Raw genomic sequence first — 57,671 nt, 5'->3', positions numbered from 1 at the left:
CAGAATGCAATTTTGGCTTGATAGTGAAGGCCAGTTACAAAAATTAGAACTTTATTTTAACGCTGCCCGCCAAGTGGTTTTTACGCGTTATGAAGACGGTAGTTTTAATGTTGAAGAAGTGAACGTTGAAGGTGTTTGGCAAAATCGAATTTTGACTGGCGATATTAAAGGTTCTTTCTACGTTTCAGCCCAAAAAATGGGCTTAGCCGCTGCAGATATTCAGCGAATTGAAGATTTACTCAAAGAAAAATTGAATTTTGCCCGTGATTTACGAGCTGGCGACAAATTCTCAGTTTTGGTAAATGATCAATATGTTGAAGGTGAACCGACGGGAAGTAGCCAAATTTTAGGCGTCAGTATTAAAAGTGGCCGTTCTGAAATTAGTGCATATCAATATTCTGATGGTAGTTATTATGATGCTAAAGGTCAGAGTTTAGTTCGGGCATTCCAACGTTATCCGTTAGCTAAACAACCGCGTATGAGTTCACGTTTTAACAGCCATCGCAAACACCCAATCACAGGGCGTATTTCTCCCCATAATGGAACAGACTTTTCTGTGCCGATCGGGACTAAAGTTGTTGCACCTGGTGATGGAATTGTCAGTTTAGTGACGGACCATCAGTTTGCTGGTAAGTATATTGTGATTGAACATGGTGGTAAGTACCGTACCCGTTACCTACATTTGTCTAAGGCGTTAGTGCGTAAAGGTCAACGTGTAACTCGCGGTCAAGTGATTGCTTTATCTGGTAATACAGGTCGTTCGACTGGCCCGCATTTGCATTATGAATTCCATATCAATGGTAAACCTGTTGATCCGTTGAAAGCCGATATTCCTATGTCGAGCAAGTTAGCGAATCAAGATTTACGCACATTCACTAATATGGTGAAGAGTCGTGAAGCTATAATGAACTTAGGTTAGCCAAACCTAAGCTAATAGAATTTATAGTATCAAAGTTTGAATAAACAATAGCACTGACTTTCTAGAAGAGTTTATCAATGCCGATGAAATGAAAATTTCATCGGCATTTTTGTTTCCACAATACTTATTATGGTAGACATTTTCCTGTTATCACGAGTACTGTTCGAGTTGTATAAAAGCTTAAAATTTGTTCGACTCGAAGTCGTGGCGATAAAACATAAGGGGATAAAATAGATAGGATCTTCAGTTAGAAGTGTTATAGCGAGTCATTCAAAAGGTTGTGAAGAGGAAAATTGTGCGGCTGAAGAGCTTATAACGTTTTTTATTAAGGACTGAACAGAGAACCCAATATGCAGTGCTAAATCGTGCCTATCAGCTTGCGTGGCGCCTTTGTATCACTTTTAATGCGCACTTGCACAATTTACCTTTTAATGCGGGACAGCCACCACAGGGTGATTTTTTAAAGGGACGTAATGCAAAGCTGTGTTCCGTGGGTAAAGGAGAAAGTCGAGTAATAATAGTCGATGAAAATGTCGCATCATTTGCGGCAATAAACTTAGCTTTCGCGAGTTTTAATTGTTTTTTGAGTGTTGATTTATTGCTATGGGCAAATTCTTGCTGAGCAATATGCTTAGAGAGTAATTGGGTGAGGTGCTTTCGTTGAGCCTTTTTATTCGTCAAAGATTTATCAGTCAGGGTGTTCAGACGAGATAAGGATGGAATCACTTTTCCTGAACTTGAAACAGATTTCGCCTGTGTTTTGAGTAACTTTTTAGCTTGTTTTTTACACCATTTGCTCAAAAGTTTATTGATATTCTGTTTCGTCATTGTCATTACTGAGTTCTCCTGCGTGAGATACTTCAGCATTCTAAATAAAAACTATTATCAGTCAAGTTTTGGGCGAAAAATATACGAAGGTTAGGTGTCGATTTTATCTGTAGAATAAGGGGATATGTTAGCGTCGATGCAAGTCAATAATAAGCGCAAATCAAATTCAAACTGGTGATAATCCGGCTCCATATGAGTACACAAATTGTAGAAAGCTTTGTTGTGATCTTTTTCTTTTAAATGGGCTAATTCGTGTACGACAACCATACGCAACAAAGGTTCTGGCACACGCTTTAAACGCGAAGAAATGCGAATTTCGTTCTTCGCTTTGATTTTATTGCCTTGAACTCGTGCTACGTAAGAATGCAAGCCAAGTGCATGATGGCTAATATTAATTTTGTCATCAAATATCACTTTTGAGAGTGGTGAGGACTGGCGTAAAAATTGATTTTTAATCGTCTGAGTATAGTCGTACAGCGCTTTATCGCTACGAACGCTATGTATGACAGGATGACGTTTCAGCAATAGCTTGGGTAATGTGCCAGCATCGAGATGTTGCTGTACCTGCTGTTGAATATCAAGGCTGTAACCGTTTAAGTACTTTAATGGATTCATAGAGGATTTAGCTCCGAATGACTTCGGAGCCTGAGTTCATCACATTACTTATACTTTGCCAAAAATTCGGCGATTTTGATGGGCATAAGCGGCTTCGAAAGCTAACTGCTGTACTTTTTTAAGATCTAAACTATCGAAATCAACTTGGGGGGGATTGCGCTTGTTTTGCTCTTTGATAGTGACAGGAGACAATAGACTGACAGGTAATTCCCCTAATTGAATGGCTGCTTCAAGTTTAAAGCTTGTCGCTGAACCCGCGAGTTTACCTTTTTGCTCACGTTCTATGATGACAACTTCATCAACGCGATAATCTTGCATAAGCTTATGAAAAGCGAAGTGAAACTCACGAATAGCTTCTGTGGTAGCAGATTGGGAAACGGTGAAAGACACCTTACGGCATTCTGGCACATTGAAGGTTTCACCTTCATAGCTCAATAAACTGATAATGGCTTCGCCACCTTTTAATTCAACACCACAAACTCTCATGTTACACCTTCAAAATATCGATAATAGCGCTATTGTAGCTGGAAATGACATGAGGATCAGTGTTTACCATGCGCTTTTGATTCGCTTGGCGACAGACTGATAATTTTAGTATGTCAATTTCCAGTATTAGATCATGCCTATGTGATTTGTATCAGAGATAATATCTGATGTTAAATCCACCGGCCTTTATGCATAAATTAGTTTTAAACTTCTTCAGTATCATTATCTTGTAGTAATTGTGCCGCAGCAGGTTTTCTACGCATAGGAGCATCGCCAACATCCACGCCCGTGATGAAACGTTTATCCCGCGACGGTGCTGGTGTGGTTGCTTTGGTTCTTTTGCTCTTACCTTTAGCAAGCTCCGCTTTAGCAACACGTTTTACTGGCGTTTGTTTAGCTTTGCTTTTTAGACCACTAAATTTAGCTTCTAGGCCTGGAATTGTGCTGATCTCAAAGGTTTTTCTGAGGAAGACTTGGACTTTCTTAAAGTTGTCCCAATCTTTTGGCCCGACGAGCGATATCGCATCACCTTTTGCGCCTGCACGACCAGTACGGCCGATACGATGCACGTATTCTTCGGCAAATTTAGGCATGTCGAAGTTAACGACCAAAGACACATTGAGCAAATCCAGACCACGAGAGGCGACATCGGTCGTCACTAGGACTTGTTGTTGGCCACGGGCAAATTGGTCCATGATTTGGTTGCGTGCGGCTTGCTTTAAATCACCGCTGAGTGCGGCGGTTGCAAAACCTTGCGCTGTTAATTTAGCAGCTAAGCGCTCTGTATCTGGGCGCGTCGCAGTAAAGATGATCACTTGTTTATGGGTTTCATCTTTGAGCAAACGGGCTAATAACGCTTCTTTATGGTCTAAGTGGTCACATAAAAAGATACGTTGATGAATATCATTATGCTCAGAGTGAGCCGCGCCAATCGCCACGTGCGCTGGATTTTTTAGTAATGTTGCTGCGATATCATTGATTTCGTCGTGATCTAACGTGGCAGAAAACATCAGCGTTTGACGGCGTTTATGATCTGCTGCATCGTTGATCGCTTTTAGTTGCGGTGCAAAGCCTAAATCCAACATGCGGTCGGCTTCATCGAGGACTAATAACTCTAAGCCATTGAGAAAAAGATGCTTCTGTTCTAAATGATCGGCGATACGGCCTGGAGTCGCGACAATAAAATGCGGTTCTTTCGCTAGGGCTTTGGCTTGGTCATTAAAGTTTTCCCCGCCCAGTACGCTGATGGCCTTGTATTGGGTGTTGGCGACAAGCAGGCGAAGCTGACTATAAACCTGATGCGCTAGTTCGCGGGTCGGTAATAAAATCAAGACTCTAGGATCACGTTTCGACAGTGAGCGGGTAGAAATGACTCTTTGCAATGCGGGTAACAAAAACGCTAAGGTTTTACCTGAGCCCGTTTTTGATGACGCCATTAAATCTTTACCTGCCAATGCGATAGGCAGTGCTTGTTCCTGGATGGCGGTGGGTTCTGTGATCCCCATATGTTTTATGCTTTGAAGCAGACGCTGGTCCAGAGAAAAATCGGTAAATTGCAAAGGTATATCCCCTAAATCTTAGTAAGGGCAGATTATAGCCTTAATCGCCCTTGCTCAGCTATCCACATCGGTGATTATCTCTGCTTCATGCACGGATTGATGTAGAAAGTGCGCCATTTATGCTCTGTTGATTGTATTTATTTACATTGGTATTACAACCTCTTAATTGTGTCGTTTTTACCTATTGACAGTGGATATGGCAGGATTTTACGTTATCGTGTACTGCATTGAGTTACAGGAGAAATGATTTATGGCTAACGGAACAATCCCTTCGGTAGGTATTGCCTTGGGTAGTGGGGCGGCGAAAGGTTGGGCACATATAGGTGTATTGAATGGTTTAGCTGCCATGGGTATTAAGCCCGATAAAGTGGCTGGATGTTCGGTGGGGGCTTTAGTGGGGGCCGCTTACGCCCATGATCATTTACCCGAGTTAGAAAAATGGGTGCGCGGTTTTTCTAGTTGGGACGTGCTTGGCTTGATGGATATTCGATGGCGTAAGGGCGGGCTTATCGGCGGAGACAAGGTGTTCGATGTGCTGCATGCACGTATAGGAGATGTGAATATTGAGAATCTCAATCGTCCCTTTGCAGCCGTCGCGACTGACTTATACTCTGGTCAGGAAATTTGGTTTACTGAAGGGGATTTACGGCAAGCGGTACGGGCCTCTTGCTCCATGCCGGGGATTTTAGCTCCTGTCAGACAAGGAGAACGCTGGTTAGTCGATGGTGCTGTGGTGAATCCTGTTCCTGTTTCGGTCAGCCGCGCCATGGGCGTTGATGTGGTGATTGCAGTGGATTTATATGGCTATCATTCTGGGCGTATCCAAGTGTTACCCGTGAATATGACCAGCCAAAGGACTGTCCAAGCTGAAATGGATATGCCAGCGCGACAAGAAACGGGCTTTATGGATTTATTCGCCCGTGGCCGAGATTATGTCAGCAACCTAACCGATAAGTTTTCACTCGGCACTAAATCGAATCCGGGGATGATTGCTGTGATGTCGCAATCTATGGGTATTTTAGAGCAAAGACATAAGCGGGCGCGGTTGATGGGCGATCCACCAGATATTTGTATTGTGCCAGAGGTGGGAAATATCGGCACTATGGAGTTTCACCGTGCTGATGAGGCGATTGCCGCCGGCGAAGCTGCGGTGGAGAAAGTCGCCCACTTGATTGAAGCAGCGCTCTGGAAGGGCTGATGAGGCAAAATGTAGAGTCAAAAGTTTTATATAGATAGCGTTTGATTGCCAGATAAACAAAAGTCGGTATCACTTTCGCGATACCGACTATTTGCTATCTCATATTGAGATGTTTATACCGCTTTGTTGGTGACTTAGGCTAGTTTTACCAACATTTTACCGCGATTCTTACCTTCAAATAGACCGATAAAAGCATCAGGTGCTTGTTCAAGCCCTTGATAAATTGTTTGTTCTGCTTTGACTTTGCCTTCCGCTAACCATTGAGCCATTTTTGCGGTGAACTCAGGATAATGCGCCCAATGTTCGGATACGATAAAACCTTCTAACTTGAGTTTTCGCATTACAATTAGGGCTAAGTTGTCTGGGCCAGGTGTTGGAGTTGTGTTGTTATATTGCGAAATCATACCGCAAACAGCGATACGTCCATGATCTTTCATATTGCTCAGCGCTGCGGCTAAATGCTCACCACCGACGTTCTCAAAATACACGTCAATTCCTTCTGGGGCGGCTTTTGTCAACGCTTGGGTGAGATTGCCACAAGTTTTGTAATTGATGACCGCATCAACACCATAACTTTTTAATAATTCAGCTTTTTCATCTGAACCGACAGAGGCTATTACACGAGCACCAATTAGTTTACCAATTTGGCAGGCTACGCTACCTACTGCGCCAGAGGCTGCGGAAACGAACAGTGTCTCACCCGCTTTTAAATCTGTAATGCGAGTCAGTCCTGTCCAAGCTGTCATGCCTGGCATTCCGAGTACGCCGAGGAAATGTGAATTATCAAGCGTAGTTAGTGGTAAAGCTGTCAGTCCTGCGGTATCTGTGACTGCGTGTTCACGCCAACCTAGCATGCTGCTGACTTTAGTACCAACCGGGAACTCGGTGTTTTTTGACGCGATAACTTCACCAATCGCACCGCCTTCTAAGACTTGATTTAAGGCGAAGGGCGGAACATAACTCTTGCGATCAACCATGCGCCCGCGCATGTAAGGGTCAACCGACATCCATAGATTTTTAATCAGCACTTGTCCATCAGCGAGCGGTGCTAACGCTTTATTTACTAAAGTAAAGTTCTGTGCTGTAGGCATGCCTTCTGGGCGATTAGCTAGATGGATTTCACGGGTTTCAGTCATACTCTTCATAAAAACTCACCTTTTGTTTGTGCGCAAACTAATGATGTTTACTCTACGTGGCTTTAAGATTGAATGCAAATAGTTTGCGCGCAAACTAGATGGGGTGGGACAGATCGGATAAGATAGCGTTATGTTTAAATGACAGGCGCTTAAACGTGCAGAATTGCTTACCTCAACCTGAGCTAGACGCTACAAAACAGACTCATAGCCAAGCTTCTAGCGATCCACTCTGTTTATCCGATAATGTTTGTTTCGCGTTATATTCTGCGAGCAATGCATTAGTGCGCGCTTATCGGCCTTTACTCGAGGCATACGAGTTAACTTTTCCTCAATATCTGGTGATGCAAACCCTGTGGCGTCAAAATGGCTGTAGCCAAACCCAGCTATCAATGGCGACTAAACTCGATATGGGAACCCTAACGCCAATCGTCAAGCGGTTAGAGGTAAAAGGCTTGATCACGCGTTTGGCCTGCGTTGAAGATGAGCGGAAAAAATTGATCACTCTGACGGCTCAGGGAGAGGCGATTAAGCATGAAGCTCTAGCCTTGAAGCAAACTTTGCTGAATAAAGTGCAGATGGATTTCGAGGCACTCGATTTATTGAGGCGGCAATGTCTTGCCCTTATTGAAGATTTACAGTCCTAGAGATAAAGCTGCTGGTGCTGTTCGCTACCCGAGAATTCAGGTTCTGCAAAGATTAATACTTGATTGGCTTAGTTTTTGCTTTAAAACCGTCATTGAGTCTTAGACGCCGAATTTTTGACGATGAATTCTATTTTAAATGCCTTTAATCTTAATCGCAGCAGTGCCAGTATCGCCGATGCTTATGGTGCCAATAGCCAAAAGACGAGCACGGCTAAAACCGATACTACGACAGAAACAAATAAAACGCAGACGGATGCTTCCAAACCCGATAACGGTAAAACCGATGAGATAGCGCTGTCGCCAAGGGCGCAACGCGCACAGAAAATTCAATCGATGGCGAAGGATTTTTTTGCCGATGGTCAATTTGGCGTCGCCGATATTCCCGCATTGGTGTCGCGCTTACAAAAAGATGGCATTTTATCGGATGTGCAACTCGAGCGTTTATCGAAAAACGGTATTACAGTGCCGAGCACAACAACGCCGACTAAACAATCGTTGCAAGATTTTTTAGATGATGAAATCAAGTCATTAGCTAAAAAATCACCTAATAATCCTCTTATCAATACCTTAGTTGATGCTAAAAACGTCTTAACCAATATGGATGATGCTCAGTCGCCGGTGCTAGCCCAGAAGGCCACGAAAGTCCTTAGCCAATTGACAGATTATTTGAATTCTGAACCTCCGCTTACGGATGCTCAAAAGCAGCAGTGGCAGGGGCTAAAATCTATGATGCAACTCGCTTCATCTATGGGGTCACATCAATCTGCATCGGGCCAACTCAGTAGTTATCTTGCGCTTGCTAAACGTTAATTCACATCCATAGTGCGTGATAAACATAAATTGTCACGCATTCAACTAGCTGGGTTTAATCAGCAGGTCAAGGCGCAATTTTCAGATAATTGGGCCTAGCTGCAGTTCTGGTTTGTTCTTTTATTTCATCCTAAAAACTATGATCTGGATCATGGACGCTTCATCGTTGTTGTAGCCTAATGCTCTACATATTGTGTTTTATGCTTTTAAAATCACTAGATGTAGTGTTAATTTTTAGGCGAGATGGAGAGGAACTGAACAATGCCAGTCGTAATTAAGCGTGATGGTTGCCGCACACCTTTTGATGAAACAAGGATAAGGGATGCAGTGAATGCCGCTGCAAACTCAGTTGGAATAGAGGATGGCGACTATGCAGCGACAGTGGCAGCGTGTATCAGTCAGAGCGTCGCGCCATTAGCTGAAGTCGATATCCACCATCTACAAGATGCGGTTGAGAATTTACTGATGGAAGGGCCGTACAAGTCCCTGGCGCGGGTGTATATCGAATACCGCCACGACAGAGATGTGTGCCGTGAGGCGACCAGTAAACTCAACCTCGAAATCCGTGGTTTAGTTGAGCAAAGCAATGCGGCTTTGCTCAATGAAAATGCTAATAAAGATTCAAAAGTCATTCCTACTCAGCGGGATTTACTCGCGGGCATAGTAGCCAAACATTACGCCAAGAGTCATATTTTGCCAAAGGATGTGGTCGCTGCCCATGAAGCGGGCGAGATCCATTACCACGACCTAGATTACTCTCCGTTTTTCCCGATGTTTAACTGCATGTTGATTGATTTAGCTGGCATGTTGACCCACGGCTTTAAAATGGGTAATGCCGAAATTGAAACCCCTAAGTCTATTTCAACAGCGACAGCAGTGACCGCGCAGATCATTGCCCAAGTGGCGAGTCATATCTATGGCGGCACAACTATCAACCGTATTGATGAAGTGTTAGCGCCATTTGTCGCTAAGAGCTACGACAAGCATTACCAAATTGCCCTGAATTGGAAGATCACCGATGCCAAAGCCTTTGCTACGGCACAAACTGAAAAAGAATGTCACGATGCATTCCAGTCTTTGGAATATGAGGTCAATACCTTACACACTGCCAATGGCCAAACACCGTTCGTGACCTTTGGGTTTGGTTTAGGTACGTCATGGGAATCACGCTTAATTCAGCAATCTATGCTCAAAGTGCGGATGGCGGGATTGGGTAAAAATCGCAAGACTGCAGTATTCCCTAAGCTAGTGTTTGCGATTCGCGATGGTATTAATCATAAAGCGGGCGATTGCAATTACGATGTAAAACAGATGGCGCTCAAATGCGCAACAATGCGCATGTATCCCGACATCCTCAACTACGAGCAAGTCGAGAAAGTGACCGGTTCATTTAAAACCCCAATGGGCTGCCGTAGCTTTTTAGGCACCTATGAAGAAAATGGCGAGCTTGTGCATGAAGGGCGCAATAATTTGGGAGTGGTCAGTTTAAACCTGCCGCGGATTGCCTTAGAAGCCAATGGCGATGAGACTGAGTTTTATCGTATTTTAGATGACAGATTAGTATTAGCCCGTAAAGCACTGGATACCCGTATTGAGCGACTGAACGGTGTTAAAGCCCGCGTGGCACCTATCCTCTATATGGAAGGCGCCTGTGGTGTACGCTTGCGCGCAGATGATGATGTGGCGCAAATCTTTAAAAATGGCCGCGCTTCGATTTCACTCGGTTACATTGGACTGCATGAAACTATGAATGCACTCTATGGTCCCCAAACCCATGTCTTTGATGATGCACAATTAAGGGAAAAAGCCGTTGCTATTGTAGCTTATCTTAAAGCGGCTACCGATGCGTGGAAGGCTGAAACAGGTTATGGCTTTAGTCTGTATAGCACGCCAAGTGAGAGTCTTTGCAGCCGTTTTTGTAAACTGGATGCGAAGCAATTTGGCCTAGTCACAGGTGTGACGGACAAGGGCTATTACACTAATAGTTTCCACCTCGATGTGGAAAAAAGCGTAAATCCTTACGATAAAATTGATTTTGAACAGCCATATCCCGCTATCGCGAACGGCGGCTTTATTTGTTATGGCGAATATCCCAATATGCAGCATAACCTCGAAGCGCTGGAAAACGTCTGGGATTATAGCTACAGCCGCGTGCCTTACTATGGCACTAACACGCCAATTGATGAATGCTACGACTGTGGCTTTACCGGCGAATTTAGTTGTACCAGTAAAGGGTTCACTTGCCCTAAGTGTGGCAATCATGAGCCTAGTCGGGTTTCTGTGACGCGCCGTGTGTGCGGTTACTTAGGCAGTCCTGATGCGCGGCCCTTTAATTATGGCAAGCAAGAAGAAGTAAAACGCAGGATCAAACACTTGTAACACTATTACCTTATTTTGCCTGTTAGACTTATTCCGTGGCATCACGTGGCATCACGTGGCATCAATGGTGCCATGGGGTAAATACCAATGTTAAAAGTTGAAATGCACTGTGAGTGACCATCAATGAATTACCATCAATATTTCCCTATCGATGTGGTCAATGGCCCAGGTACCCGTGCGACCTTGTTTGTTTCTGGCTGTGAGCACCAGTGCCGCGGTTGTTACAACCAAAGCACGTGGGATCCCCGTTCTGGGCATGTGTTTGATAGGACGATGGAAGATAGGATTATTGCCGATCTCAATGATCAGCGGATTGTGCGCCGTGGTTTATCGCTTTCGGGCGGCGATCCTTTATTGCCTGTCAATCTCAGTGCCATTTTGACGCTCGTCAAACGAGTCAAGGCTGAGTGTAAGGGGAAGGATATTTGGCTGTGGACAGGTTATGTGCTCGATGAGTTGAGTGATGAACAGCGCGCCGTGTTGGCCTATATTGATGTGCTGGTGGACGGAAAATTTGAACAAAGTCTTGCCGATCCGAGTCTCGTGTTTCGCGGTAGCAGCAATCAGATCATTCGTTTGTTATAAAAGCGGTAACGAGGATCTGTAACTTGCTGCTATAATCTCAGGCCTTGACACAGACGCTAGCATAATCAGGCTAAGATTTTACTGTGGCTAACTTAGGTAATTTAAGGTAACAGAATGAATTTAAAGCAAGAACTGCAGCAGCTTAACGATAAATTAGATAAATTTCGTCGTAAACTTGCTGCGGCTGAACAAAGAGGCGATGACGTCATTATTGCCCAGTTCAAACGCGAAATCGCTGCGGTCACTAAGCAAATCGGCAGTGTGAAAGGGCAACAAACCCGCTTATTGAATAAGCAAGGGTCAGATATCAAAGGTTTGCCTTTCCATCGTGCTTTGACAAAAGCGGAACAAGCAGACATGGGCAAACTGAAAAAGTCTGTCAAAGGGCTTGTGGTAATCCACCCTATGACGGCTATCGGCCGTGAAATGGGGCTAACGGAAGTTACTGGATACGCTCCCGCAAAATTTTAATGTGGGATTGGATGTCACTGGCACGGGATCGAGTGACGATCGCGTGTTTGTGCTCCTTGTATTTAATGCATTGCTTCGTTTTAATCCATTCCTTCGTGCTGCCCATCGAAAAGACATTCATGTTTGGTTTAGTTGATTAAAACACTAAAGTATTTCTGGATTGTTCGAAAACACTTTAGAATAGTGCGCTTAGTTGGCTAAGTGCCTAATCCTCGTTTTGTTTCTAGGGATCTTATTCGTCTCATGGAATGAGAGTTGTCGTTAAGGTTAAGTATGTCGATAAAATATGTCGCGACGTCAAAGTTACCCACTCCTTGGGGCGTGTTTGCCATGCATGGTTTTGAAGATACCGAATCAGGTAAAGAGCATGTTGCGCTCACATTCGGTGCGCTCAGTGCGGATGAACCTGTGTTGGGCCGTATTCATTCCGAGTGTTTAACCGGCGATGCTTTATTTAGCTTGCGTTGTGACTGTGGTTTTCAGTTACAAGCTGCCATGCAAAATATTGCGGAAACGGGCAGTGGCTTTATCCTCTATTTACGCCAAGAAGGCCGTGGCATTGGTTTGCTTAATAAAATTCGCGCCTATGAGCTGCAAGATAAAGGCGCCAACACGGTTGAAGCCAACGAGCAACTCGGTTTCGAAGCGGATATGCGTAAATACGACATGATCAAGCCTATGCTGGAACAGATAGGGGTGAAGCATGTGCGTTTGATGACCAATAACCCTCGCAAAGTAAAAGCGATGAAGGAGTTTGGCATCGAAGTGGTTGAGCGCGTACCGCTGCAAGTTGGTAAGAATCGTTACAATGAGGCGTACTTAAAGACCAAATCCACTGAGCTTGGACACATGATGTCTGAATATCATTTTATGGATGAAAATAAGTAACTTTGTATTTATGATGGGTCGACCGATTGAGTCAGAAATGAGTAAGGTTTAAGTCAATTGAGCCATTTTTTCAGTCGGTTGCTATTAAGCTTGTCGCTAATGTGCTTGGCATTACTGAGCGTTATTCCTACCACCTTTGCCGATAGTATTTCCGCTACAAATACATTCATATCAGCATCTCAAGCGGATGATCCCGGCTTTTCTATCAATCATGCACCGAATAGTAATGCTAATGGTAGTAATCCGATAGAAACTAGCACTAATCCAAATTCTGTTTACGCCTTTGGTAGTTATCTTGGCACTGGCGTTTACCGCGCTGCAAACCAAAATGCCACCGTCGTTAGCATTCCGTTAAGTTTTGATTTGAAGAAAGATAGTGGTAGCCAAACTTGGTTACGTTTACCTATCTCCTTTGGCTTTTTTGATTATCTAGCCAAAGATATCACTGAAGGCGAGTTACCGTCGTCGATAGGCACTATGACAGTTACCCCAGGTTTTGAGCATCATTGGCAGGCGAGCGAAAATACTCGAATGGAAGGGTATTTAGATATCGGTTTTGGCACTAATTTCGATAAAAACGATAACGTTGCTATTATCGCCTCAGGGATCAGTAGCTTGTATGACTTTACCTTAGCAGGGCAGGATGCTGTGTGGGTATCGAGATTACGCTTTGCTGGGTACAGTGAGCACTATGGTAAGTTTTCGGATCAATTTGCAGTACTACAAACAGGTGTTGATTTAGGGTTAGCACCACGCTGGCAATGGTGGGATCTGCAGGTGCAACCAAGGATCTTTGCCGTAGGCTATTGGTATTTCAATGAACTTAGATTTATCAGCGAGATAGAGCAAGATACTATTGTTTCTGGCAGCTATGAGGCAGGCTTCTCCCTTGCCTTTTCTAAGCCGTTAGGCGGTGAATTATTGAGTGTTGATCGCATCGGATTCAGTTATCGTCGTGGCGATGGGCTCAATGTTTGGCGTTTAATGTTCAGCTTTCCCATCTAAGTGGGTTAACGATAGTCGGTTGGTCTTGTATTAGTTTAGTAGAATACTGTTTCAGTTAATCTGACTTTTTACTATCTTGCATCTTTTTATCCAACAAGGTGGCGATTTGGCCACTAAGTAACATTATTTGTTCTTGCAGCATTTTACGTTGCTGATCTGCAGCTTCTGAGTCATCTCCCTTGAGCTTGGATAATATTTCTTGTAATTCTTTTATTTTTTCTTTTATTTTGTCTATTTGTTCATCAATTAATGTCTTAGGTTCTTCTTTTGGAGTTACTTCAGCTTCATTTTTTTTAGCTAATGCTTTTTCTCTCAAAGGGGCCCCAAAGTCGTTGGATAAAGCCTCGCGGCCCGCATTAGAAATGGAGACTGTGTCTTGGGTATCTTGTGAGCCAGCGGACTCACTATTCGCTGTTGGTGTTTTTGTTGCGGCTGGTGTCGCTGCGATATATGCGCCCGATACGGTGGTGAAACCTGAGCCAGTTGCGTTACTGTTTATTCCATTAATGTTCATTCAACACTCCATTCATGCAAATTTGGATGATGCTACACTTTTATCGGCCATCAATTTGAAAACTGAAGTCACTTTTTGTCGCTCGGCCAAAAAGAGTGCTTCTTCATGGCTCACAGCCTCTTAGTAAACGCTATTAGTCACAATTAAATTAAAGGTGTGGGTTAGTGAAAAATCGATGAGTTATTGATTCATTCTAACAATACAGCCCTTATTTAGGGCTGTCTACACTTTATGGAAGCAGCGGTCGAGGATTAATTATTACCCCAAATATGGCTATTTACTTTGTCATCTGAGCTGGATTTCTCGCTTTTAGCTGGCTTGTCTGTCGTGGTTTGAGTCGCTTTTTTAGTTGTGATTTTTGCCGCAGGCTTCTTAGCGGTTTGACTCGCTTCGGCTTTAGGTGGCGGCAAGGGTAATTTGTTGGCTCTTAAATAAAGATATTCGACTTTATCCCGCGCCCACTCTGTTTTTCTCAAAAAACGTAAACTGGATTTGATGCTGGGATCGTGGGTAAAACAACGGATATTAATTCTTTCACCTAATTCTTCCCAGCCGTATTTCTCGACTAAATAAGTGATGATCGTTTCCAGTTTAATGCCGTGGAGCGGGTTATTCGATTGATTCATATTATGCATGTTGCAATGTGCTATGGCGGGAGTATAGCAGTTTTGTATGCCTGATACAGTGTGGAATGGTATCGAGTCAAGCTTGAATTCCTTGCTAGCTCAAACCTGTGATAGCTTTTATTGGTGGAGCAGTATGATCAAAACAGGCGCAATAAAGCGCCTGTTTTAGTTTGGTCATTTGGACTGTTTGACTAGTCTTTGACTGTCTCTTTAAGCTCAGTTTCAACCGGTAAATCAATTTCGCCTTTACCTTTGGTTTTCACAATCAAGAGTGCTGTAATCACTAAGGTTGTGACTATGCCCGCTATGGTCGATACCGTCATAGGTAAACCTGCACCTAAGGTTGACGAGTTCAGTAGGAAGGTGATAACCACAGTGGTCATAAACATCGCTGGAATTGTCGCAATCCAATGTAGTTTGTTATGTCGTAGCAGGTAAGCCGAAGCCGTCCACAGCATTAATACTGCAGTGGCTTGGTTTGCTACACCGAAGTAGCGCCAAATCACACCAAAGTCCACTTGGGTCAATATGCCGCCGATAACAAACAGTGGGAGAGCTAACACTAAGCGCTTTGGTAGTGAGATTTGTGGCATATTGAAAAATTCAGCCAGAATCAAACGCGCAGAGCGGAAAGCCGTATCGCCTGAGGTAATCGGCAGAATAATCACCCCTAGGATAGCCATAAAGCCACCAATAGCGCCTAACAGACCAGTAGAGGCCTCATAGACGACGTTGGCAGGGTTACCTGACATGCCCGCACTTAACCCTTCTACTCCGCCAAAGTAAGACAACGCGATGGCACACCAAAGCAATGCGATAATGCCTTCGCCAATCATGGCGCCAAAGAAGACGAAGCGACCATTCGTCTCGTTTTCAACGCAACGGGCCATTAACGGTGATTGAGTCGCATGGAAACCCGATACCGCGCCACAGGCAATAGTGATGAATAGGGCAGGCCAAAGTGGCATGTCGTTCGGATTTAAGTTTTGGAAGAAATCGCCCGCTTGTACGTTAGGCAGTAAGGTATGCTCGCTTGATAGCATAATTGCGAAAGCTAAACCAAACGACATGAAGAACAATAAAGCGCCAAAGAAGGGGTACAGACGACCGATAATTTTATCGACAGGTACCACAGTTGCAATCAGGTAATAGACGAAGATTATACCAACGAAGATACTGACATCCCAACCAGTAAGCTTGCCAAGTAAGCCAGCAGGCGCAGAGATAAATACCACACCGACGAGCAGTAACAGCACAATAGCAAACACGTTCATGAAGTGTTTGGCACTCTTTCCTAAATACTTACCCGCAAGGTTTGGCACGGATTGACCGCCATTGCGTACTGACAACATACCGGAGAAGTAGTCATGTACTGCACCTGCAAAGATACAGCCAACCACAATCCACAACATGGCTGCAGGACCATAGAGTGCACCTAAGATAGGACCAAAGATTGGGCCTACGCCTGCAATGTTTAATAATTGAATTAGATAGACTTTGCCTTTAGACATAGGCACAAAGTCGACGCCATCAGTTTGACTGAAAGCGGGTGTTTGACGATTAGCGTTAATGCCGAAGACTTTCTCGACAAAGGCGCCGTAGATAAAGTAGCCGCCGATCAGTAGACCGACACAGAGTAGGAACCACATCATTTTTGTTATCTCCCCATTTGAGTTCTGGCGAGTGTAAACAAGTTGTTGATATAAAACTTTGTAATCTCAATGAGTGGTCGAAAATGCAGTGTGAGCGGCAATAGGCGAGCTTAAGTGGTTACCATTGTATGTTAACGGTGAGTGTTGTTGGCTATCTTATGGCTAAAAATACATCGCTAAGATGACTTTTGGATTGTGTTTATTGAAAGCCAAATAGCTGTTTAAGGCTTTTAAGATAGCGGCGTGATACGGGGACTTTATCGCCTAAATGAGTGGTGACTTCAGCCCCAGTATCTAACAGCTCAATTTCAGCAATCGCCTTAGGTGAAATTAAATACTGCCGATGGCAGCGCACCAGTGGGGTTTTTTCTTCGAACACTTTCAAGGTCAACTGGGTATGGACTTTGCCTTTCGTGCTGGCCACATGGATGCCGCTTAAGTCACTGAACACATATTCCACATCTTGGATTGCAATGACTTTGAGTTTATTGCCGCTGTAGCAGGGAATATGTTCAAGACTCTTTGGGGTAATGGAGTCCATAGCCTGAGGCGTTAGATTTTTACGCACACGAGTGAGGGTTTTACTGAGTCTGTCGGCATCTATGGGTTTGAGTAAATAATCGAAGGCATGATTGTCGAAGGCTTTGACGGCAAACTCGTCGTAGGCGGTGACAAACACGATTTTCGGCATGTCATCGGGGTCGAGCATTGCAATAAGTTCCATGCCCGAAATGCGTGGCATTTGGATATCAAGAAAGATTAACTGAGGTTTTTCTTTGGTTATGCTCTGTAATGCCTCAATAGCATTGGCGCATTGACCGACGATTTGGATGTCGTGTTCTTGCCCCAAAAGGTCAGCTAGTTCTTCACGAGCAAACAGCTCATCATCGACAATTAAACAAGTGATCACGTGCGGTTATCCATATTTGATGTTTCAGGGCTTTCTATGGGCAATCTTATGGTGACACGAGTCAATTGATCGGGCTCGCACTCCACTGTCACGCCGTATTGTTCGCCAAAAATATTTTGAATTCGCTTATGCACTAAGTTCATCCCTAGGCCTTCTGATCCCTCAATGGGCTGATACAACCCGGCATTGTCTGTGACTTCTAGCTCCAGCACATCATTTTCGAGCTTGCCAGTCACTTTAATCTGCCCTTGCTCAATCATGTGCGAAGTGCCGTGCTTTACGGCATTCTCAATAATTGGCTGCAGGGTAAAGGCGGGGACTTTACAGTGGTAGAGTGATTCAGGTATCGCGATACTGACTTGTAATTTATCAATAAAACGCGCTTTTTCAATGGTGAGATAGGACGCGATGTGATCTAGCTCATCCCCAAGCGTCACTAAGCCTGTCGTTCGCTTTAAATTGATCCGTAAAAATTGCGATAACTGCTGCAGTAGCTGCTTAGACATATCAGGATCACGTTTGATAATCGCGCTAATGGTATTCAGTGCATTAAATAAAAAGTGCGGATTGACCTGAGCCTGTAGCAATTTAAGTTCGGCTTGAGTCAGTAGATTTTGCTGTTGCTCAAAACGCCCATAAAGAATTTGGTTCGATAACAGGCGGGCAATACCTTCACCTAAAGTACGGTTGATATTCAAAAAAAGTTTATTCTTAGGCTCATAGAGTTTAATCGTGCCAATGACTTCGGTATCACTGCGCAGCGGGATCACTAGACTTGACCCTAGACGGCAATGAGAAGAAATAGAGCATGCATAGGGCGTTTCAACGCCATCGGCGAACATGACCTTATTTTGATTGATGGCTTCTAAGGTGATTTTGGACGAAATCGGTGTACCTGGGAGATGGTGATCGGCGCCTATGCCAATAAAGGCTAACAGTTTTTCCCTGTCCGTGATGGCCACTGCACCCACATTGGTTTCTTCGATGACGATTTGGGCGACATGACTACTACTTTCTTCGTTAAATCCTTTGGATAGTAATCCGACACTGCGTTCGGCAATTTTTAATGCCTTAGTCGAAAAGCTCGATGAGAGTTTATCAAACATGGTTTTTTGGTCACGGATCATGCTCATAAAGAGTGCCGCTCCCACGGAGTTCACTAACAACATGGGCGGCGCGATTTGACGTACCAATTCCCATGCATCATCGAAGGGGCGTGCGACCAAAAGTATGATGCTCATTTGCATCATTTCAGCATAAAAAGTCACTAGGCAAACGAGTAATGGATTGTAGATGAGCTCACTTTTATCTGCGCGTCTTAAGTAGAAGCTTATCATCCCTGCGGATAAGCCTTCTAAGGTGGTGGAGATGGCGCAGGCTATATCAGTAAAGCCGCCCATACTGTAGCGGTGTAGCCCACCAGTCAGCCCCACCAGAAAACCAGTAACCGGTCCTCCTAATAATCCGCCTAAAACGGCGCCCATAGCACGAGTGTTGGCAATCGCTCCCGAGGTTTGCTCACCAAAATAAGTGGCCATGATGCAGAAACTCGAAAAAATCAGATACATAAAAATCTTATGTGGCAGACGAGGAGACGTTTCGGCAAACAGTTTAAACAGTGGCGTTTTACTGACTAAGTAAACGATCACTAAGTACAGCGACATCTGTTGGGTCAGTAATAGGATCAAAGACATAATGGCTCACATTATCGTCACAGATGTCGGCGCAGTCGTCCCCATTTGAAAGTTTGTGCGCGAGATCAGGGTTCGAATTTAACCGTTAGGATATAAAGAACAATAATATTGCATCTTTAGGAGGACATATGTCCAATTCTGTTCACGGTCATGATGTTATGGCGCTGATGGTAGCTCAAGGGGCCGCTATTATAAAGCCTGAATTAATTTCCATGATGGAGCAAAAGTTTGGCTCGGCGGCTCGATACCATACTTGTAGTGCAACTGATTTGAGTGCCGAAGCATTAATTGAGTTACTCATAGGTAAAGGTAAGTTTTACGAAACGTCCCAAGGTATTCAACTTGTAGCTGGGCGAAAGTGTGAGCATTAATACCCATCGTATTAAATATCTGTTCATTCAGCGGGAATTTAACTAGCTTTAGACAAGGCGAAGGCTTGAAGGCATAGCGGTGCTCTGTCAAAAGCCTTAAACGCAGTATAAAGCGCGATGCCATTAACATCAGCCGCCTTCGGGAGCCACACAGGCATCCCACTCCGGTGTTGCATTGACTTAAAAGGGAATGACCATTTCTGCATCAATGCGCCTTGGATTGAGATGCCAGTGAGGCTCTGAACTGACTAACTATTTAATATTATTGGTATAATACACAGTGCCATAGCGTACTCATTTTATTTTGTTGTATTTTATTGATTGGTTTTTAGCCGCTTAGACGTGTAATCGTTTTGTTGAATCTCAGGTTTCATCGTGGCGCTTATTTGCAATTTGTTCCTGCTGTGCGGGGGTGAGTTGGGTAAATTCATTGATCAAAATACGCAGTAATCGAGATTTTGCAATATTGGTGGATTTCGATAGGGCATCAAGCTGAGAAATGCTGTTTTCAGTGAGGGTAAAGGTCGCGTGGCGATAAATCTTAGTCGATTTTTTATCTAAGCCCTTAACTATGGTGTGTTTGGTGGGCGCAGCTAATAAACTCGCCTTACCTAAGGCGTAGTTATTGGCATCTTCAATGAAATCATCGACAGAAACCGGCTTGATGATTTGCTTAGGTTTCTTACGTTTAAGATCAGTTAAGCTCATAGCTATTTTCTGGTGGCATTGCGAATAACTCATCCGCTATGGCGCGGATCTCATCAGCTGCTTTCCCATCGGGTTCTATTTCGACGACTGAAGAGCCTCTTTCTTCACTGTCATCATAAATATTTCGACAAAATGTAACTGAATTTAGCACCCTTAGTCCAAAGGATTGCACCACATCTTTGGCTTCTAAAATGCGTTTAAACTGTGTGGGAAGCGCTGGACATTGGGTGAGCACTATAGTCGCGATCATTTTAGGATTCACCATCTTACACGTACTTAGCATGTCTTCCATGTGGGGTAATGTTTTGAGATCGCGTCTTTTGGGTCTGAGGGGGATCACAACATAAGTCGCTACCGACATAGCTGCGCGCATGGCTAAGTTATCTTGACCACCACAATCTACAATTACGTAGTCAAAACGCTCATTGAGGCTGAGTAAATCATTACGAATCTTGCCGTAAAGTTGGATGCAATTAATACTTGGGAGGCTTGGATCATTATTTCTTGCTTGGATCCAATCTGAAGTCGTGCGTTGGGGATCACAATCGACCATGAGGACGTTTGCCTGAAATTTTTGCTTAATATAAACGGCAAGATTTTGAGCGAGACAACTTTTTCCGCTACCACCTTTTTCACCACCTACCAGCAAGATCATACTGACGCCCCTTAATGAATTGTTCAATTCATTGAGTGTAGAACAGAGCCATTAAAGCTGCGAAATTTAAGTTAAATTAAAGCAGTTGCATAGCAATATGGTAGCTTTGGTCATGGCATTTTGCGCAGCGGCAGACTTGTCCTTTGACGGTATTTTGTTGTGTGCTATCGGGATTAAAGGTCACTTCGATGAGTTCCCCGAGTGCAAACGGATTTTTATAATCGAATAAAATGCCGCGTCTTGCTAAGTCGATACACACACCTTCATCTGTTTGCTTCATGCCTTGAGTGTCGATCCAATTTAAGACCACGCGCTCTGCTTCCATATCGACTCGCAGTGATGTGCGTTTTTCTTCAAAACCAGTAGTATGGTCACCCATAACTCAATTGCCCCGTAAATTATTGATCTCAGTAAAACTAGCATAATTGCTTTTTGGCAGAATACCAATGTGAAAGCTAGGTCTTTGATAATAGTTTTAAAACGAGAACAGCAGGTGCCATTGATTTAGGTTTCAATAGCACCAACTCAGGTATTTGATTAATTGTCGTATTCTTGATTTTTTGGATAAGGCATTTTTAATTGGCCCCAACGAATCACAATCACGGTTGCCGCTAAAATTAGCGTCGATAATGATATTGCTGCGATACGCCAGTCTTCCATGCTCTTCATATCTAAGATTAGGTAACGGGCCAAGGCGACAATCGCAATATAAAGCGGCATACGTACTGGTAACTTACCGGATTCATAGTAGTTAGCCACCATGGCTAACACTTCTAAGAAAATAAATAACAAGAGTAAATCGGCCAGTGCGACCATACGTACAGAGATGATATGCACAATTTCTTGGCCTATTGCGACAACGGTGGCAATGGCAATAATAAATAGGACTAAGTGTTCAACGGCTTTAAGGCTTTTAGAACCATATTGATGATAAAAAGGCATGGATATTCCCTACTTGATGTTTTTATAAATAGTAACAGCAAAAATCTGTTTTTAGGGAAAAGCTAGGCGCCGCTGTGTGATTTAATTCACAGATATGTACGATCTTAAATTCGGCGCAAAGTGGAGTTAATGTGGTTGTATTGTAGAAGGTGATTCACATGATGAACAAAAGGGAAGCGAGAGCGAATGTGTTAATCCGCTTATGCTGTTACCTCGACTCAATCGTTGTACCAACATAAGCGGTTTGAATATAAAAGATTATTTATTCTTGCGTTTCTGCCACTTAAACATAATTGAATATTTCCACAGATTATTAATCAGCAAATAACCGACAGCGGAAAAAACCACTCCTAGCACGAGACAACCGAGTAAGAATGCCGGACCTATGGTTGCAAGCGATGCTTCAATCCATTGCCAACTTGCTTCGAAGGCAAAATCTTGCGGAGCATGGCCGAGTATTTTAGCACCGAGTAAATACGCACCATAAAACATCACTGGCATAGTTAAGGGATTGGTTATCCATACTAATGCAACTGAAACGGGAATATTAACGTTAAATAGAATGGCAAAAGCCGCTGCAACAACCATCTGAAATGGCATTGGGATCCAAGCGACAAATAACCCTACGGCAAATGCGCCTGGGGCGGATTTTCGATTAAGTGCCCATAGATTGGGATTATGTAACAAGCGTCCGAACATGCGTAAGTGTTTATGCTCACGCAAGGTTTCAGGCTTAGGCATAAATCTTTTAATTAATTTTTTTGGCATATGCTGAAATTGCTGTCTTAACTTAATTCACTATGAATCGATTCATGTTTGGCTTTAGTGCCATCTTATTATCAGCGATGTTATGGCCTTCGCTGCCGCCAGTCAGTTACATACCCTACCTTGTTGTTGGGGCGTTAATCTTACACCGAAAAATCCCTGTCTGTGCAGGTGGGCTCTTTGCGGTAGCATGGCTAACTGGTTTTTGCTTAGGATTATCTAGGCAGGATTTGCCAGTGTTACAACAACCTATACAGGTAAGGGGCGAAATCATATCACTAGTTAGTCGAAACAGCGACTGGCTAAGTTTGGATATATCGCTCATTAAACCAAATTTAATCTTAGGGCCAAACGCAAAATTGCGACTCACGTGGAAAGATCCGCCAGAAGTCGATGTGGGTCAGGTTTGGCTGTTTACGTTGACACCTAAGAGCATTGCTAGCGTGCTAAATCAAGGCGGCTACAACGAACAAAAACAATTAATCAGTCAACATGTTGTCGGTAAAGGACGAGTGATTGAGGCGCAGTTACTTGCAGTTTCGCCTTCATTGCGTAATGACCTCATAAGCGCATTGACACCTGAATTAGCCTCTTTACCTCAAGGTGACATTTTACTCGCTTTGCTTTTGGGGGATAAGCATTTGATCTCGCAAGCTCGTTGGCAAGCACTAAGGCAGACTGGCACTGGCCATTTAGTGGCGATTTCCGGTTTGCACCTCTCCGTCGTCGCGGCATGGGTATACGCTTGCCTTTTGTTTGGATTGAGTCGTTTTGTGTCACATCAGAGTCGACGGAATATGACTTTTGCGTTAGTCGCGGCAGGTATAGGCGCCGCATTTTATGCTTATCTTGCAGGCTTTGGTGTGTCGACTCAGCGTGCACTCGTGATGATTTTACTGTTAATGCTTCTGAGTTTATTAAAGCGATTTTCTACTGCGTGGGAGCGCTTGCTGTTTGCATTGTTTGTCGTATTGTTACTCGACCCGCTTGCTTGTTTAAGTGCGGGATTTTGGCTGTCGTTTTGTGCTTTAGGGGTGATTTTATATACCTTAGTCATCCAGCCCAAAGAGTTTACGGCTGTGTCGACTCGAAGGACGCGTGTAGGCGCGGGGCTTTTGCAATTTTGGGCCATCCAGTGGCGCTTGAGCCTTGGGCTTGGATTACTGCAAGGAGCACTCTTTGGTGGTGTGAGTTTACACAGCTTGTGGATGAATATCCTAGCAGTGCCATGGTTTAGTTTTGTTGTTATCCCATTAGCCATGGCGGGATTTATATGCTGGTGGTTTGGTACTGCGTTTGGGTTCTCTTGGTTAGGACTGCTTCGCCTAAGTGATTGGAGTTTATCACCCTATGCGCAGTTGCTAGGCATAAGCCAGCAATTGCCAGCCCATTGGTTAGCGCTTTCAGATACGATATTAGCCTTGGGGTTATCCGCGCTCATCGGTGGTGTGTTATGGCGCTATGTGCCTAAAAATAAATATTATACTTCTTGGTTAAGCCTGCTGAGTTTACTGTTTATTCCCGCTTTGCTTTTCTGTATTACGCTGTGGTCACCCGTTCAAAATAATCGATGGGCTATGCATTTACTGGATGTAGGCCAAGGTTTAGCAGTGGTTATTGAAAAGAATGGTAGAGGGCTGGTTTACGACACTGGTGCCGCCTTTGGTGATGACTTCAGTTATGCGGAACGGGTGATATTGCCTTTCCTAAAAGCCAAAGGCATTCAAGAGATTGATTATATTGTTATCAGCCATAGCGATAACGATCATGCAGGTGGTGCCCCTGTTTTGATTGAGGCTTACCCTAAGGCTTTAGTGATCACAGACGTGGCTGGCTTTAGCGGCCAAGATTGCCGTCCAAAGCAGATTCAATGGCAAGGGCTGAGCTTGAATTTGCTTTCTCCGCCTCAAGCGTTAGCGGGTAATAATGGTTCCTGTGTTATACGCATTGATGATGACAGGCAGAGTCTACTGCTTACGGGGGATATCGAAAAGCAAATCGAAACTTCGCTATTAAGTCGTGCCCTAAGTGGTGAGTATGAGTTACAAAGTGAAGTGCTCGTTGCGCCCCACCACGGCAGTAAAACCTCGTCAACTGAAGCCTTTATTGATGCTGTTGCCCCCAAGTTAGTCTTGTTTCCTGCTGGTTTTGCTAATCGCTGGGGGTTTCCCAAATCCACAGTAGTTGAACGGTATCAGCAACGGGTGATTATGGGCCTAACTACAGGTATAGAAGGGCAGATTAGTGTGATTTTTCAGCAGTCTGAGCGAGAGGTTAAGACCTATCGTGGTGATTTAGCGCCATTTTGGTACAACTCTCTGTTTAGATTTGGTGACTTGATTAATCCAGAGTAGAATGCCTACTTTGCCATAATTTAGTGTTATCAATGACAACATCTCCTAAAGACGAAATGTGGACAGTTTTCAAACGATTACTGGGCTATATAAAACAGATGAAAGGCATGTTTATGCTTTCAGTTGCGGGATTAATTATTTATGGTCTCGTCGATGCCGCCTTTATCGCTTTCATCGGCCCCTTTATTGATAAGGGTTTCTCCGGCGGCGCCCCTGCTGCGGTGACCAACGGCATAGCATTGCCAACCAGTGAAGGTTTTCACGCAAACAACGACGTTCTTATGATGGCGCCGCTTGTGGTTATCGTTATGTTTTCCCTACGCGGTTTTGCCAACTTTGTTTCGACTTACGGCATTTCATATATGAGTGCACGTTTGATCATGGACATGCGTCAGCAAGTGTTTGAGCATTATCTGAGTCTGCCTGTCAGTTATATGGATAAGGAAAATACCGGTAACTTGATCTCAAAAGTGACTTTTGATACTGAGCAAATCGCTCGAGCATCGGGAAGTGCTTTGATTTCCATCGTCCGCGATAGTGTGACTGTGTTTGGTATGCTGGTGCTGATGTTCTATAACTCTTGGAAGCTATCCCTCTGTATTCTTGTGATTGGTCCTATCATGGGCATGGTCATTGCGGTGGTTAGTCGTCGTTTCCGTAAGGTTTCTAAGCAAATTCAAACCGCCATGGGCGGCGTGAGTGCCACAACTGAGCAAATGATTAAGGGCCATAAAAACGTATTGGCCTTTGGTGGACAGGAAACAGAAGCAACCCGTTTTGCTAAAGTAAACGATCAAAACCGCCATCAAAATATGAAGTTAGCTGTGGCACAAGCCATTAGTCAGCCTTTGATCATGATTATTGGCTCATTCGCCTTAGCCTTTGTACTTTATGCGGCAAGCTTAGACAGCATGAAAGCCGATCTTACCGCGGGTACCTTCGCGACGATTCTTGGCGCCATGATGGCCATGTTACAACCCATCAAAAACTTAACCCGAGTGAATGCCGAATTTCAACGGGGTATTGCCGCTTGTACCACAGTGTTTGAATTACTGGATACGCTGCCAGAGTCCGATACGGGAACTTATACTGTTGAGCGTGCTAAGGGTCATCTACGTTTTGATAATGTGTGTTTTACCTATGACAGCCAAGATCGTCGTGCACTTGAGAATGTCGATTTTGAAGTCAAACCCGGGCAAACCTTAGCCTTAGTTGGACGTTCTGGCTCAGGTAAGTCGACTATTGCGAGTTTAGTGACCCGTTTTTATACGGGCCTTGAATCCGGCGATATTCTGCTTGATGACGTCAGCATCTACGATTACTCGCTAAAATCGCTGCGCAATCAAGTGGCACTGGTATCGCAACAGGTGACCTTATTCAACGATACGATTGCCAACAACATAGCCTACGCCTATCCCGGTGAGGCGACTCGTGAGCAGATCATTGAAGCTGCGACCTTGGCCTATGCGATGGAGTTTATTGATCAGCTGCCCCAAGGCCTTGATACCCAAGTGGGTGAGAATGGTGTGTTATTGTCCGGTGGTCAAAGGCAGCGGATTGCGATTGCGCGCGCTATGTTGCGTGATGCGCCTGTGTTGATCCTCGATGAAGCGACCTCTGCACTGGATACTGAGTCAGAAAAAGCCATTCAAAAAGGGTTAGATAACCTCAGACAAAACCGCACATCTGTAGTGATCGCCCACAGGTTATCGACCATCGAGAGTGCCGATCAGATTTTAGTGGTGGATCAGGGGCGTATCGTCGAGCGCGGGACGCACCAATCACTATTGGAATTAGATGGCATGTACGCCAAATTATACCAGATGCAATTTGGTAGTTAGATGCAGGCCTTAGTGAATAAAATCTGGTATCAGGGCCATCCACTGCGATGGTTCTTGTTACCTTTATCTGGCTTATTCGCGGTTATCACTTATGTGCGCCGCGCTTTGTTTCACCTCGGGATGAAATCACAAACTGCAATGCCTGTACCTGTCATCGTCGTCGGTAATATTACCGTCGGTGGCAGCGGTAAGACGCCAACTGTGATTTATCTGATTGAATTACTGCGCCAACACGGATTTCACCCCGGTGTGATCAGTCGTGGTTACGGTGTTGATATTCAAGGCGTTAAATCGGTTTGCTTAGGTGCAAGTGCGGCAGAGGTGGGTGATGAACCTGCCATGATAGTGGCGCGTACTCAAGTGCCTATGGTGGTTGGTGCTAAACGGGTCGATGCGGCTAATGCGCTTATTGCTGAGTTTGGTGTTGATGTCATCATCTGTGACGATGGCCTACAGCATTATGCTCTGGCACGCGATATTGAGCTGGTGGTAATTGATGGTCAGCGCGGTTTAGGCAATGGCTTGCTATTGCCAGCAGGTCCATTGCGTGAAGGTGCGTGGCGTCTCGATACCGTCGATTTTATTGTCAGTAATGGTGGCCCAGCGGCAAAAGGGCAGTTCGAAATGCAACTGACACCTACGGCAGTGAAGCCTGTTAAATGTGATGCGACGTCTGGTGAATATACTTTCGATAAGTCTCTGCCGCTCGTTGCGATGGCAGGCATAGGTAATCCAGCGCGTTTCTTTGAATCGTTGCGCGCACAAGGCTATCAACTGGCCTTCTGCCATGGTTTTGATGACCATCAGGCCTACGATAAAATCCAGTTAGGTGATTTAGCCCAAGGCTTGCCACTGTTGATGACAGAAAAAGATGCGGTTAAATGTCGCGATTTTGCACAAGAAAACTGGTGGTATTTGGCGGTCGATGCCAAGCTATCCCCACAATTTGATGAACAGCTGCTCGCACGTCTTCGTGAAGTGGCTGCAGCTAAATAAGGAAACTTCCATGGCATTCGATAAAAAATTGTTAGATATAGTGGCTTGCCCTGTGTGTAAGGGAAAACTTGAGTACGATAAAACGACGCAGCAGTTGATTTGTAAGGCAGATAAACTTGCTTATCCGATCACTGAAGGTATCCCTGTGTTATTGGAAAATCGTGCTGTGCCACTGACCGAATCAGTCTAGTGTGATGTGAATGCGCGTATTGTCTCATACGCGCATGCTTGCTTTTTATTCTGCTGATTATTGTTTTAGCTATTTTTAGCCGATTTAAGTTTTTTGTATTGGTAACTGTGCACGTTTCTTCATTACTTTGAGTTTAGTTAATAGCTCATAAATTTTTGTTTATCAGCATTGGTTGCACCCTCTTGGCACTCACCGCGGATTTCTCCTCGACCGGGCTCGATAATTCGGCTTAATTCAATATAACCTTCGCGGCAATAACCCGTCATTTCAAGGGTTTTGATTAAACCTAAATCAACCTGTCTCCCCCAAATTTCTAATGAGTCCTGTAGATCTTGCATCGCGCGACGTTGCTCACGGGGATCTTGCATATTACGTATGCGTGCCTCGTGTGGAAAAGGGCGGTCTGTATCATTCAGTGTCGACTTTTCATCGACCAGACGAGCTTTGTAGCTGAAGAGTTTAAGGCCATCGCTTTTAATATCTGTCGTCAACTTATCCCGTAATTTTCCGGCGAGTTCACTCGGGTCAATTGGCGCACTGCTGCAGGCGATGAGCGAGAAACAACTTAAGATGGCAAGGCTGAGATATCGAAACGGCATAATCAAATTTAACTCTTAGTTATTAACTGACAGAAGAATACCTTAATATGGCCCTAAAGTTCATGGATTTATGGCATTCTCATAGGGTGAGTACGCGCCGATAGGTGTAATGGATTAAGGATGGGCGAGTAATGTGGGCGTTTTGGTCGAATAAATGGGCGCAAATCGAATGGGATATGGGCCTGACTCAAGGTATATGCCTTATGTTCTTGGCGTTATGGCTCTACGCCATATGGCCAAAAGAAGAGTTAGTGCAGCTCCGGCGGGATAAACATCTCCAATTACGTTTGTTGCTGACGTTGGTGGGGATCAATGCACTGTGGTCGTTAAATGCCAGTATTCAAACTGGGTTGCATCTGCATTTTCTGGGAATTGTCACTTGTATGCTGATGTTCGGCTGGCGTCTTGCGACCCTAGTGTTGCTATTGCCGAGTGCTTTTTTTAGTCTTTTTGTATTAAAGCAGCCCGCTGATTTTGGTGCTTTTAGTTTGTTCGCTATGGCTGTGCCGCTGTTTCTGTGTTTTATCCTATACAGTCGCAGTTACCATTTATTTCCTAAGCATATTTTTGTATTCATCTTCGTCGGTGGTTTTATCAATGCGGGCCTCTCAACTGTGTTTCATCAATTGAGTTGGGCGACGTGGTTGTGGTCTGCGGCGGATTACGATTGGAATGTGTTAGTAGACGACTACCTGATGCTAATCCCTTTGCTGGCATTCCCAGAGGCATTGCTTAATGGCATGGCGGTGACGCTATTGGTGGTGTATCAGCCCCAGTGGTTATTTGATTATTCTGACCGTGAATATTTGTGGCGTAAGTAAATGCGATAGTGGCGTAAGTAAATGCGATAAAAGAATGTGATAAAACAACGCAATAAAAGAACTGCGCCCGAAACCTCGTCATTCCAACGTAAAGCCCTTTGTAAGTGCCCATTGAACAGACGATTGAAAAGTTTACTGGGCGCACTTATTTGTATATTTGCGCTGACCGTTGCGCCGTGATTTAGGCGAAGCGTTGGTCTAAGTAGTTAATGATTTCTTTTGATTCATATAACCACTGTACTTGACCGTTTTCTTCAATCCGCAGACAAGGCACTTGCTGTTTGCCGCCTTGAGCGATGAGTTCATCTTTATGCGGCGCTTTTTTAGCGTCGTGGGTCACTATGTTGAGTCCTTGGCGACGCATTGCACGGCGGACTTTTACACAAAATGGGCATGCAGGATATTGATACAGGGCTAATGCTTGAGTTTGAGCATCAATTTTTTGTTGCTCAGCCAGTGGACGTTGGCGCTTCTTAGGGCTAAATACGAAATTTAAAAACAGAATAATCCTGCCTAAAATCCAGCGAATGATAAACATGTTATTGACCTTAATGATAATTTTTGTGGAAGAACATTTGTGCGTTATGGCGCCACAGAAAGTGTGTGGCGAGTCTGAGCTCCAGCCGTTTAAAACTGTGATCTCAGTTGTATAAAGGCCGCAGAGTGTAACCTATGGCACCAAGCACGGCCAACATTTTAGAGTGAATTAACAGATAGATGATTTGATTGTAGAAGAATGGTTTTTTGATTGGTTATGACGCTTAGCCATAAGGTAAAAGCCCGCTAAAGTCGAACTTTAGCGGGCTTAGTTTTATATAAAAAGCAGTTAATTGGCTGAGTTATTGAGCATCAATGGTGAGACTCACTTGGGCTGCATTCTGGGTTAAACTCACTCGGCTTTCGAGCAAGAAGATCCGCTCTGGAGCAATTTCTTTCACGTCCACAAGGTAAGCTTTAACGGCTTTGGCTCTTTCTTGGGCCAAATGACCCAACATGCCATCGTTAACATTCTGTGCTTTTACCGACAGATTATATAAAGCGATATGCCAGCGGGTGGTGATTTCGTCATCGGAAAGCTGCGCGTCTTTGGCCTCTGCGATAACAGTGTCTTTGATTTGGGCAGGATCGGCTTTAACTTCTTGTTCATAAAGCTTTACTAGCGCATCGGCAAGCGGCCCTTGGGTCGGGAATTGGCTCGGACTTAAATCATCAGGTAACGCACTAAATTCAATATTGGCTAATTTAGCCAATTTACGCTTCATGATGCGCTCAGCAATGGCTTGGCTGTCATTGATGGCATCGACTTCCCCTTCAACGCTAAGCTTGAGCATAGGTCTGTCGAGTAAGGCGCTAGCGAGTTTGTCTAAACTTTTTTGCTCATCTTCACTTAGGCTGAATTTGCCTGCGGCAAAGCTTATCTTATCTAAGGTTTCGTCAGAACCTATGAGTCCAGCTAAGAAAGTGAAGGGCGCTGTGACGGCTTTAGTGATCACATTGGTAATCGCCGTCATTATGATGCTGCCGACACTAAAGCTGGGTGAGTCTAAATCGCCTGAGACCTCCATACCTAAATCAATCACGCCGTTACGGTCCTGCAGCAGGGCAATCGCGAGCGTGATGGGTAAGCTAGTGGCAAGGTCACTGTCACTGGGTTTACCAAGTTTCAGTTGGTCTATGACCAGATGGTTACTGCCCTTGAGCTTGTTCTTATCGAGTTGATAGTTCAGCGATAACGATAGCTGCCCTTTATCTATGTAGTAACCCGCATAGGTGCCTGAGTAAGGATTGACTGAGGTTAACTCAACACTCTTAAAGACTAAATCGAGATCTAAATATGGCATATCTAGCAAAGGGTTAATATCGCCTTTTAGGGTTACAGGCGCATACTTGTCTATTTTACCTTTGATATCGACCGAGGCCTTCGTCCCTGGCGTTGACGACAAGTGAGTGATATTACCTTCAAGTAACTCAATCCCTGAGGCAAAGTTTGGTGTCAGTGAGTTATCGGCAAAGTAAGCTGAGCCTTGGCTAAAGCTAATTTTTTGAATATCGAGGCTTAACTCAGGCGTTGTCTTGCTTGCCGTTTGCAGCTCGGTTTGCTTAGCACTGGCTGTGGTTGTGTTTTTAGTTGTCTTGCTATTTGTAGCCGGAGCCTCAACGACAAGATCGCTGATATTAGTGGTTCTATCTTTGGCTATCACCACTTTGGCGTAGGGTTGATTAAAGGCTAAGTGATCAATTTTGATTTGATTTTTCTGTTGGTCAAAATCCAGTTGATTGATATTCATCTTTTGCCATTTGACCAGTGGAGCATTACGCAATTTGTCATGAATAGCTAAATCATCGAGCTCAACACTACCACCGTAAATGGCTTTGCCTTTAGCATCGGCGGTCAGCTTGCCTGCTGAGCTTAATAGACCGCTCTTGAGCTGGATATTCACGTAGGGCGCTAAATAGGGCTGAAATAGGGTTAATGCCAGCTTATCGAGTTGGATATTGGCATCTATGGTTTCGCCCGTCACATCGACTTGGCCTTGAGAGCTCAAAGTACCTTGATCATTGAGGCTGAGTTGTAGCTCATATTCAATCGGAGCGGTTAAGGTACTCGTTATGACCTTAGTTGAAAAATTAAGCGGATACACTCGCCATTGCTGCGGCGTTGCCGTTAGCTTTTGTTCCGATAGATTAAGGTCATAGTTTTCAATATTGAGCGCATCAAGTTGCACTAACCAAGTGTCTTTTGAAGGTGTCTCAGGTGCTTGCTTGACTGGCTGTTGAGGATTTGCCTCTGAAGCGATGTCTGCAGCGGTTTCTTTAGCAGCATCAGTGGTGACATTTACGGTCGCTTCTGTCTTTTGTTCTGTTTTATCACTCTCGTTAGTTGCGGCTAATTCACTTTCCGTTGCTTTGTCTGCGCTATCGCTTGTATCTGTGACAGTCTCTGCTATTTGACGTTTTTCTTCGACTTGCGCAACTTGTACGCGTTCTAGCGATTTAGCATCGGTTGGTTTAGCAACTGGCTGCGTAGTCGTTGTGGAGGCGCTTAACGATTTAGGCATGAATAAGCCAACAAGATCGAGCCCGTCTTGGTTCAAAATGGCACTCATTGTTAGGCCATCGCTGTGGAGTTTGTTGATATGCACTTTCTGCTGCTTCAAGTTGGCTGAAATGCCGTCGAGGGCAAACATGGGGAGTTTGACCACTGAGCGATCTTTGTCGTTAAGGTTAAGTTTTTCAACAATAAACTGGCCATTGTTGCTGATGACTTGTAACTCGCCATTCTCGGCAAGATCCACTTGATACTGAGTTTTAATACTGAGCTCGCCATCCGTGAGGACGGGATTAAATTGATCGTCGATAAATCGCCATATTGGTGTCAGTTTCAGTTTGGCGACTTGGATGTCACCCGCAACTTTTAGCGGGAACAATTGGAATTGCCCCTGCAAACTGATTTCACCAGCATGATCATCACTGAGTTGTATCGCATAGTGATTGTGCTTGATAGGCACAATGGGAGAGTCAGAAGTTGATTGGGCGTTTGGTGTCGTATTATCAACTTTGTTTACTTTTATAGCTGGTGTTATCGATGCCGATGATGCCGCCATCAAATATTCAGTATCAAGGGAACTGAGTTTTAGATTGATATTGGGGTAGTTCACTTGAGCGTGGGTAATTTTGTCATCGAAGTTAAATTGTCCCGCATCCAACACAAATTGGCTGAGCAGGACACGAACGGGTGAGTTGGCTTCTGTGGGGGCTGTTTCTGTGCTCGCGGATGAATACTCGTTCAAGGTCTGCAGAATATCGTCGAAGTTGAATCCAGCTTTCCCTTTTGTCTCCACGCGAATGATATGTGCGAAAGGCGCTTGTATGTGTATGTTTTCGATAACGGCGGCGCGATTAAAAACAGATCGCCAAAAGTGTATTTCGAATTGGACTTGTGCAATGCCAGCAAAAGGTTTGTCGTCTTTTTCTTTAATGGCCAGTTGGTCGATTTCGACTTTGAAATTAAAAGGGTTAATGCGTATATCACCGAGGGTGACGGGACGACCGAGCAGAGTTGAGAGTTTTTCTGGTGCCAGCGTGGTTATCGCATAGGGGAGGATTAAACCTAATGTGCAGACATAGCTAAGGTAGACTGCTGTGAGGTAAATAATCACTCGCAGGTATCTTGGGAGGGCAAAAAAAGAGTGTCTGAATTGCGATAACTGGGTCAGCATTAATATCAAGGCTCCAATGCATAAGACAGGGAAAAACTTCCATAAGTACGGACATTCTAGCGAATAATGCTAATATTTCCAGAAATTATTTATATTTTTACCAATGAAATCTTGGTATTACACAGACAATAACGTCTTCTGATCTAAGACATTCCTGAGTGGTAACCTATCATCTACATTGATAACTACATGTGTTTCAGCCTATGGCTAATGTTTTGAGTCGTCAATACTCGCTATGTTGGACGCTATTTTTGATCAGCGATTTAAATAACTAATCGCTGCAATAATGGCGCCTTGTGGATCTTTTATCCAACAAAAACGGCCTACTTCGGGTATATCTTCAGGACCAAACAGAATATCCCCGCCAAGTTTTTTTGCGCTGATAGCGACTTGATCGACATCGTTAACGGTAATGTAGCCGGTCCAATGTGAGGGAAGCATTGGGAGCAAACTATCGGTGATCCCCCCAATGCTGACGCCCTGATTTTCGATAATATGATAATTACCGTGGGGCATTTTGACGGTTTTAAAGTGCCAGCCAAAAATCTCAGCATAGAAGTGCATAGCTTCTTCGGTATTATTGGTTGTCAATTCATGCCAACTTAACGCCCCTGCAGTGTTAAAAGCCGATTCCATAAGCGCATCCTTTATTCTATTTTGGGTAAATTTTGTGTTTTGAGCCGAGGTTAACGGTCAGTGTTCAGTACCGTCTGTATTTTGAGCCATATTTTTTGTGCGTTATCTTGATTGAGTGTAGTTGAGGCAAGTTGATAATTCACAGACGGTAAATTAAAATTTTTGCGTTTTTCAGGTCGGCAAACATTAAATTAACTTAATGTTCTACAAGGAGATTCACTTTATTCAGTGCTGGCTAATCAGCTTCTTGTGGCTCAGTGATGCTGCGGCTTCGTTAATGGGCTTCATCTTGCCCCTCGCGCCAAGACTTAGCACTGAAAACAGATTTTAAAACGGGTTTGTTTACTGTGGTTTGAGTGTTAGACCTGACTCCCGTTAACTTGTTAATATAGGCGAGTTTTGCATCTTATCGATGCCACCTTAGGGGATATGAGATTGAATAAGAGTTTAGTGACGAATTTATTGGCGGCTGCTTTGGTCGTAGTGGGTTACCTGATGAATTCGGCAATTGTCCTGAATGTCGGATTATTTGCTTTATCGGGTGCAATTACCAACTGGGTTGCAGTTTATATGTTGTTTGAGAAAGTCCCCGGACTCTATGGTTCGGGAGTCGTGCCTTCTCGTTTTGAAGAGTTTAAGGCGGGCATTGCTCATTTGATGATGAAACAGTTTTTTACCACTGAAAATATCGACCGATTCCTGTCTGAAAAAGAAGGGCTGAGTAAAATAGACTTGGCGCCAGTGATTGAAAAGGTTGATTTAGCGCCTTCTTTTGATGCGTTAATTAGCACAGTCGCCCAATCTTCCTTTGGCGGCATGTTGTCTATGTTTGGTGGCACAGATGCCTTATTGCCGTTAAAAGAGCCGTTTATTGTAAAGATGAAAGCTTCTTTAGTTGAAATGGCACAAAGCGATGCATTTCACGAGTTGCTGAAACAAGAAATTGAACAGCCAAATGTGATGGCCGATCTGCAAACTAAAATTGCTAACATAGTGGAGCAAAGATTAAACGAGTTAACACCGCAAATGGTGAAACAAATCGTTCAGGACATGATCCAAACGCACTTAGGTTGGTTAGTGATTTGGGGCGGCGTGTTTGGCGGTCTGATTGGACTTGCCGCAGCCTTAATCCAAGGTTAACCTGAGTTAAAGCCGCGAATAGAATGGGAGCTTTGGCTCCCATTTTTACTTACGCATTTTATGTTCATCATTTTGTGTCCTGATTAAATAGCAAGGAAGTCTATGAACCGTCACCACAGTATCAATTATTTGGAAATCCCAAGTCGCGACATTGCGAGTTCTAAGGCTTTTTTTAGCCAAGTTTTTGGATGGACCTATGTCGATTATGGCCCTGAATACAGTTGCTTTATGGATGTCGGCATTACTGGGGGATTCTATCAAGCCGACGTGAATTTCACCCTCGCAAAAGGTTGCCCGCTGATTGTGATCTACAGCCAGAACTTAGAATTGACTCTGACGGCTGTCGTAACAGCTGGTGGCATTATCACAGCTGACATCTTTAGTTTTCCGGGAGGCCGTCGATTCCATTTTGTTGAACCTTGTGGCAATGAATATGCCGTCTGGTCAGAATGATCCTACTGTCACTCCTTGTATTCGAAATTGTTGTTTAGATCAGCAAGATATTTGTTTAGGTTGTTTCAGGCATCTTGATGAAATTTTAGCGTGGCGCGTTATGTCGGAAGTGGAGCGGCAAGCTTGTTTTATTAGGATGGAGGAGCGTAAGGGGGAGTATCTGGTTAAGTTCAATGACGTGGTTAGTAGAAGACAGGATGGAGTATGACTAGCCGTCAGAATTGCTTACGATAATTGATTTTTAAGCTTTAAGTGGATAATCGAACGGCGAAATACGCATTAACGAATTTCGCCGTTGGCATTTTGAAACACCCTTGGCATTTGAAGCAGGAGTTACACTGGATCTACCACTATGTGCTCAAGTTCGATGGCGGCAACGGTATGGAGCGCATCCATAGTCGCGCCAACTAAGCTGATTTTTCCTTGAGATGACTCAATTAAAACCGCACGGCTGATATCGCTAAACTCACGATTGTGGCGTGCAAGGTTTGATAAGGCCATCTGCATAGGCAGCATAGAAGGATTGAATGCCGCGTTCTCTGCATAGCGACCACAATAGGTTGCGCCATCGCGTGTTTCTAAAACCACGGCAGCAAAACTCTGAGTGTAAGGCGCGTAGCTTAAACCGGCATGATCTAAACCTTCGATGATCATAGGATCGGCACTATCTAAAGCAAATTCAGTTTGTTGCTTGGCCATTAAGGGCGAAGTGACATTTAAGTCTTTTGGCCCAAAAGCATAGGGTAAATAATAGGCCAGAGGATGGCTTTCCTGTGCGGGTAGATGAATGCAGATCTTGCTCCCTTCAACCAGTTCATTCATAAACTGACGACAATGACCGCAAGGACTGGCATTAACTATGATATCAACAATTTGGCTTTCACCACTGAGCCATGCGTGGCTTATAGCGCTTTGTTCTGCATGGACAGAATGAAATAACGCTTCACCGGGTAATTCTAAGTTGGCCCCCATGTAGATATCGCCACTTTTACCTTTGGCTATCGCGCCGACATAAAACTCACTGATAGGCGGTTTGGCCAATGCCGCTGCTATCGGCAGTAATGCTAATAACACTTCTGCTTCGGTCATTTTGCTTGCACTTGTTAGCGTAGCAAGTTGCTGCGCATCAATGTGTCCAGCAAAATTCTGGTGCAACATTGGGATAAGTGCATCGGCTAAAGGCGTTGGCAGTTGGGTTATGCTACGAATGAATCTATCTTGCATTTCCCTATTCCTTATTTGTTAAGTTCATGGAAGAACATTCTAGTAATTTTGTTACAGCATAAATGCGAGTTAGCTCGCGTTTATACGCTGTCAATGTCAGTGCTATCGAGAGTGATAAACTTATGTTACTCACGTATAGAGTGAGTCTATTGGTGCACAAAAATAAGCTTAAGACTATAAAACAAAAGACTTAAGCTTGAATTTACACAACTTAAAGTTCACGCAAATAATGACAAAGGGCAGCAAGTAGCTTTTGCTTAGTCTCATCCGCTTGTGTTTCTTGTAGCAAATTTTCTAATTTAAGTACGTAGTCTTGATCGGCTAAGCGACTTTGACAGAATTCACGCCAGCGCTGCGACTCTGTATCATCGAGTAGTTCAGGGTAATTACGGGCGCGGTAACGAAACAGCATCTCAGGAATACGTGGATCATCAAACTGCAAATCTAACGCCGCTAGATTTTGCGGTAGGGTATGACGGATGATTTCCATTTTTGCTTTATCAGCTTGGCTAAAGAACCCACCAGAATACAGCATCAAATCGGGATCTGTGGTCGTTCTGCTGTCATCGTGCTCAAATAATAGCGCCAGTTTTTCGCGTAATTCTGGGTGACGTTTTAGGCGTTTATACTGCTCTCTGGCAAATTCTTTATCTATGCCTAAACGAGCGGCATGCTCATCACTGAGGATTTTTGCCGAGGTGATAAAAGGGCACTTATTAAGATGAATTTGTTTTACTGCGATAGGTAATTCATCTTCGGCAAGATCAGCCCTTGGCGTATACATGCGCGTTTTAATTTGCTCGACATCTAGCTCGAATAGCGGCGTTAAATCCATGGCTAAATTAACGCAAATAACGGCATTTTTGTTAGTAGGATGGTGCGCTACGGGTGAGATCAACGTTGCACAACCATTGCGCGCACTAATTTTAGAGCTCACGTGAACCAAAGGCTGCATATTGAGCACATCGATTTGATCGCTAACCGCTTGCTTACGGCGCAGGTCAAAATAGTACTGATATAACTTAGGCTGTTTCTCGCGAATGAGTTTTGCCATAGCGATGGTCGCATACACATCAGACATAGCATCATGGGCTTTCTCATGGCTTAAACCATTCGCTTGGGTCAGATGTTCTAGCTTAAAACTCGGAGAGCCATCTTCCTTTGTCGGCCAGTTAATACCTTCGGGCCTAAATGCATAACAAGCGCGCACTAAATCAATGATATCCCAACGAGAGTTGCCATTTTGCCATTCACGGGCATAGGGATCGATAAAGTTCCGATAAAAGCCATAACGGGTCACTTCATCGTCAAAACGCAGTGAGTTATAACCTGCAACACAAGTGTTTGGTTGGCTAAATAGCGCTTGAATTCGTCCCATAAACTCAGTTTCAGGGATGCCTTTTAAATTAGCTAACTGTGGAGTGATCCCTGTGATTAATATTGCTTCCGGAGACGGCAAATAATCAGTGGCTTGCTTACAATAGAATGTCTCAGGCTCGCCGATGATATTGAGATCTAAATCCGTGCGAATACCCGCAAATTGCGAGGGTCTGTCTTTCGCTGGGTTCGCTCCAAATGTTTCGTAGTCGTGCCAAAAAATCGACCCTGCTTTATCGTCTTTCATCTTCATTTATTTTCGTTCTCTAAAGCATGTAACTTCATGTTATCAGTAGTTAAATTGCTTTAATTGGATTCGTTGTCATTCACATCAATTTAGTATGCAGCTCTTCGATGTGAGTACATAATCTGTATATATTGGGTTCTGCGTCAGATTAGCTAAAATCACATGTACACAGGGTAATTAAAATGTCTTTATCTGACAATTGGTTACGTGCAATAAACGGTAATCCATATTTAGAGAAACCAGAGCTTGCAGACCGCGACGGCTTAAGCGTTCGTATTACCCCTGCAGGGACTATAACATGGCAGTATCGATTTAGGATTGATAATCCATCAGGGTGCTTAACCTTTGGTCTCTACCCGGATTTAGGACTTGCTGACGCACGTAAGCTGGTCCCTGTGTGACTAAATTCATGGGTAAATATTATAGATCCCTATGCGTTTTGGAAACCGCTTAACACATTCGAAGGCCGATCAGTTCCGCTTTACTCGAGATATTATAAGAACAGTGGAACTTATATCACTCGCCATGGCGCTTTCCCACGGCAAGCGACCGGGTAATGTTGCTTCTATTAATGAGCTGGTCCGCGATATGAAACCAAGACTGGCATATCCACGATTTTAGACGGACATTATCGACCAGAATGTCGGAGGCTGGGGGATTTATAGCGTTACTGTGAGTATGGGATAAGTTCAGTAACCATGATAAATAGCGTTCCAAATTAGTTAATGTACATAACTTAACTATTATGTTGTTGCCGACATTCATGACACCAACCCGCTAATTCAAGCTGTGGGCTCGATAAGGTAAATTCCGCTTGGCTAACATTCAACTGTAACTGTTCAACAAGAGCAGTGGGCAATGCTATCTCTGTGACTTTTTGACAAGTATTACAAATTAAAAATTGATTGTGAATGTGATGATCGCATACATGATGGCAGGCAATATACTTATTCACCGTTAATAACTTATGCACTAATTGTTCCTGTACTAAGAAATCCAACATGCGATAGATAGACATTATGGGTAAACTCTCGCCCAAACTTTGTTTTAACACATCGGCAATTTCATAGGCAGACAAAGGAACATCATGTTCCTGTAATACGATAAGTACTTTTTTGCGCTTACTGGTAAGATTGATGCCTTTTTCTTCACACTTTTTCACTACTTCACGCAGTAAATCAAGATTTTTTCCTGTCATAGAACTGCCAATTTTTTTGAAATGATCATACTTGAACAGTTTACCTGATCCACCCCTTCTAATGACAATCTTTGTTAGCAATCATCAGTCACCATACCGAGTGTTGTTCTGATTGCCATTTACAATCAGTAACTTAATTTACTTTCATTCATATTGAACTCGACTGATACATGGTGATACGTTATAACATATCATTTGTTTCAGCAGTAATCATATGGAGACGACCCACAAAATGAATTCCCACAAATACCTTCTGTTATTAGGTGTTGGCACTTTAGCTGTTTCAGCAGAACCTATTGAACGTATCAATGTCACTGGGCATGCTTTAGAAAAACCACTAAGCCAAAGAATACAAGCCAGTAAAATCGAACTCAGCGGCGATGAACTTAATAATCGTAAAGCCGATACCTTAGGAGAAACTTTAAGCCAATTACCGGGAGTAGACAGTGGTTTTTTTGGTAGCTCATCGGGTAGGCCACAAATCCGTGGATTTGGTGGAAACAGGGTTAAAATGTTGCTCAATGGAACTCAAGTTGAGGATATGTCGTCGGTGAGTGAGGATCAATACATCCCCATCGAGCCCTTTCTTGCTGACAGTATCTTGGTCATTAAAGGTCCTACAGCTGTGATTGCCTATGGTGGGCAAGCGATGGCAGGCATTGTTGATCTCCAAGATGGTCGTATTCCATTAAGTCCAATCAATGGGTTTAACAGCCGCGCTGAAGTGAAAGCTGGCTTCAATATTACAAGTACCGCACTGGCAAAACTTACCGTAGGGAATGAATCTTTTAACTTTGCGCTTAATATGATCAACAAAGACCGTGGTGACTACGATATTCCTGGATATTCTAAAGACAGCGATTGTAAAACGTGGTCAAAAGTCGTAGGTGCCGCACAGTTTGCCGATCTATGCCAAATAAAATATGCGCAACCTGTGTGGCAGATGAACAATCAATTAAAACGCTATGAAGATGCTACACCTTTAGAACAACAAATTATCACCGACTACTCAATAGACAGTAATGGCATTGTGCTTAACAGCAGCCACCACACATCATCATTCTCGGCAGGCGGAAGCTACACTGGCCAACAACGTCTTTTGGGTTTGGCTTACGGTTATACGGACACTCATCGCGGTATTCCGGGATTTATGCGTCGTGGCAGCAGCGCACCAGTGGATTTTGATCAACGGGGTAATATTCGAATTTTTTCCCGTGGTGATCGCGTAGATATGAAGTATGTCGAAAACTGGGATGACAATTGGATAAACTCATTTAGCCTCGATGGCGCCTATTCGAATCAAGTCGATGATGAGCATATGGCAGAGGTATCCGTTAACCAATTCGAAATTACCTCTTGGGTCATTAGCCCTAAGCTCTATCATAGTTGGACATCAAACTTCGATGGTGTCTTAGGATTACAGTACGACACTAAAGCCTATAAAGGGGAGGGCTATGACAATTACATGCCTGATGTCGATAGTCAAAACTATGCAGCCTATACGCTACAAACTCTGCACTTTGGTCCGGTTACTTTTGAGTTTGGAGGTCGTTATGATGCGATTAAGCACCAAGTAAACGCAGAGGGTTACAAGGTAGGTCGAGGCTCAGGAGCGAATGTTAAAGATAGAAATTTTTATCTCCAAAGCTACTCAGGATCACTGCAATGGGACATATTGCAAAATTGGTCAACACGAGTCAATTACGTTCATGCCGAGCGTGCTCCTGAAATGAATGAGCTTTACGCCAGTAACCCACACTATGCTCTGTTAATTGAAGAACAGGGCAGCTCAAATCTTAAAAAGGAAATTAATCACTCCTTTGAAATAAATACCACCGCTAAAATCGCCGATTTACAGCTAATAGCAAGTTGGTATCAAAATCAATTCAATGATTTTATTTATCTTGGTAGTACAGGCCTTGAACGTAATGGTACTTATGTTCGTGAATGGCGCCAAGCAGATACAAACAATCAAGGGTTAGAGGTACAAGCTATCTATACCTTCCCGTGGCAAAGGTGGGGAGTTTTTGAGCTTAGCGCATTTACTGACAGAGTGAGAAATACTCCTAGATATCAATACGATGGTAGTTACGACATCTTTAGTACTCGTCCACCTCTCGCTGGTGAGCGGGACGAATACTTTCGCCGCAGGTTAGAAGGCACTTCAATGCCTCGAACACCACAATCCAAAACAGGCACTGCACTAAATTGGCAGTATGATGCGCTTACTGTGTCTATCGATTATGTTCGCTATCATTCACAAGGTGACGTTAACAAATTTGAGAGGCCCTCTGAATCTTATGCTTTGCTCGGAGCAAATATCACTTTAGATCAAGTCATTTCGAAAGTGCCGACTCAATTCTACCTAAGCTTAGATAATCTTACCGATGTAGATGCGCGCCCACATAACAGTTTCCTAAGGCATTTATCCCCTATGCCAGGTCGCACAGCGGCTATTGGTGTCAGAGTGCAATTCTAAAAAAGTTTCCTTCAAGGCTAATGGCCTTGAAGGTTTTCGTTTGATTTCTAGATACCCAAGGCCAAAAATCTAACCTCCTTCAATTCAAGCCGCGATTTGCTGTTTTTTATCCCATTTTCCGAGAGATATTGTTAAGTCATGACGGACCCTAAGCGTTTATCTGATGAAGCCTATTCAATGATATTTCTTACATAATATGGAAAAGTCATCCATTGGATTGAGTAAGAAATCTTTACCGACAATGGAAGTCATTTCTGATTCAGATATAAAAGGATTGTCAATTTTAAAAACTAATCGTTGATTCAATTTACTTTTTATCAAAAAATCGCAATGGCGTTGATAAAATAACTGGTCAAATTGACCATTATCGATAATTCTCTGGAGGCCAATTTGTATTCGCTGAGCTAAGCGAGGTTTGTTAAGCGAAACATAATAATATGTCGCTAGTGGAATATGTAGCATGATGCTTTCATCAACAACGAGATCTGGATATTGTTGATTAAACTGCTCAACCTCTTGAAATACTTCATTCACTCCGCGGCCAAATGTTATAAACCGTCCTTTTGATAGCATATTAAATAAACTGTCATATTGATTGCTTTCTATAATTTTAAATCCTGCTTGTTGCATGGCAACTTTAGTCGACCATTGGCTACCTGAACCAGTATCAAGAGCAGTTAACTGCGCTAGCGAGGTGATTTGGGCTAACCTAGATACATTTTCCTTTTTAATAATAAAAATTCTAAATCCCTGAATGCCTTTTCTAATGGGAATTTTTATTGGAATAAGCTGTTTATTCCACTGTAGGTTAGAGGCTTCTGCAATAACATTGATGGTTTCACCCTCTTGTAATGCTCTGAAGATACGATTTCGACTCATTATTAGATCTGAGACTTGCAGTGATGCTTCACCAAAATCGGCTTTGGTTGCATCAATAACTAATTGTAAAAGGTCATAAGTATACTGATATCTGTGATCAAGCTTGGATTCTGACTGATTGATAATGAATTGATCATTAGCATAAGTGACGGGTATGTTTGCCAAGACCCACAGGGAAAGAATACAAAAAATAATGCCCAGTCGCTGTAAATTATCCATCAATAAACTCATTGCTAGAGGTTGAAATTGATTCGGTGTGCTTATTTTAGCAGTAGCCTAGATGGCTTGCGGGATAAAGAAACAGATGATAAGCGTAAATGATACATTTTTTTAGTTTGGGTTTATGTGAGTTGTAAATCAATTTAGACAGCCCAACGGTATTGGCACTGGGTGCGAGTGGCTCGCAGAATATTTTAAAGTCCTTATGTTGTTTGGCCATAGTGTTTTTAATATGGCTTTACGTTATATATGCATAAACGTGTTTGTAGTCTGGCAACGATTTTGGGGAAGTTTGAAGGTCGTGTTTATTGCGTTAATCATTTATGAGTACGTGTTTTGAGCGTTTAACCAGCGCTGGCGCATGCTCCACGTTTTTACAGTGCTATCACTTTGGCTCTACTGCTGATGTTAAACATATAAATTGACCACTCAAGACCCAGAGAGGACATCAATGAACTCGGATAAAATTTTAGAATCTGCACAAGCAACCTTGTCTGGATTAATACCATTTCCTCAAATTGTCGGCAATCTTATTGCTGAAGGTGTCGAGTATTACTATGTAGACTATGCCCTGTAGGATCCCCTCATAATTCATAGCCCCAACAACCATGAGTTAATGAGAGTTCAGCTAGTTTCTTCGCAGCACAAAGCAAATCATCTGCTGATATGGGGTAATCATACCGTCGCCGCAGCAGTTCTTTGCCCATCCTGATTGTTGATAGCACATTCCTTTTCTTTACCGTGTTGGCTTGGAAGTGCCGCTGTAATTGCTGTGTTTCTCCGTATAATCCTACCCACCAAAATGCCAGTTGCACCAATAATGCTATCAATAGCAGTATGTCCATCCTCGCCGCATAACGTGTTCTGCCTATGACGTAAACCAAAGCCATAAGCGGGGCTTTTTAAATCTCTAAAGGTTTCTTCTATTTGCATCCATTTTTGGTAAATATTAACCAGTTTTTGAGGCGACATGGCTTCTATGGTTAAGTTGGTCACCAGTGCCCAAGGTTCTTTGGCGGTCAGTTCATACGTCCATTGCGCCGTATGGTGACAGTCTGTTGTCGTACTTCGCTGGCCTTTACTTGGGGCTCTGAACAACACCATCTCGCATAACAAGGGTTTCTTTACCGATAACGCCACCCGCCCAACATGTTTTGCGCGACGACTGGCTTGGGGATAAAGCGCTTTTAGTGAAAATTGGCGACCAGAAGGATGCGGCCGATAGACACTTAATCCTCTGACACGACCCAGGATTACGGAAGCCCGCGTCAGTGACTATCAGCGGGGTAATGTTGTCAGGTAACACTTGTTTGAGTTCATTCAGAAACTGATTATGGGCAGTTTGAGTGCCTTGCAGGATTAACGGAAATGTTCGCTCGTAGAGCGTGATAGAGCGGCCCTTGATAGCAATAGAGGCGCGTAGTGCAATCAGCTCACGACCTTCACGCATATCTGACCAATCCACCAATATGGTCGGCATCGTATGAGTAGTCAGCAGCCACTTTGCATGCCACTGATAAACCGCCAGTCTTTCATGGTGAAGGTGCGGGTTGCCCAATAATCTATCTATGCGTTTTATCGAGTGTTTAGTATGAGTGCTCGTGCCATCAATGTGCCGCCCTAAATGCGTTAAGGTGAGACAATCCGCATTGATGAGAGCTTTGCAGGCGACCATGAGTGTATTAAGTCGCTTTTGATGGATTTCTGGACAATGTTGATAGAGAGATTGATGTAAGATAGTTAACACTTGCACCTTAATGCCTTGTGATTGATGTTTGTTCGCACTTCCATCTGATCACACTTCAAGGTGCAAGTTCACTCTAATTTAATGATTTATCTGAAAATCATCAGGGGATTCTTCAGGACTATGCCTTGAAGTCATTTACTTTCTATAGCGCAGCAGGTTCTACAGTGCAATCACCTTTATCATATGAGGGACTTCCATTCATAGCTGAAAATTTTAATGTGATTGAACTCAGAGCTGCCATCTTGGATAGTCAGCAGCATGGGCAAACATTTCGGCTTTTCTGTCAGCGCGCTATGAATGCAGGAGTTCAAGGTTATTTCGTGTTTTTGCGAGGTAAACGTGTAACCTATTTTGGCCGTCAAGGTGACCAGCATACCGAATGGTTTTCTGGCGCTAAGCCGAGCGATGCCTAATAACGCTGACTAGGCTCGTCACTTTCTGGGTTGGGTGCATCGTGAGTTTTACATTGGGTGAATGGTTACGCGAAGTTCATTGTATACGTCACTTACATCTTCCTGTGCTTAACGTAATAGAACACTGGAGGCATAAATGTGCTACCACGCAATGTCACTACTATTTCTCGAATGCCTATTTACGCCATCATGAAGATTAAGTCATATCTTGCGATGGGTAATGGCTTACGGGGTGATTTTAATTGGTATTGGACGGCACAATTGCGGTTAAATAGGAGAATAATGTCTTATGTACTATCAATTTCTAAATGAACCTATGGTGCTTGATATTGAAAATGCATCAATACTCACATTACGGCTACCCGACGATGTGAGTGATTTTATTGTGTCACAGGCGATCAGTGCCCCTTTACTAGAGATTATCGTCATCGCTGAAGCCGGAATTCAGCAAAATATAGTCATCCGCTTCCAGCCGTTTATGGGTCTTAAGGTCGAATCGTTACCGCAAAGCCCTCAGGCTTTCAATACACCAATAACCCGCAGCCTTGGGCAAGGTTTTAGGCTTTATACACGGATGGGAACAGCTGCGAAATTTTGTGCGGCAGAATTGAGGCGAGGTGTATCTTTTACCTTAGATACGACTCGTCATTTAGGTGCAGATAATGACTTAATAGGTGCAAATAGTTACTTAACTTTTGCCTTACAAGCTAATTCAAAGTTTGAGTTAGTACCCTTAGAAGCGGATTTGCGGGTTTTGCATGAGCCCAAAGCGTTAATGGTTGCTAAAGCTCTGTTAGCAAGGCACTACGACTATGCCGCATCATCTGAATCTCTTGCAATTTACATGACCGAAATCGAGCAGGTTAGATTAGAATTGCAGTCGTTTATGCGCGGGGAGCTTGGTCAATGTCACGCCAGCCTTGCTGATGAAGTATTAAGGATCGATCCCTTGCTACTGCAAAAACAACAATGGTTATTTAGAACCTATACCCATATGTTTGAGCGTCCAAACTACAGCCGCGCTGCTAATGATGTCGATAACACTGATAAGCTATTAAGAAAATTAGAGTGTTATGAATTACTCGCTTCACCGGAATTGATCCTGATGGTAGACCGATTGATGGAAGACGAAACGTAAACTTTTCTTACCCAAATTTAGCTAAATGATAAGAGTCCATTATGCATTATTTATGTCCCCTGTGTGCCGCCCCACTAACGTTAACGGAGCGAACTTGGGGTTGTTCACAGCAACATAAGTTTGATATGGCCAAAGAAGGCTATGTCAACTTATTACCTGTACAGAAGAAAAACTCAAAAGATCCTGGTGATAATAAACAGATGATGTTTGCTCGGCGTGAATTTTTAAACGCGGGTTACTATCAAGGTTTGAGTGATAGAGTGAATGAGCTCGCACTTGAGTTTGGTGCCGAAGCAAAACAAATCCTCGATATAGGCTGTGGGGAAGGATACTACAGTCAACGTTTATTCCATGTGTTGAGCCAGCACCATGATTGCAATTTACAAGGTATAGATATTTCTAAGTCTGCAATTAAATATGCAGCTAAACGTTACCCTAATTTGCAATTTTGTGTCGCAAGTGCCTATGAAATGCCTATCGCATCCCAAAGTGTCGATCTTGCCATTCGTATTTATGCCCCTTCAAAAGTAGAAGAGTTACAACGGATTATGGCTGATAGAGGCTTACTGATAACGGTTTCTCCGGGACCTTTACACCACTTTGCGTTGAAACAACAAATTTATGCTGAGCCAAGATTACACCCCGTTTCCACAGCGCATATTGCTGGATTTGAGTGTCTGCATCAGGAGCGCTTAATCTCCCAGTTAGAGCTGGTAAACAGTGAACATATCGCTCATTTTTTAGAAATGACGCCCTATGCTTGGAAGTTTACTCATGCCCAAAAGCAAGCATTTGCGTTGCAAGGACTGAACTGTGAATTGGATTTCCAAATTGAGGTGCATCGAATTTCAAAGTAAGCGATAAGATTAAGCTATTGAAATAAATTATTTAAAATGCTTAACTGTACTTGCTAAACAGCATGAACCTAGTGTTCTGCTAGCCGGTTGCAAAACCGTAAAGTAGATTTAGGCAAAATAAATAATCCAAAGTGTCGCAGTGTGTTGACTTATCTTTAGAATGGTTTATAGTCTTATCAGCTTGAAGGTTGGGCTTATATTTATGTGTTCAATACGACCAGTTCGTCCTGTAAACATAAGTAATACCGGCATTTTCCAGCTCCACCCGCCGTTAAGGCTTTAATTTTTTATTTACAGGATTTATATTATGTCTCAAGTTACTGGTGTTGTTAAGTGGTTCAACTCTGACAAAGGTTTCGGATTCATTGAGCAAGAATCTGGTCCAGATGTATTCGTACACTTCCGTGCGATCAACTCTGACGGTTTCAAAACTCTTGATGAAGGCCAAAAAGTGTCTTTCACTGTGACTCAAGGTCAAAAAGGTCCACAAGCTGAAAACGTAACTATCATTGGTTAATTTTCAGTGCTGTTAGCCTAGAGCTAATAGCAATGGATTAAAGGGCTATGGTTAATTCCGTGGCTCTTTTTATTTGTGCGAAAATAAGATTTCATTTAGTTTAGATTGTTGAATCCAGTATAAGCGACGAGATCCACTTAACATGTCACATTAATTTAATGCTTAAATCTGAAGTTAATCCTCTAATCTTTCTCTGTTAAAATCCAATTCTGATATCTCCAAGATTTTCAATAAAACCATTTGATACACTCTCCTTATTTTTACCCCTGTAACATTCAATTCCATTATATGTTAACTCTTAACGCTTGCTCTTATCGAGTTTATTTTTTGCGTAATCTTATATTCAATGTCGAACGCGAATGTGTCTAATCATTCATTTGTTGTAAATCAGTGACTTCAGATATTGCCGAATATGATTGGTGCACTTGCATTTCTTGCACTTAGTTATCCTACATATACTAAGCTGCACCTAAGGCTGAAAGCCTTGTAGTAAAGAGTTGAGGCTGGCAAAGCATTTAGTGCTTGATATTAAAGAACACTAGCTTATTTATGATGTAGTTTGGAGCCGACCAAAAAACGAATATGGCTATTGAGATGCCTTGCATTTCGTACATTTAAGTATTTCCGACAGAAGCTGTAGGCTGCTAATCCAACTTAATTATCGGCTACTTTATAGCAGAATAATGCTTTCCCTCGACTAGTTTTCCTAACTTATAAAGGAGGGGTCTACAGTTAGCACTAAATGGATTAAGAGCCCTTTCTACTGGCGGGTATTGGCCTGATATTTTGTTAGCATGTTTATTGCTTCTAATATGACGTTAGTGACAACACAAGAATACTTAAAGTTGAGAACTATATACCGAGGATCTTTTGATGGGTTATGTTATTCAAGGGACTACGATTAAGCCGAAAAATGGATAGAGCTAAATTTAAATATTGTGGAGTATTACAGTGTAAATAAAAAAGCCATGCAATTGCATGGCTTTTCTGGTTTAGCTTAAGTGATTATGGACGCGCCATATCAGACTCTGCACCATTAGCGAGTTTGATTTTGGCAGTAGACTCTTCGTTCGCAGTATTCTCATACTCTCGTCCTTTAGGGACTGCCACTTGTTCTCTCACTTCAACGACAGGCTTGGTCATATCCGAAGACACCATAGAGCCAAAGCGGCTAGCGGCTTTCGGCTTGCTGACAACAACTGCATCCGTGATTTGCGGTGTTGTTGGAGCTGTTTGTACTGTGGCTTGAGGCTTAGCGATAGCAGCCGGTCTGGCCATTGGCGCAGAGGCTGTTGCTTTCACGGCTTCTTTTACTTCAGCGCTCGGTGCAACACTTGGCTCGACAAGTGTTTCGGTTTTAGCTGCTTCAGCTTTGGGTACTGCTACTGATTTAGTCACTGAGCTTTCAACTGATGGGACTGCAACGACTACGGCTTCAGCAGTAACGCTGGTCACCTGAGTTTCAACGATTGACGCAAGGTCAACTTTTACGTCAGCAGCCTTTGGCTCTTCCGCTTTCGTTTCAGTGGTTTTAGTCACAACAGGTTTACTTTCAACTTGCTGAGTTTCAACTGCTGCAACGTCATTTGCTTGAGGCTGAGGCTCAACTTTTGCTTCTACTTTAACAACAGCAGGAGCTTCAACAGCTGGAGTTGAACTTGTTTCAGCTATTTCGACGTCAGCAGGTTCAGTTACCGCTGTTGTTTGAGTTGCAACAACAGGAGTTTCCACTCGAACACTGACGATTTCGCTTGGGTACTCTTGGTCAGCACCTAATTCGTCATTAGGAACGAATTGCGCTGGCGTTGATGTACCTTGGTCATCTTCGTCGCGACGACGACGTTGACCCGCTGCACGAAGGTGGCGAGGGCTACGGCGGCTACGACGTTGACCATCTCTTTGCTCGCGTTTTGATTGATCATCAGCATTAGCATTTTCGTTGTCTGCATCAACTTCGCTATCTTGCGATACAGCATCCGCTGCTACAGTATGAGCTGCTGTGTCAACTAAGGTGTTTTCAGCTACGTTAACAGCATCAACCGCAGGTGTTTCCACTACAGTAGAAATTACAGTTGTCTCTTTTAGCACAATATTTTCTTGCGCTTCTTGAGCGGGTGCAGCTTCTTTACGAGGCTGGCGACGTGTTCTTGGTGCTTTAGTTTCTACTGGCGTTTGTGCAATGACTTCAGCTTTGGCATTAACACTGATAGTACTTGCCGCTGCGGCGTTAAGGGCTGCAATTTCCGCTAACACTTCTGCGGCATCTTCAGGTGCAATTGGGATCGCATTATCTGGCGTATTATGGCCATTATCGATACGCACCTTACGACGCATGTTACGGCGCTGACGACGCTCACGGGCGACTTCTTGCTTAGGGGCATCATCTGCTTCAATGTCGGCAACAACATCTTTTGGCGCTTGTACGCGTGGCTTTGGTTCAGCTTTAGCTGGACGTTTAGCCGCTTCTTCTTTTTCGCGTACTGGACGTTCTTGTGTGCTGACTACTGCATCAGCCGGTTTTTTTGGATTGCGGCTACGCGGCTCACGAGTGCCTTCTTTTGCTTTGTCGGCATCTTGGGCATTGCGTGGGCGGCGAGTGTCATTACGACGGTTACGGCGATTTGCGTTAGCCGCACTGGTATCCGTTGCTTTAGTTTCAACAACTTTTACGGGTTCAGCTTTTTCACTTGGCGCAAACATGGCACTGATTGCACTCACAAGCTTGCTGAAGAAGCCTGGTTGTGGCGCTTCAACTTTCACCGTTGGTGATGGGGCTTGTTCTACTTTTTGTGGCGCTGCAAAACCTTTTAATGCCGGGATAGGCGCCGCAGTACGTTCTAGTTTGCGTGGCTCATACAATTTGGCTTCAGGATGCTCTATACGCTTATAGCTTGATTCACTGATTTCATCATCACTACGGTGACGGATCACGCGGTAATCAGGCGTCATCATGTGTGCGTCAGGTATCACATACACTTCGACATCGTGACGCTGTTCTGTGATGCGAATGGCTTTGCGTTTCTCGTTTAACAAGAAAGCTGCAACATCCACAGGCACAATCGCTTCGATTTGTGAGGTGTTTTCTTTGATGGCTTCTTCTTCCATCAAACGTAAAATTGATAGTGCTAAAGACTCGGTACTGCGAATCGTGCCTTGGCCATGACAGCGAGGGCAGATATGCGCTGCAGATTCTTCTAAAGAGGGGCGCAGACGTTGACGCGACATTTCCATCAAACCGAAACGAGAAATGCGACCTAACTGCACGCGAGCACGATCATGGTGCACAGCATCACGTAAACGGTTTTCAACTTCACGCTGATGACGCACTGGCGTCATATCGATAAAGTCAATAACCACTAAGCCTCCTAAGTCGCGGAGACGCAATTGACGGGCAATTTCATCGGCGGCTTCGAGGTTAGTGTTAAGTGCTGTTTCTTCAATATCGCCGCCTTTAGTGGCACGGGCAGAGTTGATATCGATTGAGGTTAAGGCTTCAGTTGGGTCGATAACAATTGAACCGCCAGATGGCAGACGCACTTCGCGTTGGAAGGCGGATTCAATTTGTGATTCGATTTGGAAGTGAGTGAATAATGGCACTTCAGCTTCGTACAGTTTTACGCGCTCAACGAAATCAGGGCGAACTAAGGCGATATGTTGCTTCGCTTCTTCAAAAATACGTGGATGATCGATGAGGATTTCGCCCACGTCACGGCGTAAATAGTCACGAATAGCGCGAACTATCACATTGCTTTCTTGGTGAATTAAGAAAGGTGCGCCTTTAACTTGTGAAGCTTCGGTGATCGCCGCCCAGTGGTGTTGTAGAACTTTTAAGTCCCACTTTAACTCGGCAGATTCTTTGCCTACACCCGCAGTACGCACGATAAGACCCATGCCCGCAGGCACTTCTAAGTCAGCCATCGCTTCTTTTAGCTCAGTGCGTTCATCACCTTCGATACGACGAGAAATCCCGCCAGCACGTGGGTTATTTGGCATTAATACTAAGTAAGAGCCTGCAAGGCTGATGAAGGTCGTTAAGGCTGCACCTTTATTGCCGCGTTCTTCTTTGTCAATTTGGACAATAACTTCCTGTCCTTCACTGACCACTTCTTTGATATTGGGGCGACCTTGGAATGAATATCCCTTCGGGAAATATTCTCTAGCGATTTCTTTCAGTGGCAAAAAGCCGTGACGATCGGCACCGTAGTCGACGAAAGCGGCTTCTAAAGACGGTTCTACTCGGGTAATTTTACCTTTGTAAATGTTTGATTTTTTTTGCTCATGACCTGGACTTTCAATGTCTAGATCATACAGTTGTTGCCCATCAACAAGGGCAACACGCAACTCTTCTGATTGAGTTGCATTGATTAACATACGTTTCATGATGACGTCATTCTTCTTTAAATAGAGGTCATCAAACATCGCGCTTCGCTGCATTACGGGCCTAGCAGTAGGTCAACTGAGCCTCACGGCTGGTGGCTAGGCAAGAGGTGCGCATTACTGTTAGACGCAGTCGCTGCGTGTCGCATCCTATTTATGGCTTATTTTTTAATGATTACAAAAACAAGGAATTCGTTGTAAAACATCAACCAACCCCATAAATTCTTTAGTTTCGTTCCGGTAATGCCCAAGTCGAATCGGTTTGTCTGACGACAAGTTAAAATATCCTTCGAAATCGGGGAGGAAAACCTAGGGTAAACCTTATTAAAGTAAGGTGACTTTCTCGATTTAATCGTAAAAAACGCATTTGTGGTATTTTTACTCTGTATACGATTTGCAAATCAATGATTTGCTATCAAGAAAATCTTTTTTTATCCGTTAAATTTTCCGCTTGGGATCAGGGCGTTGTGAACACTTTATTCACGGCTTATCCCTAATCGCTGGTGAAATATAGCAATAATCAAAAAATTCAGCAATGGAAAGGCACAATTCTTCTCAGTTGTTGTACAATGGCGACCGTTATAATTAGATGGCGCATCATGAATATAGAATCCACCCCACAACAGGTTCAGTTGATCACGATTGATGAAGATCACTTCGAACAGCGTATTGATAACTACTTAATGACCAAGCTGAAGGGCGTGCCGAAAAGCATGATCTATCGCATTGTCCGCAAGGGCGAGGTTAGAGTGAATAAGAAACGCATCAAACCCGAGTACAAGTTGCAGATTGGCGACATAGTACGTATTCCGCCAGTCCGCGTGGCAGAGCCGGATAACCGTACCGCACCATCGGCGAACTTAAGTAAAGTCTCGCAACTCGAAGATCGTATTTTGCATGAAGACAATCATTTGATCGTGCTGAATAAACCTGCTGGCATTGCCGTGCATGGTGGTAGTGGAGTCGATTACGGTGTGATTGAAGCATTGCGTTCACTGCGTCCTCAACAAAAGTTTTTAGAGCTAGTACATCGTCTCGATAAAGATACTTCGGGTGTATTGTTGGTGGCGAAAAAGCGTAGCGCGCTTAAACATCTGCATGATCAGCTTCGGTATAAAAAGATGCAGAAAGACTATTTGGCCTTAGTTAAAGGGGAATGGTCTGCTCAAGATAAAGCCGTTAAACAGCCTTTATTGAAAATCACCCTTAAATCGGGTGAGCGCATTGTGCGTGTTAATGCTGAGGGTAAACCTTCAGAAACGCGCTTTAAAATTATGCAGCGTTACCAAGGTTGTACTTTAGTGAAGGCAAGCCCTGTCACTGGACGTACTCATCAAATTCGGGTGCATTGCCAATTTGCTGGCCATCCTATAGCCTGTGATGATAAGTACAGCGAGCAAGGGTTTGACGATAGTATGCGTTCATTAGGCTTAACTCGACTCTTTTTACATGCCGCTGAATTGATGTTCATTCATCCAGAAAATGATGAAGTGATGCGGGTTTCAGCGCCTTTAGATGAAAATTTGTCGCAATTACTCGATAAGTTAAAGCGTGCGTAATCGACGGGGATAGGTTTCAAGGATGAAGATAAAGCAATACGATTTAGTGATTTTCGATTGGGATGGCACTCTGATGGATTCCATCGGTAAAATTATCACTTGTATTGAAAATATGGCTAAGGCATTGCAGTTACCTATCCCAACTGAAAGTGACATTCGCGATATTATTGGTCTTTCTATGACAGAAGCGCTGCGAGTCCTGTTCCCACAGGGACTTAATTGCAGCGCTTCTTCTGCCAATTCTCAGCATCAGCAGCATTCTAATAATGCATTCAGCCAAGGCGAAAATGATCAATATCAGCAAATGCGCGCTGAGTTTAAAGCACAGTATTTGCATTTAGACACCACGCCAACGCCCTTGTTTGTACAAACTCCAGCGTTAATTGATGACTTGCATAGCCAAGGCTATAAGTTAGCCGTCGCAACTGGTAAAGCCCGTGCGGGACTTGATCGCGTCTTTGAGCAAACAGGCTTAGGTCGATACTTTGTTGCATCACGCTGCGCCGATGAAGTGCACAGCAAACCCCATCCTGAAATGATCTCAAGCTTGCTGAAAGAATTGAATATTGCACCGAACAGAGCCTTAATGGTGGGTGATTCTCTGCTGGATTTAACCATGGCGGCCAATGCAGGGATTGATAGCGTTGGTGTGACCTATGGCGCTCACAGTGCCGAAAAGTTGCTGCGGGCAAAACCTATCGCCTTGATTGATTCACCAAAGCAATTACTGCAATACCTCTAACACTGCTATTTAATAATGAAGCGGCAATACATGCCGCTGCGCATGAGACTTCCTTATCACTTTTATTTACGTCTCATCTTCTCGTCGATGAAACGACTCAGTAGCTCGATATTTTTGATACGCGTCATCGATTCAATAAACTGAGCAAATAGAACAAAGCCTTGGCAAACGTTTAAGCGAGAACGTCTACACCTTGGGCTAACAGCATTTCCGTCAGTAATATCAGTGGTAAGCCAACTAAGGTATTGGGATCGCGACCTTCGAGCTCTGTAAATAACGCGATACCTAAACCTTCGCTCTTAAAACTCCCCGCGCAATAATAAGGCTCTTCTTTTTCAATGTAAGCCACAATCTGCGCATGGCTAAGGTGCCTAAAATGAACCGTAAAGGGTTCAACCTCGGCGGCCATGGCTCCCGTTTCGGCGTTGTAAAGTGCAAGACCAGTATAAAAGGTGATGGCCTTGCCTGAGGCTTGAGTGAGCTGCGCGACGGCATTATTAAAATGATGGGGTTTACCGATAATCTTGCCATCAATGACGGCAACTTGATCGGAGCCAATAATCAGACCATCGGGGAATTGTTCTGCTCCCGCGACGGCTTTTGCTTTGGCTAATCGCAGCACTAAAGCATGGGCCGATTCTTCGAGATACGCCGTTTCGTCAATATTAGGATTGCAGCATTCGAAGGGTAACCCGAGTTTTTGCAGTAAAGATTGTCGGTATACAGACGTCGAAGCTAAGATTAATGGGGTTGGCATAATGAGATATCCGCAAAAGAGTGACTCATATTGTGACCAATCAATGCGCGAGAGTGCAAGAGTTTCGTCTTTTACGGTTTCTTTTCAATGAATGCGACTATTTTAGGCGGCTTGCGCTTGTATGCGGCCCCATGCTTGGGTACTATTTCGCTTCCGTCAATTTCAATGTTGGGGCAGGGGAAAGGCTTAAGTCGCAAACTGGGACTTAAGTTAGTATTTTTTCTTTGACTCTAGCGTTTTCAAACTATAATATGCGCGCCTTATGCAAACAGTAAAGATACCGGTTTCAATTGATCCATTTCGCGCCGCCTCGAGTCGCCTAGTTTATCAGGGCGTTGTTCCTGGTGTGCAACTGAAAAGATTAACTGAGTTATGTGCCGGCGACTGTTCCGATGTGGCAGTGTCGCTTGAATGTGGCGTAGATTTACAGGGGATAGTCTACCTGAAAGGGAAGGCTGTGACGGAGCTCACTCTGATATGTCAACGTTGCATGACACTATTTACCACTGAGGTTACGGTCGAGTTTTGTTTTGGTCCATGTCGGACTAAGGCAGAAATCGATGAGCTCCCGGATGCGTATGACCCAATTGAGTGCAATGAAATTGGCGAAGTGCGTCTACATCAATTGATCGAAGATGAATTGATAGTCGCTATGCCGATAATCCCAATGCATCAAGAAATTGATTGCAGTGCGGGATCTAAAGACATGGTTGTAGGCGAGATAGAACCCGCTCAAGAGGAGCGTCCAAATCCGTTTGCAGTGTTAGAAAAACTGAAGAGCAAGTAATCGAGGAGACAGGCCAATGGCTGTACAACAGAACAAAAAATCACGTTCAAAGCGCGGAATGCGCCGTTCACATGACGCACTGAGCACTGCTCAGCTGTCTGTAGACGCTACCAGCGGTGAAATCCATATGCGTCACAATGTGACTGCAGATGGCTTCTATCGCGGTAAAAAGGTAATCAACAAGTAATTTGTTGGTTTCCTAATGACGAATCTGACGCTTGCGTTAGATGCAATGGGTGGTGATCATGGCCCCCACGTCACGGTGCCTGCAGCCTTGCGGGCACTACAATTACATTCTTTTCTTAAAATCATTTTAGTCGGTGACAAGACTGAAATTGATGTCTATCTACGTCAAGCCGAAGCGAGTTTACTTTCGCGCATAGAAATCATTCATACCGATGAAGTCGTTAGTATGTCCGATAGACCTGTGCATGCCTTGCGTACACGTAAAAACAGTTCCATGCGATTGGCTATTGAGTTAGTGCGTGACGACCGCGCACAAGCGTGTGTGAGTGCCGGTAACACAGGGGCGCTGATGGCAATGGCGAAAGTATTGCTGAAGACCTTGCCTGGTGTTGATCGACCCGCCTTAGTCAGTTGTTTACCTGCGGTGACTCAAAAACCGGTTTATTTGTTGGATTTGGGCGCGAATATTTCCTGTGATTCTGAAACCTTATTTCAATTTGCCGTGATGGGCTCAGTCCTGTGCGAAGCGGTAGATAAGAAATCTCGGCCAAAAGTCGCCTTGCTCAATGTGGGCGTTGAAGAAATTAAAGGTAATGACCAAGTTCAGCAAGCCGCGCAGTTGCTGCAACACACAGAACAAATCAATTACACAGGTTTTATCGAAGGGGATGAAATCTATTCCGGTAATGTGGATGTGATTGTTTGTGATGGGTTTGTGGGTAACATCACGCTCAAGACCTCAGAAGGTATTGCCAAGTTATTAGTACATCAGTTAAAACGGGGACTAACCCAAGGTTTATTCGTTCGTTTTCTGGCTAAACTTATCGCCCCTCGTATCCAGGCGGTGCTTAGTCAGATGAACCCCGACCACTATAACGGTGCAAGTCTGATAGGATTGCGCGGAATAGTTGTAAAAAGCCATGGAAACGCGGATGAAACTGCCTATTTACAAGCAATTAGTTTGGCAGTAACGGAAGCTCAACGTCGACTCCCTGAAATGATAAAAGATCGTTTGGAGTCGATTCTTTTAGATATAAATAACTGATCCCTCCTTATGCATACAAAAATTCTCGGAACTGGTAGTTATCTACCGGTGCAGGTGCGTAGCAATCAAGATTTGGAAAAAATGGTGGAAACCACTGACCAATGGATTGTTGAACGTACAGGTATATCAGAACGTCGCATTGCGGCTTTCGATGAAACCGTTTCAACTATGGGCTACCAAGCGGCATTAAAAGCGCTAGAAATGGCTGGCATAGAAGCATCAGATTTAGACATGATCGTTTGCGGCACCACCAGTGCTCCCAATGCTTTTCCGGCTGCGGCCTGTGAAATTCAAGCCATGCTTGGCGTGCATA

General features: G+C 43.8%; 56 protein-coding genes and 1 pseudogene (2 of these 57 cut by a window edge). 30 read left to right on the top strand and 27 right to left on the bottom strand.

Features of this window, described 5'->3' with window-relative positions:
* Window positions 1-919 carry the 3' portion of a peptidoglycan DD-metalloendopeptidase family protein gene (locus tag AAA952_RS06905; RefSeq protein ID WP_338255547.1) on the top strand. The gene continues 383 nt to the left of window position 1, outside the view, so the window shows 919 of its 1,302 coding nt (coding positions 384-1,302); its start codon lies off the left edge, out of view; its stop codon occupies window positions 917-919.
* Window positions 920-1,291: 372 nt separating this feature from the next.
* Here the strand turns inward: AAA952_RS06905 and AAA952_RS06900 are convergent, their stop codons facing one another.
* The 4 genes from AAA952_RS06900 to AAA952_RS06885 form a co-directional block, all read right to left on the bottom strand.
* Window positions 1,292-1,747: a hypothetical protein gene (locus tag AAA952_RS06900; protein WP_338255614.1), complete on the bottom strand. Its 456-nt coding sequence runs from the start codon at window positions 1,745-1,747 to the stop codon at window positions 1,292-1,294.
* Between the two features lie 90 nt (window positions 1,748-1,837).
* A complete protein-coding gene (locus AAA952_RS06895; protein ID WP_263166774.1) occupies window positions 1,838-2,362 on the bottom strand; it encodes a M48 family metallopeptidase in 525 nt (174 codons plus the stop codon).
* Window positions 2,363-2,410: 48 nt separating this feature from the next.
* Window positions 2,411-2,848 (bottom strand): DUF3010 family protein, encoded by a 438-nt coding sequence (locus tag AAA952_RS06890; protein WP_028760422.1) that lies wholly within the window; start codon window positions 2,846-2,848, stop codon window positions 2,411-2,413.
* A 203-nt stretch (window positions 2,849-3,051) separates the two neighbouring features.
* Window positions 3,052-4,407, bottom strand: a complete 1,356-nt coding sequence (locus tag AAA952_RS06885; RefSeq protein WP_113938824.1) for a DEAD/DEAH box helicase — start codon at window positions 4,405-4,407, stop codon at window positions 3,052-3,054.
* A gap of 250 nt (window positions 4,408-4,657) precedes the next feature.
* Here AAA952_RS06885 and rssA point away from each other — a divergent pair, with 250 nt between their 5' ends.
* Entirely contained in the window at window positions 4,658-5,605 is a 948-nt protein-coding gene (gene rssA / locus AAA952_RS06880) for a patatin-like phospholipase RssA (protein ID WP_338255543.1), read from the top strand.
* A gap of 134 nt (window positions 5,606-5,739) precedes the next feature.
* Here the strand turns inward: rssA and AAA952_RS06875 are convergent, their stop codons facing one another.
* Entirely contained in the window at window positions 5,740-6,750 is a 1,011-nt protein-coding gene (locus AAA952_RS06875; protein ID WP_113938823.1) for an NADP-dependent oxidoreductase, read from the bottom strand.
* 146 nt (window positions 6,751-6,896) lie between these two features.
* Between AAA952_RS06875 and AAA952_RS06870 the strand changes: the two genes are divergently transcribed.
* The 7 genes from AAA952_RS06870 to AAA952_RS06840 all read left to right on the top strand — a co-directional run bounded on the left by AAA952_RS06870 (window position 6,897) and on the right by AAA952_RS06840 (window position 13,523).
* Entirely contained in the window at window positions 6,897-7,385 is a 489-nt protein-coding gene (locus AAA952_RS06870) for a MarR family winged helix-turn-helix transcriptional regulator (RefSeq protein ID WP_338255541.1), read from the top strand.
* A gap of 120 nt (window positions 7,386-7,505) precedes the next feature.
* Window positions 7,506-8,195: a hypothetical protein gene (locus tag AAA952_RS06865; protein ID WP_338255539.1), complete on the top strand. Its 690-nt coding sequence runs from the start codon at window positions 7,506-7,508 to the stop codon at window positions 8,193-8,195.
* 261 nt (window positions 8,196-8,456) lie between these two features.
* The gene (nrdD, locus tag AAA952_RS06860) at window positions 8,457-10,574 is read left to right on the top strand and encodes an anaerobic ribonucleoside-triphosphate reductase (RefSeq protein ID WP_219252154.1); all 2,118 of its coding nucleotides are present in this window, start codon (window positions 8,457-8,459) and stop codon (window positions 10,572-10,574) included.
* Between the two features lie 123 nt (window positions 10,575-10,697).
* A complete protein-coding gene (gene nrdG, locus AAA952_RS06855) occupies window positions 10,698-11,159 on the top strand; it encodes an anaerobic ribonucleoside-triphosphate reductase-activating protein (RefSeq protein WP_105252903.1) in 462 nt (153 codons plus the stop codon).
* A gap of 114 nt (window positions 11,160-11,273) precedes the next feature.
* Window positions 11,274-11,630: a YibL family ribosome-associated protein gene (locus AAA952_RS06850; RefSeq protein WP_028760414.1), complete on the top strand. Its 357-nt coding sequence runs from the start codon at window positions 11,274-11,276 to the stop codon at window positions 11,628-11,630.
* A 273-nt stretch (window positions 11,631-11,903) separates the two neighbouring features.
* Complete coding sequence (gene ribA / locus AAA952_RS06845) at window positions 11,904-12,518, top strand: GTP cyclohydrolase II (protein ID WP_338255535.1); 615 nt, start codon at window positions 11,904-11,906, stop codon at window positions 12,516-12,518.
* A gap of 57 nt (window positions 12,519-12,575) precedes the next feature.
* The gene (locus tag AAA952_RS06840) at window positions 12,576-13,523 is read left to right on the top strand and encodes a hypothetical protein (protein ID WP_263144488.1); all 948 of its coding nucleotides are present in this window, start codon (window positions 12,576-12,578) and stop codon (window positions 13,521-13,523) included.
* 55 nt (window positions 13,524-13,578) lie between these two features.
* Here the strand turns inward: AAA952_RS06840 and AAA952_RS06835 are convergent, their stop codons facing one another.
* The 5 genes from AAA952_RS06835 to AAA952_RS06815 all read right to left on the bottom strand — a co-directional run bounded on the left by AAA952_RS06835 (window position 13,579) and on the right by AAA952_RS06815 (window position 18,919).
* Window positions 13,579-14,037, bottom strand: coding sequence for a FlxA-like family protein (locus tag AAA952_RS06835; protein WP_113938817.1), 459 nt, complete (start codon window positions 14,035-14,037; stop codon window positions 13,579-13,581).
* A 251-nt stretch (window positions 14,038-14,288) separates the two neighbouring features.
* Window positions 14,289-14,672: a VF530 family protein gene (locus tag AAA952_RS06830; protein WP_338255530.1), complete on the bottom strand. Its 384-nt coding sequence runs from the start codon at window positions 14,670-14,672 to the stop codon at window positions 14,289-14,291.
* A gap of 182 nt (window positions 14,673-14,854) precedes the next feature.
* On the bottom strand, window positions 14,855-16,315 hold the full coding sequence (locus tag AAA952_RS06825; RefSeq protein WP_219252149.1) for a carbon starvation CstA family protein: 1,461 nt from the start codon (window positions 16,313-16,315) through the stop codon (window positions 14,855-14,857).
* Window positions 16,316-16,514: 199 nt separating this feature from the next.
* On the bottom strand, window positions 16,515-17,225 hold the full coding sequence (gene btsR / locus AAA952_RS06820; protein WP_028760409.1) for a two-component system response regulator BtsR: 711 nt from the start codon (window positions 17,223-17,225) through the stop codon (window positions 16,515-16,517).
* The gene (locus AAA952_RS06815; RefSeq protein ID WP_028760408.1) at window positions 17,222-18,919 is read right to left on the bottom strand and encodes a sensor histidine kinase; all 1,698 of its coding nucleotides are present in this window, start codon (window positions 18,917-18,919) and stop codon (window positions 17,222-17,224) included. Before AAA952_RS06815 ends, btsR begins: the two co-directional genes overlap by 4 nt.
* Before the next feature lie 128 nt (window positions 18,920-19,047).
* Here AAA952_RS06815 and AAA952_RS06810 point away from each other — a divergent pair, with 128 nt between their 5' ends.
* Window positions 19,048-19,290, top strand: a complete 243-nt coding sequence (locus AAA952_RS06810) for a YecH family metal-binding protein (RefSeq protein ID WP_028760407.1) — start codon at window positions 19,048-19,050, stop codon at window positions 19,288-19,290.
* Here the strand turns inward: AAA952_RS06810 and AAA952_RS06805 are convergent.
* From AAA952_RS06805 to AAA952_RS06780, 6 genes are all read right to left on the bottom strand, one after another.
* Window positions 19,217-19,414 carry a hypothetical protein gene (locus AAA952_RS06805; RefSeq protein WP_113938982.1) on the bottom strand — a complete coding sequence of 66 codons (198 nt, stop codon included), beginning with the start codon at window positions 19,412-19,414 and terminating at the stop codon, window positions 19,217-19,219. The genes AAA952_RS06810 and AAA952_RS06805 overlap by 74 nt on opposite strands.
* Before the next feature lie 239 nt (window positions 19,415-19,653).
* On the bottom strand, window positions 19,654-19,998 hold the full coding sequence (locus tag AAA952_RS06800) for a replication protein RepA (protein WP_338255524.1): 345 nt from the start codon (window positions 19,996-19,998) through the stop codon (window positions 19,654-19,656).
* Window positions 19,985-20,653 (bottom strand): AAA family ATPase, encoded by a 669-nt coding sequence (locus AAA952_RS06795; RefSeq protein WP_028760405.1) that lies wholly within the window; start codon window positions 20,651-20,653, stop codon window positions 19,985-19,987. Before AAA952_RS06795 ends, AAA952_RS06800 begins: the two co-directional genes overlap by 14 nt.
* 76 nt (window positions 20,654-20,729) lie before the next feature.
* A complete protein-coding gene (locus AAA952_RS06790; RefSeq protein WP_338255522.1) occupies window positions 20,730-21,032 on the bottom strand; it encodes a PilZ domain-containing protein in 303 nt (100 codons plus the stop codon).
* Between the two features lie 158 nt (window positions 21,033-21,190).
* Window positions 21,191-21,595: a phosphate-starvation-inducible protein PsiE gene (locus AAA952_RS06785; RefSeq protein WP_028760403.1), complete on the bottom strand. Its 405-nt coding sequence runs from the start codon at window positions 21,593-21,595 to the stop codon at window positions 21,191-21,193.
* A gap of 258 nt (window positions 21,596-21,853) precedes the next feature.
* Window positions 21,854-22,363, bottom strand: coding sequence for a DUF2062 domain-containing protein (locus AAA952_RS06780; protein WP_028760402.1), 510 nt, complete (start codon window positions 22,361-22,363; stop codon window positions 21,854-21,856).
* Between the two features lie 32 nt (window positions 22,364-22,395).
* Here AAA952_RS06780 and AAA952_RS06775 point away from each other — a divergent pair, with 32 nt between their 5' ends.
* The 4 genes from AAA952_RS06775 to AAA952_RS06760 are packed head-to-tail and all read left to right on the top strand — an operon-like array spanning window position 22,396 to window position 27,741.
* Complete coding sequence (locus AAA952_RS06775; RefSeq protein WP_338255519.1) at window positions 22,396-24,714, top strand: DNA internalization-related competence protein ComEC/Rec2; 2,319 nt, start codon at window positions 22,396-22,398, stop codon at window positions 24,712-24,714.
* Between the two features lie 32 nt (window positions 24,715-24,746).
* Window positions 24,747-26,555: a lipid A export permease/ATP-binding protein MsbA gene (gene msbA / locus AAA952_RS06770; RefSeq protein ID WP_105252892.1), complete on the top strand. Its 1,809-nt coding sequence runs from the start codon at window positions 24,747-24,749 to the stop codon at window positions 26,553-26,555.
* On the top strand, window positions 26,556-27,551 hold the full coding sequence (lpxK, locus tag AAA952_RS06765; RefSeq protein WP_338255516.1) for a tetraacyldisaccharide 4'-kinase: 996 nt from the start codon (window positions 26,556-26,558) through the stop codon (window positions 27,549-27,551).
* A 10-nt stretch (window positions 27,552-27,561) separates the two neighbouring features.
* Window positions 27,562-27,741: a Trm112 family protein gene (locus tag AAA952_RS06760; protein WP_006081200.1), complete on the top strand. Its 180-nt coding sequence runs from the start codon at window positions 27,562-27,564 to the stop codon at window positions 27,739-27,741.
* Window positions 27,742-27,878: 137 nt separating this feature from the next.
* On the opposite strand, the gene AAA952_RS06755 is transcribed toward AAA952_RS06760, so the two are convergent.
* Window positions 27,879-28,340, bottom strand: coding sequence for a hypothetical protein (locus tag AAA952_RS06755; protein ID WP_338255513.1), 462 nt, complete (start codon window positions 28,338-28,340; stop codon window positions 27,879-27,881).
* Between the two features lie 131 nt (window positions 28,341-28,471).
* Between AAA952_RS06755 and AAA952_RS06750 the strand changes: the two genes are divergently transcribed.
* Window positions 28,472-29,161, top strand: coding sequence for an energy-coupling factor ABC transporter permease (locus tag AAA952_RS06750; protein ID WP_263198175.1), 690 nt, complete (start codon window positions 28,472-28,474; stop codon window positions 29,159-29,161).
* A 181-nt stretch (window positions 29,162-29,342) separates the two neighbouring features.
* Here AAA952_RS06750 and AAA952_RS06745 read toward each other — a convergent pair whose 3' ends face one another.
* The 3 genes from AAA952_RS06745 to AAA952_RS06735 all read right to left on the bottom strand — a co-directional run bounded on the left by AAA952_RS06745 (window position 29,343) and on the right by AAA952_RS06735 (window position 34,017).
* A complete protein-coding gene (locus tag AAA952_RS06745) occupies window positions 29,343-29,699 on the bottom strand; it encodes a glutathione S-transferase N-terminal domain-containing protein (RefSeq protein ID WP_028760396.1) in 357 nt (118 codons plus the stop codon).
* A 301-nt stretch (window positions 29,700-30,000) separates the two neighbouring features.
* Window positions 30,001-33,381: a DUF748 domain-containing protein gene (locus AAA952_RS06740; RefSeq protein ID WP_338255508.1), complete on the bottom strand. Its 3,381-nt coding sequence runs from the start codon at window positions 33,379-33,381 to the stop codon at window positions 30,001-30,003.
* Between the two features lie 255 nt (window positions 33,382-33,636).
* The gene (locus tag AAA952_RS06735) at window positions 33,637-34,017 is read right to left on the bottom strand and encodes a VOC family protein (protein ID WP_028760394.1); all 381 of its coding nucleotides are present in this window, start codon (window positions 34,015-34,017) and stop codon (window positions 33,637-33,639) included.
* Between the two features lie 435 nt (window positions 34,018-34,452).
* Between AAA952_RS06735 and AAA952_RS06730 the strand changes: the two genes are divergently transcribed.
* The 3 genes from AAA952_RS06730 to AAA952_RS06720 all read left to right on the top strand — a co-directional run bounded on the left by AAA952_RS06730 (window position 34,453) and on the right by AAA952_RS06720 (window position 35,818).
* The gene (locus AAA952_RS06730; RefSeq protein ID WP_105253144.1) at window positions 34,453-35,157 is read left to right on the top strand and encodes a DUF445 domain-containing protein; all 705 of its coding nucleotides are present in this window, start codon (window positions 34,453-34,455) and stop codon (window positions 35,155-35,157) included.
* A 102-nt stretch (window positions 35,158-35,259) separates the two neighbouring features.
* A complete protein-coding gene (locus AAA952_RS06725) occupies window positions 35,260-35,610 on the top strand; it encodes a VOC family protein (protein ID WP_105252887.1) in 351 nt (116 codons plus the stop codon).
* Entirely contained in the window at window positions 35,585-35,818 is a 234-nt protein-coding gene (locus AAA952_RS06720) for a DUF1289 domain-containing protein (RefSeq protein ID WP_219252077.1), read from the top strand. Before AAA952_RS06725 ends, AAA952_RS06720 begins: the two co-directional genes overlap by 26 nt.
* Before the next feature lie 125 nt (window positions 35,819-35,943).
* Here AAA952_RS06720 and cdd read toward each other — a convergent pair whose 3' ends face one another.
* Window positions 35,944-36,834, bottom strand: coding sequence for a cytidine deaminase (gene cdd, locus AAA952_RS06715; RefSeq protein WP_338255502.1), 891 nt, complete (start codon window positions 36,832-36,834; stop codon window positions 35,944-35,946).
* Between the two features lie 211 nt (window positions 36,835-37,045).
* Window positions 37,046-38,464, bottom strand: a complete 1,419-nt coding sequence (gene sbcB, locus AAA952_RS06710) for an exodeoxyribonuclease I (protein ID WP_338255500.1) — start codon at window positions 38,462-38,464, stop codon at window positions 37,046-37,048.
* 176 nt (window positions 38,465-38,640) lie between these two features.
* Here sbcB and AAA952_RS06705 point away from each other — a divergent pair, with 176 nt between their 5' ends.
* Complete coding sequence (locus tag AAA952_RS06705; protein ID WP_242068348.1) at window positions 38,641-38,859, top strand: Arm DNA-binding domain-containing protein; 219 nt, start codon at window positions 38,641-38,643, stop codon at window positions 38,857-38,859.
* A 335-nt stretch (window positions 38,860-39,194) separates the two neighbouring features.
* Here the strand turns inward: AAA952_RS06705 and AAA952_RS06700 are convergent, their stop codons facing one another.
* Window positions 39,195-39,656 carry a Fur family transcriptional regulator gene (locus AAA952_RS06700; protein ID WP_338255497.1) on the bottom strand — a complete coding sequence of 154 codons (462 nt, stop codon included), beginning with the start codon at window positions 39,654-39,656 and terminating at the stop codon, window positions 39,195-39,197.
* Between the two features lie 232 nt (window positions 39,657-39,888).
* On the opposite strand from AAA952_RS06700, the gene AAA952_RS06695 reads away from it, so the two are divergent.
* Complete coding sequence (locus AAA952_RS06695; protein ID WP_338255495.1) at window positions 39,889-42,135, top strand: TonB-dependent receptor; 2,247 nt, start codon at window positions 39,889-39,891, stop codon at window positions 42,133-42,135.
* 174 nt (window positions 42,136-42,309) lie between these two features.
* Here AAA952_RS06695 and AAA952_RS06690 read toward each other — a convergent pair whose 3' ends face one another.
* The gene (locus AAA952_RS06690) at window positions 42,310-43,233 is read right to left on the bottom strand and encodes a hypothetical protein (RefSeq protein ID WP_263171117.1); all 924 of its coding nucleotides are present in this window, start codon (window positions 43,231-43,233) and stop codon (window positions 42,310-42,312) included.
* Between the two features lie 584 nt (window positions 43,234-43,817).
* Window positions 43,818-44,986: pseudogene (locus tag AAA952_RS06685) on the bottom strand (IS4 family transposase).
* 119 nt (window positions 44,987-45,105) lie between these two features.
* On the opposite strand from AAA952_RS06685, the gene AAA952_RS06680 reads away from it, so the two are divergent.
* From AAA952_RS06680 to AAA952_RS06665, 4 genes are all read left to right on the top strand, one after another.
* On the top strand, window positions 45,106-45,393 hold the full coding sequence (locus tag AAA952_RS06680; protein ID WP_338255492.1) for a DUF1398 family protein: 288 nt from the start codon (window positions 45,106-45,108) through the stop codon (window positions 45,391-45,393).
* 289 nt (window positions 45,394-45,682) lie between these two features.
* A complete protein-coding gene (locus AAA952_RS06675; RefSeq protein ID WP_338255490.1) occupies window positions 45,683-46,531 on the top strand; it encodes a hypothetical protein in 849 nt (282 codons plus the stop codon).
* A gap of 41 nt (window positions 46,532-46,572) precedes the next feature.
* Entirely contained in the window at window positions 46,573-47,388 is an 816-nt protein-coding gene (gene rlmA, locus AAA952_RS06670; protein WP_263199152.1) for a 23S rRNA (guanine(745)-N(1))-methyltransferase, read from the top strand.
* Between the two features lie 307 nt (window positions 47,389-47,695).
* Window positions 47,696-47,905, top strand: coding sequence for a cold-shock protein (locus AAA952_RS06665; RefSeq protein WP_011789734.1), 210 nt, complete (start codon window positions 47,696-47,698; stop codon window positions 47,903-47,905).
* Window positions 47,906-48,910: 1,005 nt separating this feature from the next.
* Here AAA952_RS06665 and rne read toward each other — a convergent pair.
* Window positions 48,911-52,339, bottom strand: coding sequence for a ribonuclease E (gene rne / locus AAA952_RS06660; RefSeq protein ID WP_338255484.1), 3,429 nt, complete (start codon window positions 52,337-52,339; stop codon window positions 48,911-48,913).
* Window positions 52,340-52,881: 542 nt separating this feature from the next.
* Between rne and rluC the strand changes: the two genes are divergently transcribed.
* Window positions 52,882-53,841 carry a 23S rRNA pseudouridine(955/2504/2580) synthase RluC gene (gene rluC, locus AAA952_RS06655; RefSeq protein WP_049821723.1) on the top strand — a complete coding sequence of 320 codons (960 nt, stop codon included), beginning with the start codon at window positions 52,882-52,884 and terminating at the stop codon, window positions 53,839-53,841.
* 22 nt (window positions 53,842-53,863) lie between these two features.
* A complete protein-coding gene (locus tag AAA952_RS06650; RefSeq protein ID WP_105252859.1) occupies window positions 53,864-54,583 on the top strand; it encodes an HAD family hydrolase in 720 nt (239 codons plus the stop codon).
* Between the two features lie 172 nt (window positions 54,584-54,755).
* Here the strand turns inward: AAA952_RS06650 and AAA952_RS06645 are convergent, their stop codons facing one another.
* Window positions 54,756-55,340, bottom strand: a complete 585-nt coding sequence (locus tag AAA952_RS06645) for a Maf family protein (protein ID WP_131523926.1) — start codon at window positions 55,338-55,340, stop codon at window positions 54,756-54,758.
* Between the two features lie 262 nt (window positions 55,341-55,602).
* On the opposite strand from AAA952_RS06645, the gene yceD reads away from it, so the two are divergent.
* The 4 genes in view from yceD to AAA952_RS06625 are tightly spaced (at most 16 nt apart) and all read left to right on the top strand, a layout consistent with a single transcriptional unit that may run on beyond the window.
* The gene (yceD, locus tag AAA952_RS06640; protein WP_028760371.1) at window positions 55,603-56,127 is read left to right on the top strand and encodes a 23S rRNA accumulation protein YceD; all 525 of its coding nucleotides are present in this window, start codon (window positions 55,603-55,605) and stop codon (window positions 56,125-56,127) included.
* 16 nt (window positions 56,128-56,143) lie between these two features.
* Complete coding sequence (gene rpmF, locus AAA952_RS06635) at window positions 56,144-56,314, top strand: 50S ribosomal protein L32 (RefSeq protein WP_006081226.1); 171 nt, start codon at window positions 56,144-56,146, stop codon at window positions 56,312-56,314.
* Between the two features lie 15 nt (window positions 56,315-56,329).
* Window positions 56,330-57,358 carry a phosphate acyltransferase PlsX gene (gene plsX, locus AAA952_RS06630; protein ID WP_028760370.1) on the top strand — a complete coding sequence of 343 codons (1,029 nt, stop codon included), beginning with the start codon at window positions 56,330-56,332 and terminating at the stop codon, window positions 57,356-57,358.
* A gap of 9 nt (window positions 57,359-57,367) precedes the next feature.
* Window positions 57,368-57,671 carry the 5' portion of a beta-ketoacyl-ACP synthase III gene (locus AAA952_RS06625; RefSeq protein ID WP_006081228.1) on the top strand. 656 nt of this gene lie beyond the right edge of the window, so the window shows 304 of its 960 coding nt (coding positions 1-304); its start codon is at window positions 57,368-57,370; its stop codon lies off the right edge, out of view.

This window comes from Shewanella sp. M-Br, assembly GCF_036245925.1.
Taxonomy (GTDB): Bacteria; Pseudomonadota; Gammaproteobacteria; order Enterobacterales; family Shewanellaceae; genus Shewanella; species Shewanella oncorhynchi.
The sequence above is the reverse complement of the archived record's forward strand: the minus strand, read 5'-3'. Positions and strand labels throughout refer to the sequence as shown.

What these genes read in the sequence shown, in the direction of transcription:
- AAA952_RS06895 (WP_263166774.1), bottom strand. Translation starts at nt 2,362, where the DNA reads ATGAATCCATTAAAGTACTTAAACGGTTACAGCCTTGATATTCAACAG.
- AAA952_RS06850 (WP_028760414.1), top strand. Translation starts at nt 11,274, where the DNA reads ATGAATTTAAAGCAAGAACTGCAGCAGCTTAACGATAAATTAGATAAA.
- AAA952_RS06740 (WP_338255508.1), bottom strand. Translation starts at nt 33,381, where the DNA reads ATGCTGACCCAGTTATCGCAATTCAGACACTCTTTTTTTGCCCTCCCA.
- AAA952_RS06665 (WP_011789734.1), top strand. Translation starts at nt 47,696, where the DNA reads ATGTCTCAAGTTACTGGTGTTGTTAAGTGGTTCAACTCTGACAAAGGT.
- AAA952_RS06760 (WP_006081200.1), top strand. Translation starts at nt 27,562, where the DNA reads ATGGCATTCGATAAAAAATTGTTAGATATAGTGGCTTGCCCTGTGTGT.
- AAA952_RS06800 (WP_338255524.1), bottom strand. Translation starts at nt 19,998, where the DNA reads ATGAGCTTAACTGATCTTAAACGTAAGAAACCTAAGCAAATCATCAAG.
- AAA952_RS06695 (WP_338255495.1), top strand. Translation starts at nt 39,889, where the DNA reads ATGAATTCCCACAAATACCTTCTGTTATTAGGTGTTGGCACTTTAGCT.
- rpmF (WP_006081226.1), top strand. Translation starts at nt 56,144, where the DNA reads ATGGCTGTACAACAGAACAAAAAATCACGTTCAAAGCGCGGAATGCGC.
- rlmA (WP_263199152.1), top strand. Translation starts at nt 46,573, where the DNA reads ATGCATTATTTATGTCCCCTGTGTGCCGCCCCACTAACGTTAACGGAG.
- sbcB (WP_338255500.1), bottom strand. Translation starts at nt 38,464, where the DNA reads ATGAAGATGAAAGACGATAAAGCAGGGTCGATTTTTTGGCACGACTAC.
- AAA952_RS06650 (WP_105252859.1), top strand. Translation starts at nt 53,864, where the DNA reads ATGAAGATAAAGCAATACGATTTAGTGATTTTCGATTGGGATGGCACT.
- rluC (WP_049821723.1), top strand. Translation starts at nt 52,882, where the DNA reads ATGAATATAGAATCCACCCCACAACAGGTTCAGTTGATCACGATTGAT.
- AAA952_RS06890 (WP_028760422.1), bottom strand. Translation starts at nt 2,848, where the DNA reads ATGAGAGTTTGTGGTGTTGAATTAAAAGGTGGCGAAGCCATTATCAGT.
- msbA (WP_105252892.1), top strand. Translation starts at nt 24,747, where the DNA reads ATGACAACATCTCCTAAAGACGAAATGTGGACAGTTTTCAAACGATTA.
- AAA952_RS06865 (WP_338255539.1), top strand. Translation starts at nt 7,506, where the DNA reads ATGAATTCTATTTTAAATGCCTTTAATCTTAATCGCAGCAGTGCCAGT.
- AAA952_RS06785 (WP_028760403.1), bottom strand. Translation starts at nt 21,595, where the DNA reads ATGCCTTTTTATCATCAATATGGTTCTAAAAGCCTTAAAGCCGTTGAA.
- AAA952_RS06790 (WP_338255522.1), bottom strand. Translation starts at nt 21,032, where the DNA reads ATGGGTGACCATACTACTGGTTTTGAAGAAAAACGCACATCACTGCGA.
- AAA952_RS06830 (WP_338255530.1), bottom strand. Translation starts at nt 14,672, where the DNA reads ATGCATAATATGAATCAATCGAATAACCCGCTCCACGGCATTAAACTG.
- AAA952_RS06875 (WP_113938823.1), bottom strand. Translation starts at nt 6,750, where the DNA reads ATGAAGAGTATGACTGAAACCCGTGAAATCCATCTAGCTAATCGCCCA.
- cdd (WP_338255502.1), bottom strand. Translation starts at nt 36,834, where the DNA reads ATGCAAGATAGATTCATTCGTAGCATAACCCAACTGCCAACGCCTTTA.
- AAA952_RS06775 (WP_338255519.1), top strand. Translation starts at nt 22,396, where the DNA reads ATGAATCGATTCATGTTTGGCTTTAGTGCCATCTTATTATCAGCGATG.
- AAA952_RS06720 (WP_219252077.1), top strand. Translation starts at nt 35,585, where the DNA reads ATGAATATGCCGTCTGGTCAGAATGATCCTACTGTCACTCCTTGTATT.
- yceD (WP_028760371.1), top strand. Translation starts at nt 55,603, where the DNA reads ATGCAAACAGTAAAGATACCGGTTTCAATTGATCCATTTCGCGCCGCC.
- AAA952_RS06795 (WP_028760405.1), bottom strand. Translation starts at nt 20,653, where the DNA reads ATGATCTTGCTGGTAGGTGGTGAAAAAGGTGGTAGCGGAAAAAGTTGT.
- rne (WP_338255484.1), bottom strand. Translation starts at nt 52,339, where the DNA reads ATGCAGCGAAGCGCGATGTTTGATGACCTCTATTTAAAGAAGAATGAC.
- AAA952_RS06780 (WP_028760402.1), bottom strand. Translation starts at nt 22,363, where the DNA reads ATGCCAAAAAAATTAATTAAAAGATTTATGCCTAAGCCTGAAACCTTG.
- AAA952_RS06815 (WP_028760408.1), bottom strand. Translation starts at nt 18,919, where the DNA reads ATGTCTTTGATCCTATTACTGACCCAACAGATGTCGCTGTACTTAGTG.
- ribA (WP_338255535.1), top strand. Translation starts at nt 11,904, where the DNA reads ATGTCGATAAAATATGTCGCGACGTCAAAGTTACCCACTCCTTGGGGC.
- AAA952_RS06645 (WP_131523926.1), bottom strand. Translation starts at nt 55,340, where the DNA reads ATGCCAACCCCATTAATCTTAGCTTCGACGTCTGTATACCGACAATCT.
- AAA952_RS06675 (WP_338255490.1), top strand. Translation starts at nt 45,683, where the DNA reads ATGTACTATCAATTTCTAAATGAACCTATGGTGCTTGATATTGAAAAT.
- nrdG (WP_105252903.1), top strand. Translation starts at nt 10,698, where the DNA reads ATGAATTACCATCAATATTTCCCTATCGATGTGGTCAATGGCCCAGGT.
- AAA952_RS06745 (WP_028760396.1), bottom strand. Translation starts at nt 29,699, where the DNA reads ATGTTTATCATTCGCTGGATTTTAGGCAGGATTATTCTGTTTTTAAAT.
- plsX (WP_028760370.1), top strand. Translation starts at nt 56,330, where the DNA reads ATGACGAATCTGACGCTTGCGTTAGATGCAATGGGTGGTGATCATGGC.
- AAA952_RS06705 (WP_242068348.1), top strand. Translation starts at nt 38,641, where the DNA reads ATGTCTTTATCTGACAATTGGTTACGTGCAATAAACGGTAATCCATAT.
- rssA (WP_338255543.1), top strand. Translation starts at nt 4,658, where the DNA reads ATGGCTAACGGAACAATCCCTTCGGTAGGTATTGCCTTGGGTAGTGGG.
- AAA952_RS06805 (WP_113938982.1), bottom strand. Translation starts at nt 19,414, where the DNA reads ATGGCATCGCGCTTTATACTGCGTTTAAGGCTTTTGACAGAGCACCGC.
- AAA952_RS06700 (WP_338255497.1), bottom strand. Translation starts at nt 39,656, where the DNA reads ATGACAGGAAAAAATCTTGATTTACTGCGTGAAGTAGTGAAAAAGTGT.
- AAA952_RS06690 (WP_263171117.1), bottom strand. Translation starts at nt 43,233, where the DNA reads ATGGATAATTTACAGCGACTGGGCATTATTTTTTGTATTCTTTCCCTG.
- AAA952_RS06735 (WP_028760394.1), bottom strand. Translation starts at nt 34,017, where the DNA reads ATGGAATCGGCTTTTAACACTGCAGGGGCGTTAAGTTGGCATGAATTG.
- AAA952_RS06755 (WP_338255513.1), bottom strand. Translation starts at nt 28,340, where the DNA reads ATGCCGTTTCGATATCTCAGCCTTGCCATCTTAAGTTGTTTCTCGCTC.
- lpxK (WP_338255516.1), top strand. Translation starts at nt 26,556, where the DNA reads ATGCAGGCCTTAGTGAATAAAATCTGGTATCAGGGCCATCCACTGCGA.
- nrdD (WP_219252154.1), top strand. Translation starts at nt 8,457, where the DNA reads ATGCCAGTCGTAATTAAGCGTGATGGTTGCCGCACACCTTTTGATGAA.
- AAA952_RS06835 (WP_113938817.1), bottom strand. Translation starts at nt 14,037, where the DNA reads ATGAACATTAATGGAATAAACAGTAACGCAACTGGCTCAGGTTTCACC.
- AAA952_RS06810 (WP_028760407.1), top strand. Translation starts at nt 19,048, where the DNA reads ATGTCCAATTCTGTTCACGGTCATGATGTTATGGCGCTGATGGTAGCT.
- AAA952_RS06725 (WP_105252887.1), top strand. Translation starts at nt 35,260, where the DNA reads ATGAACCGTCACCACAGTATCAATTATTTGGAAATCCCAAGTCGCGAC.
- AAA952_RS06750 (WP_263198175.1), top strand. Translation starts at nt 28,472, where the DNA reads ATGTGGGCGTTTTGGTCGAATAAATGGGCGCAAATCGAATGGGATATG.
- AAA952_RS06825 (WP_219252149.1), bottom strand. Translation starts at nt 16,315, where the DNA reads ATGATGTGGTTCCTACTCTGTGTCGGTCTACTGATCGGCGGCTACTTT.
- AAA952_RS06900 (WP_338255614.1), bottom strand. Translation starts at nt 1,747, where the DNA reads ATGACGAAACAGAATATCAATAAACTTTTGAGCAAATGGTGTAAAAAA.